Below are 57671 nucleotides of genomic sequence, written 5' to 3' on the forward strand. Positions count from 1 at the left end.
ATCCGATCGCTCCACAAATAATCAAGATCATCACGATAGTCTGAAACACGTAATCGTGGGTAAAGTCGAGCATGGAATTTCCGTGCAGGTCAAACCCGGCATTCGTAAAAGCACTGACAGATGCAAAGTAGCCGTGGTAGAACGCGGTGTACCAATCGTCGTAGTAGCCGGCGTAAATAAAATGACTGCCTAACAGGATGGTTCCCACCAGCTCGATCAAGAGCGCAATCACGAGAATATTGCGCATCAGGTCGACCAGACCGGACAATGTGGAGCGGTTGTGGTCCGTCGCGATCCAGATGCGCTGCTCCAGACCGATTTTTTGACCCATGAGGATCCAGATGAACGTTCCGAGTGTCATGATTCCGACCCCGCCAACCTGGAAGAGCAACGTAAGAAAGAGAATCCCCCATTGGTTGAAAACCTCATGAATCGTAATGACAGTAAGCCCGGTAACGCTGATGGCACTTGCCGCGGTAAATAAAGAGTCAATAAATGAAAGAGAGACTCCCGGCAAGTGAAAAAACGGCAATGACAGAAGAAACGCTGAGATCAGGATGAGCCCAACGTAGGCGAACACGATGATTTGAACAGATGTCAATCGACGCTTTTGATTGGATGATAACAAAATAAATGGCCTCCTGAATAAGCTTCATGAGGATAATCATACCAAATAAATGAAGGGAAGCAAAAGCGCGGAAAAGATCAGTTGACAATGTATCCGCAAGAGTGGTAAAGTTCAGAATGTATTTATTGGAAATTCAAAATATTAATAGAAAGGTGGGCTAGTCATGAAAAGAATTGTACGCATGGGTCATTCATACAAGGGCATACATGGCGTAACCCCACCATTGATACGAGCGTAGTATCGTTTTTTTGATCTCGTTAACATGGCGTAGGTTACCTATTTCGTAACTTGCGCCTTTTCTATTTTTGTTGAGGAAAAGGCATGTTGCTCACGGGCGATATGTCTTTTTTTGGCCTCTTTAAAAGGTCACCCATCCAGCTAAAGAGAGGGGAGAAACACGGATGTTCTCAGTTTTGACAAAGCTTGATTGGTTTTTCAAGGAGCATTGGAAACGTTATACGGTCGCTATTCTGCTATTGATTCTGGGCGGCCTACTGGAGATTATCCCTCCAAAAATCATCGGGGTGGCTATTGATGAGATTCACCTGGGCACGCTGACTGGCGAGCGGCTGGTATCCATTTTGCTGTTTTTCGGTGTATTGTCTGTCGCGATTTATTGGGTCAATTTTATCTGGATTCGCAAGCTGTTTGGGGGAGCGTTTCTGGCGGAGCGGACGTTACGGTCGAAGCTCATGACGCATTTTTTGCGGATGACGCCAACGTTTTATCAGCGTAATCGGACGGGAGATTTGATGGCGCGAGCGACAAATGACCTCAAGGCTGTCTCGATGACGACAGGCTTCGGAATTTTGACGATGGTGGATTCGCTATCCTTTACAGGGGCGATTGTGCTGACAATGGGCTTCTTGATCAGTTGGAAGCTGACCTTAGCGGCAATCCTTCCATTGCCGTTCATGGCTTATATCATCAAGCAATATGGGAAGAAAATTCACGAGCGTTTTTCTACCGCACAAACATCGTTCGGTGAGCTGAACGACCGCGTGCTGGAATCCGTCTCTGGGGTTCGCGTTATTCGAGCCTACGTACAGGAAATGGCGGATCAGGAGCGCTTTCGCCAAAAAACACATGAAGTGTACCAAAAAAATATCGATGTGGCGAGAATCGATTCGTTAATTGAGCCAACCGTCAAAATATTGGTTGGAATCAGTTATATGATCGGCTTGATCTACGGTGGATACCTCGTGTTCCAAAGAGAACTGACCTTGGGAGAGCTGGTCTCGTTCAACGTCTATCTCGGGATGCTCATTTGGCCGATGTTTGCGATTGGTGAATTGATCAATGTGATGCAAAGAGGAAGTGCCTCGCTGGATCGGGTCAATGAAACCTTGGCGTACGAAGCCGATGTGACAGATCACGACAGTCCGGTACATGTGGCAGTTCCAGAAGTCATTCGGTTCGATTCCGTGACATTCCGCTATCCATCAGCGCAGATTGACCAGCTAGTAGATGTCTCCTTTACTCTTGGGCGGGGGCAGACGCTAGGAATCGTCGGGCGTACGGGAAGCGGGAAATCCACGCTGGTGCGACAACTGCTTCGTGAATATCCAGTTGGACGGGGAGCCATCAGTGTTTCGGGAGAGGCGCTAGAACAGATTAGTCTGGATAACATCAAGAGCTGGATCGGCTATGTACCCCAAGAGCAGATTCTGTTCTCGAAGACAGTCCGTGAAAACATCCTGTTCGGGAACAACGAGGCAACAGAAGAAGAATTACAGGAAGTGTTGAAGCAGGCCGCATTTGCTCGGGATGTGCAGCTATTGCCCGAAGGCTTGCAAACGCTCGTTGGTGAAAAAGGCGTAGCCCTTTCAGGTGGGCAAAAACAGCGGGTCTCAATTGCTCGGGCTCTTTTGGTCAATCCGGAAATATTGATTCTCGATGATGCCATGTCAGCGGTGGATGGCAAAACCGAAGCAGAGATGATCGCGAATATTCGTCGGGAGCGGGCAGGCAAAACAACACTGATCACTACACATCGTTTAACGGCCGTCCAGCATGCAGATTGGATTCTCGTCATAGACGAAGGACGAATCGTCGAGGAAGGTACACATGCACAGCTATTGGAGCTGGGCGGTTGGTATAAAGAACAATTCGAGAAACAGCAGATTGAAGCGACGCTGACAGAAAGCGGGTGAATGAATGACGACAGGGAAACGGCTAGTCCACTATGCAGCGATTTTTAAAAAGACGATCCTCTTGGCGGTATTGATGTTGTCCATCTCGGTTGGGGCAGAACTGACAGGACCGTTTTTGGCGAAAAAAATGATCGATACGCACATCATGGGCATTGAATTCCCTTGGTATGAGACGGCACAGGGTGAGGATTCCGTGCTGTACAAAGGGAAGTATTACACCAGACAGGATCACTTGGCAGCAGGTGAGAGCACAGGTGGGGAAGTTCGTGTTCTACAGGTGGGGCGCGACTATTATTTCTTGAATCAGGCGATATCGTATGATGGGCAGCGCTCTGTTGAGAATGGGAAGCTCGTCATTGTCAAAGGTACGGATCGAGCAGAGTATTCAGCGACGCTCCTAAGCAATCAGGAGATTTTCGAATTTTTCCGGCCAGAGACAAACGGCTTGCTCATGCTGGCTGCCCTTTATTTCGGATTATTGGTAGTTGCCTCGCTTTTCCATTATGGACAAAAGTTCTTATGGCAAAAATCGGCGAATCAGGTCATCGAGAGACTGCGTATTGATGTGTTCGCGCATATTCAACGATTACCTATTCAATATTTCGATCATCTCCCTGCCGGGAAGGTGGTTGCTCGTGTCACAAACGATACGGAGGCAATCCGTGAGCTGTTTACGAATGTTCTCGGCAACTTTATTACGAGCGGGATTTATTTAATCGGGATTTTCTCGGCGCTGTTTTTGCTTGATGTACGACTCGCGCTCGTTTGTCTGGTCATTTTGCCAATCATGGTCGTGTGGATTTACTTGTACCGCAAGTACGCTTCTGCATTCAACCATGTCATTCGGGCACGCATCAGCGACATCAACGGGATGATTAACGAGTCGATCCAAGGGATGCCGATTATTCAGGCGTTTCGCCGGGAAAAGGAAACGATGCGGGAATTCGGCGAACTGAACGAAGAGCTGTTCACCTACCAAAATAAAATGCTGCGGCTCAATGCGACCGCTTCGTTTAACCTTGTTCAGTTCATCCGCAATATCGCGTTTGTTTTGTTCATCTGGTATTTCGGCGGGGCATCCCTCGGGATAGGTACACTGCTCTCGCTGGGTGTCCTCTACGCATTTGTCGATTATCTCAATCGCTTGTTCCAGCCGATGACACAGATCGTCAACCAGTTGGCGAACCTGGAGCAATCTCTTGTCGCGGCGTCGCGAGTGTTTGAACTGCTGGATGAAGAGGGCATTGACGTTGATTCTGCAAAAGTACCTTGTTATCAAGGGAATGTTCGCTTTGACGATGTTTCTTTTGCCTACAAAGACGATCAATACGTGCTGAAAAACATCTCATTCGAAGCATGGCCAGGTGAGACAGTGGCACTGGTTGGTCACACGGGCTCGGGAAAAAGCTCGATTATCAATCTGTTACTCCGCTTCTATGATGTAAACAGTGGAGCGATTATGATTGACGGGCGCAATGTGCAGTCGTTTTCCAAGCAGCAGCTTCGCCAGCACATGGCCATTGTTTTACAGGACCCGTTTTTATTTACAGGAACGATTCGTTCCAATGTGAGTCTCGATGATCCGTCGATTTCGCCGGAAAAAGTGGAGAAAGCCTTGTGCGATGTAGGGGCAGACCAACTGTTCCGCAGCCTCCCGCAAGGATTCGATGAACCTGTTATCGAGAAGGGCAGCACGCTTTCCCTCGGACAGCGTCAGTTGATTTCGTTTGCACGTGCTCTCGCATTTGACCCGGCTATCCTCATTCTGGATGAAGCGACTGCCAGCATCGACACGGAAACAGAGGGCATTATTCAAAATGCGCTTGAGGTGTTGAAAAAAGGAAGAACGACCTTCATCATTGCTCATCGCCTGTCTACGATCAAAAATGCGGATCAAATTCTCGTACTGGATCGAGGCACAATTGTAGAGCGAGGAAAGCATGAAGACTTGATGGAGAAGCAAGGCAGGTACTATCAGATGTATCAAATGCAGCAAGGGAACAAAGAAGTGCGAGTGCAAGAGGCCGTACACAAGCAAGGAAGTGCCCCGGCGCTGACCTAGTTTTTTCTACTCTTTTTGCCTCTTGAACGGTAAGATAGAGCATAGAAGTATGGACTTTTCAGGAGGGATTATCATGCCACATCTTATCGTTCGAGGCATTCAAGCTGAACAAATGGCTACGATTAGCGAACCGCTTGCAGTGGAGCTTGCTGCACTCTGCCAATGCGGCACAGACAATTTTACGATCGAATGCTTGCATACCATAGGCGTTTTTGGCGGGAAGATCGTGGAGTCGTTTCCTTTTATCGAAGTAGCATGGTTCGAGCGGGGGCAAGAAGTTCGTGACCAGTTCGCCCAGATTGTAACGAAGCATGTCTTATCTCTTGGTATCCCAGAAGTGGAAATGGCATTTGTCGCTTATCAAAAAGAAAGCTATTATGCCAACGGAGAGCATTTCTAAAGAGAAGCCGACAGGTGCTGTCGATTTCCCGGGAAAGAATCAAGACATTCGACAGGCGTACAGACAAATAAATGAATACAAGCATGGAATGAGGGTGTTCCTTTCGTAAGTACGAGGTTTTTCGTGCGAGACGGGTGGAACACTCTTTTTATTTCGAGCGAATTTTGCTCCTATAGCCAAAAATTTCTAAAATAGGTGTCACAAATGAAAGTTTTTAATTGTTATTCATAGTGAGGGGAGGGCAAACAGTGGAAAAAACAGAGATAGAGCGCCTGCTGATCGAAATAAAAGCCGGTTCTCTTGAGCAATACGAAATCATTATCGATTACTATCAACAACCAATCTTTACATACTGCTATCACATGCTCGGTCACCGTCAAGATGCAGAAGACGCTGTCCAGGAAGTCCTGTTTCGTGCCTACGAGCATCTTGACCAGTATACGTACTCGCTGTCATTTTCCGCATGGCTGTACCGAATCGCTTACAACCATTGTGCGAATGTGTTAAAGCGCAGGAAATTAAGCCGCGTGTTGCCCTTTTTGTACAACCGGGATCAGGATGGACGTAATTATGTCGAGGAGAGCATCGACAGCAACTATTTCGGGGAGCCGCTCGAACGCATCTGGAAACGACTGTCCGCGGAAGAACGCACACTCATTTTCTTGCGTGTGCTAGAGGAAAAAGAGTACGAGGAAATTGCGGAGCTAATGGACAAAAAGCCTGCGTCGCTGCGCAAACAATTCGAACGCGTTTTAAAAAAGTGCAAACGTTATTTGCCAACGATGGAAGGGGTGGCCGCTAATGGACAAAAATCCGTTTAAAGGCATGCATGACATGCTGAGTGCAAAGCCAGTCCCGAAAGTCGATGTCAAACATAAAGTCATGGCAGCGATTCGTACCAAGGAAAACAAGGAGGAAAGAGTCGTGAAAAAGAAAATTGGTTTGCTGGTCACTGTAGGTATGCTGGTTGGAGCGTCTTCCGTATGGGCGGGAGTAGAAATGATTCAATTGAAAAATGAGAAAGGCGAAGTGGTTTACGAGCTATCTAATCATACCGATCAAGAACAACAGAAATTGATTCAGCAATTGCCTCCAGAGGAACAAGCGAAAATGGAACAGAGGCAGAAAAGGAGCGAGTATAAGAGTGAGGTTATAACAGAAATCATGCATGGACTGAAGCCTGGAACCTCTGCCGCTATTTACTGGAAGCCGACAAAAGAAGAGGAAGAAGAACAAAAAAATACTACCTATATAAGAAAACAACATCCGGATATTACGGTCGTATCTAGCCCGATCATGTACAAAACGTGGAAGGATATGGAGCCAATTGTAGGGAAGATGTTTACGCTCCCAATTGAGCTTGCAGGGGGCTTCCGTTTCCAAGAAGGCGAAGTAAACTATGAGGAAAACTACGAATACAAAGTCGATGTGGAAGCATTAAAGGCAAAAGCTAGCAAAGACAACAAGGAATACGCTTTTACAGAAATTCCGGTAAGCAACAAGTATGACTATACCAGTGTTGCCTATCAGTCTGAGAAAGGCAGAGTCAGGGTAGAGGTAAGAATCGTCGAAGAAGGTGGAGCAGGAACGAACGCAGAGGCAATTGAAAAAGTCATGCTTGGCAACAATGAAGCGGTTCTCATGACGCATACGTCTGGAAAAGGCGAAAATTCCTATTGGATCGTCTGGGTGAAAAATGGAACAAAACTGGAGTACTCTGTTCGTGCTGCTGAGAAAGTGGCATCCAAAGATGAGCTGATCAAAATCGCCAAGCAGATCAACGAAACCAAATAACGATAAGCGAATAGAGGAGTCCCACAAAGCACTAGGCTTTCTTGTGGGACTCTCTTTTATTGTTAATGACTGATGTCACTTAGCTTGTTTGCCTTTTTGCCCATCAACTGCTTCAAGCCATCCCTATTAATCAGGATAATGCCGACAATAATCGTAATTCCCCCTGCCAACGACAGGAGATAAAGTGGCTCATTGTACAGGATGACGCCGAGGCTTAAGGCAATCAATGGAGAGATATAGAGCCACGTGGATGGAAACACAGGGTTGGTCTTGGCCACGAGCCAATAGAAAATGGTGTGCCCCATCATGGAACCAACGACGATCAAGTACAGGAGCGAGAGGATCGCATTAGCCGAGAGCATCGATTCGATATGCACTTGCTCTGTGAACAGAGATAATACAAGCAGCATGGCTCCTCCATACATCATCTGAGCTGCATTCAAAGCGATGGGGGATGTATCTTGAAACCGCTGGATGACGCTACGGGAGTAAACAGCACCAGCAGAATAAAAGATTTGTCCGAATAAGACCGCCATGCATCCAGCGAGCCACAGGAGACTGAATGAGATGGTCACACCGGGTAAAATCAGCAAGACGACACCGGTAAAGGCAACCAAGCAACCCGCCCACGAAATACCGGGGAGCTTTTGCCGAGTAATACCTGTCTGAAGCAGCATCACCATGAGAGGGGCTGTTGCAGATAATATCGCTGCAATTCCTGAACTGACATGCTGCTCCGCCCAATACAAGGGGGCAAATGTCCCAAACGTCAAACCGATACTAGTAAGAAACATTTCTTTATGAAGTAGAAGGGATAGGCGCGCCTGTTTTTTCCAGAGCATAAATGAAAACAAAATGACACCTGCCAGAAAGAACCGAAGTCCTCCTGAGAAAAACGGCGGCGCTCCGGCATCAATCCCGACTTTGATTGCCAGAAAAGTCGTTCCGAATATCAAGCACATGACCATATAGTTGAGTAGTACCATTATGATTCCTCCCTTTTCCTCATCATAACGGAAAGGGAATAGAACAGATGAAATCGAATAGAACAGATGCGAAGATCAATCCATTATCATGGGGGAAAGGGGGGGAGCTTGCATGAAAAGGGAGGCTCTTTCAAACAGCCATTCTGATAAGCTGTTCGAGCAAGTGTATGAATATCTTCTGGACCGAATCAGACGCGAAGAGTGGAGGGCACATGAAAAGCTCCCATCTGTTCGAACGCTGGCGTTGGAATTACATGTGCATCGCCTGACGGTTTTTAAAGCATTTCAATTATTAAAGCAAAACCGCCACGTGTATGTGAAGGATAAGTCGGGGTATTATGTACAACCGAGCAGCCTGCTACCAGTGGAGTCGATGGATGATCCAATCGTTTCTGCCTATGTGCACAAGAGCCACCTTTCGGAAATTCATCAGGTGCAGGCGACCTATCAATTTTCCAAAGCATTAATCGAGCCGAATTTATTGCCAAATCATTACTTTTCGGAGTACGTGAAGAAAGTGTTTGATCTGTATCCAAAGGTGCTGGGGACCTACTCAACTACACAGGGAGATCAGGAGCTGCGGGAAGCACTGTGCAGCTATTATGTCAGCCGTTATCATTTTCACCTGTCACCCGATGAGCTGATGATTACATCCGGTTCGCAGGAAGCGATTGATTTGGTTGCCAGAGTCCTTGTAAAGCCGCGTGATGTCGTGTTGCTGGAGAGACCCACTTACAGTCCTGCCATTGATGTCTTCAGAAGACAGGGCGCCAATATGATTCCCATCGAGATTACGCCGCATGGATATGATTTGGAGCAGGTTGAACTGTTGATGCAAAAAGAAAAACCGCGTTTGTTTTATCTCAATCCGACCTTTCACAATCCGACGGGCTATACGGTTCCCGCTGAACAGCGGAAGAGACTGGTGGAGCTCGCTGCGAAGTATCAGTGCCTGATCGTAGAGGATGATCCGTGCCGCGATATTTACTTTGGTGATGAGCCCCCACTGCCGTTTTTTTCTTATGACACGGCGGGCTATGTCATCTATCTGCGCAGCTTTAGCAAGTACATCGCTCCGGGGTTGAGTATTGCGACTGTGGCATGCCGTCCATCTATTATGAAGTATTTGATTCAAGCGAAATCACTGTCCGACAGTGGAGCGCCCCTGTTGAATCAAAAGATTTTTTTGCATTATTTCTTCTCCGAAAGAATGCAGCAGCATTTGGCGAAGCTGCGGATTGCATTGGCCATTCGCCGGGATATCATAGAGGAAGAGCTAACAGTGACCGACTGGGAGTGGTCCAGCCCACCAGGAGGCTTTAATTTATGGGTGAAGCTGCCTGATTCCATCCCCATGGAAAGTCTTCTGGCCAAATGCATAGAGCAATCGATTACGTTTGTGCCCGGCGCGATCTGTGACCCACAGCGAGAATTAAGTTCTTGGATACGCATCAGTTATTCTTATTTGAATGAACAACAACTGCGGGATGGATTGCAAAGGCTCATCCGTACGGTTCGCCTGTTGGATATAAAGGAATGAAGAAAAGGCTGCCGACATGATGGTCGACAGCCTTTCTTTTTGGTTATTTTATGATTTGCTTACTTGATCGAGGTGATTTACCAGCTCTTCTGTTTTGGACAAGAAAGGCGCATGATCGGCTTCCAGTGTAATGACTTTGCTGCAAGGTGTTTCTGTATTCATTCTGCGTTGAAAATCGATTGGAATTGCGTTGTCTAATGTGGTTTCGATATAGATGCGATCAACGCTTCCGAATTTCTCTTCCGTAATTTGTACTGGTTGTGTAAACGGAGCCAGCGCTTGTGGACGGCAACGCTTCATCGAAGACAGTCGCAATGCATCGTCCTCTACCACATTGAAAAATGTTTGCTCCACAGTCTCAGGTTTAGGAACGAGCGTCATGTCTTCCTCATTTAACGTAAATTGCGGTCCCTTTTCTCCTTCTGACTTCCCTACGAGACTTTCCCCGTTTTTCGGCAAGAAAGCACAAAGATAAACGAGTTTCTCGATCTTATCGTGTACATGCTCGGCTGTTTGTGTAATGACGAGTCCTCCCATGCTGTGTCCGACAAGAATTACTTTTTCTTTTTGCTGCTTAATCAGGTTGGCTACTTTCTCTACATATAAATCCAAGGTTACTTCTTGTGGAGGGGTCATATCTTGTCCACTTCCCGGCAAGTCCATTGTTACAACCTTGTGTCCCAATGATTCCAGCTCAGGCTTTACCAGTTCCCATACCCATTCTCCCTGCCATGCTCCATGAACCAAAACATAAGTACTCATCCACATACAGCCCCTTTGTTTGAAAGATATTTGTTCATTAGTGTAAGCCGATCCAATTTCTGCTACGCATCTTATTTCTTGTTTTCGTCCCCTCTTGAGTGCAATAATAATAAAAATCTGTATCGGTAATCTGTGACTTTGTCACCAAGTTATTTTTTTCACAAGGAGGTTCTTCGTCCATATGCAAAAGGAGCAGATTGCGGAAGTCCTTGCACGTTTTCCAAGTCTGGCGGCACTTACTCCAGAAGAGTGGCAAGAGGAGGGAATCTCCATCACTACGGTTCCAGCCAACTTTACCATTGATGAAGGCGAGTTTTTGGAGAATGCGCCATTAATCTTGGATGGGCTGGTTCGCATTTTCAAACTGAGCAGTGATGGGAGAGAGGTTACATTGTACAGGCTATCGGCTGGCGAGTGCTGCCCACTCATCGCGTCTAGCATATTGGGAGAAACGGTGTATGAGGCTTCGGCTTGCGTGGAGAAGCCGAGTATGGTCTTGAACGTCCCGACGAAAATTTATAAGAAATGGATCGAGAACCATCAAGGCTTTCGCCAGTATATTTTTCAATCATTTGCGCGTCGATTGATTATCATGTCGAACTTGATTGACGACATTAACTTTAAATCCATTCGGGTTCGGATTTCCGAATATTTGATTGAGCATACAGGTGTGGAGAATGATTCGCTTGCCATTACACATGATCAGTTGGCAATTGAGCTGGGGACTGCTCGTGAAGTGATTAGCCGGACACTAAAGAAAATGGAAAAAGAAGGGCTGCTCCGTGTAACGCGGGGACAAATTACTAATATTCAACGTTCAAAACTACCTGCGGTTGAATAATCCGTATTTGAAAATACAAAAATTTTAGGAAGGGCTATGTACTGTGTTATACTGAGTCTACCATTTACTGTTCTGTAGCATTCCCTACTCCATTTACGTGAGTAGGGTTTTTTATTTGTGTTTCAGACTCAGACAACACAAAAACAGACCCCCATGCAGGAGTCTGTTTTTGTGTATGGCTAAATTAAACTTTTTGAACGTTAGTAGCTTGTGGTCCGCGTTGGCCTTGTTCTACGTCAAAAGTAACTTTTTGACCTTCGTCAAGGGATTTGAAACCTTCGCCTTGGATAGCAGAGAAGTGAACGAATACGTCTTCTTTACCTTCGCGCTCAATAAAACCAAAACCTTTTTCTGCGTTAAACCATTTTACTGTACCTTGTTCCATTGTTATTGCCTCCTAGTGTGTAGCACACATATATTACTATCCTTGCTCTCAGGATCATCTAGACGAAAATTTGCTATCTACGCTATCCGTTGCTTCGAACAAAAATAATTCTTTACTAGCATAACAGGATATTGAAAGGATAGCAAATTATTCGCGCATATTGACTAAAAAAATTCAGATGAGCTGTTACGAAAGCATGGCACCAATCTCTTTCAACGTGAGCTGTGCCGAGACAATTTTGTTCGGATAGCTTGCTTGTGCCGATTCCCCTAAATGATACTCTTGCAGTGCATCAGTATCCTTCAGCATGTTTCCTGTCAAAATGCACACGGCTGTTTCGTCCTTGTCGATCACTTGTCCTGCGATGAGCTTGCGCAATCCAGCGACCGTAGCAGCAGAGGCAGGCTCGCAACCGATCCCGCTTTTATCCACCCATGCTTTGGCGTCGAGAATCTCTTGATCAGTCACGGAGCAGGTAACGCCATTCGTTTCTTCTAATGTACGAAGCGCTTTTTTCCAGCTAGGCGGATTGCCGATGTTGAGCGCAGAGGCACGTGTATATGGATTGGGTTCAGGTGTCAGTTCGGTGTACCCGCCTGCGACCATGCGATGGAATGGGCTAGCACCTTCCGCCTGTACGAGCGCCACCCTTGGAACCTTTTCGATAAAGCCGAGATTTTTCAAATCCTGCAAGCCTTTTCCGAGAGCCGTCACATTGCTTAGTGCTCCTCCAGGGATGACCACCCAATCGGGGAGGTTCCAATTGAGGTACTGGGCGATTTCGTACACGATACTCTTCTGCCCTTCAATGCGGAATGGATTGATCGAATTGCAGATATAGAGGCCGAGCTCTTTGCTGTATTGCTCGTAAAAGCGGATGCCATCATCGTAAGTGCCATCAAAGCTGATGACCTTTGCTCCGTAGGCGAGTGTTTGCATGACTTTATTCAAGGAAATGTTTTTGTTCGGGACAAACACGTACGATTCGCCATGAGCGAGTGCAGCATACATGGCGAGAGAGGATGAGGTATTGCCAGTCGATGTGCAGGTGAAGCGTTGATAGCCTAATGAACGACCGTGTGATACGGCGACAGTCATCCCGTTGTCTTTGAATGAACCACTCGGATTCTCGCTTTGTGCCTTTAGCCATACCTTGCTGTTGCTTCCTACATACGATTGGATGAGTGCAGATGCGTACAGTCCTGTATTTCCTTCGTACTTGGTCGTGATGTACTCTTCAGGAAGCTCGGGGAAAATCAGCTCTTTGTAGCGCCATACTCCGCTCGCATAAGGTGTCATACGCTCTGACAGCCGCTCGTGAAAGACGCGCTTTAGCTGTTCGGTATCGATGGTCGACGTATCGTGAATAATGTCAAACAAGCCACCGCACGTGCATTGATAGTCAAATAAATGGGCAGGCACTTCCTTGCTGCAATCGACACAAACCAGTTTCATCCTCGCAAGATTCGCCCCTAAAAGTGTGCGGGGAGAATCTCTCCACCTCTTTTCTCTCGTATGGTTTTTTATATGGTAAACGGAGAAGGAGGAGCGTGTAAATAATCGTTTTCAGTAAAAATAAAATATTCGCATACAAATGCAAAAGACGGGAAGGAGCCGCTATACAGACTCCAACCCGTCCCTATTTCACAAGCTTTTATTTAGATCAGTCAATTCCTTGGCCGTCAGATTGCGCCATTGCCCCAATTTCAAATTCCCGAGAGCAATGTTCATGATGCGTATCCGTTCGAGCTTTCGCACCTGATAACCAAAAGCCTGGCACATCCGTCTGATTTGTCGATTCAGCCCTTGCGTCAGCACGATATTGAAGACACGGTCGCTGACTTTGGTTACTTTGCAAGGCTTTGTAGTTGTTCCGAGAATGCGTACGCCGTTTGCCATTCCGTGCAAGAAGTTCGCCGTGATGGGCTTGTCTACGGTGACGATGTACTCTTTGTCATGATTGTTCTCCGCCCGCAAAATTTTGTTTACGATATCCCCGTCATTGGTTAACAGGATGAGTCCTTGCGAATCCTTATCCAGTCGCCCGATAGGAAAAATCCGCTCCGGGTGATTGACGAAATCGATGATGTTGCCTTTGACGTGCAGTTCAGTGGTACACGTAATTCCGACAGGCTTGTTCAGGGCGATGTAGACATCTTTCTTTTTGACACCGAGCGGCTGCCCATCGATGCGCACATCATCTCCTGACGCAACCGTACTTCCCAGTTCCGCGAGTTGGCCATTGATCGTCACGCGCTTGGCCTCGATTAATTTATCGGCTTCTCTTCGCGAGCAAATGCCGGTTTCACTGATGAACTTATTAATTCGCATGAGACGTTCCTTTCACTATTGCTGCTTCTTTTCCAGTTTTTCAAGTAGTTTATTCCGCCAAGGCAGGGCCAATTCCTCCACCTCAAGCATACGCTGTATCGTCTCTTGGGATGGTGATTTGTCGTGGAAGTATAAGTGGTGAATCGACGCTACCGTTACTTGTTTTGGATGTGCAGTGATGAGGGAAATTTGGGAGTCCGCCTTGATCGTCCCTTCCTGCAAGACACGGAAGAAATAGCCCGTATAGCCCATTTCCACCACCGCTTTGAGCAGTTGGTTATTGTTGTTGCGCTTGTTGATCGTCGCGCAAGGAAATCGGCCTTGGGTCACTTGCAGGATGGTATCTCCGAATTGATACACATCCCCAATGCAGACCTGCTCTTCGGTCATGCCAGCGAGTGTGAGATTTTCTCCGAATGCCGCATTGGTCAGAGGTTGGCCGAGCAACTTCTCCCAATGGGCATAATGTTCAAAAGGATACGCACAGACGACGCGGTCTGGGCCACCGTGGTACGCTGGATTCGCGATATCGTCGTCATCAATTTTTTCGGAACGGACAACGAGCTCGTCCGCTTCCTCCTTCCAAATGCCGGAGAGATATTCCTTGCCGTTGTACATATTACTTTTAGGCAAACCTTTACTAATTGTAACGATTTTTCTGTTCAACTTATGCTCACTCCCAGCCTGCACGATTGCTTCTTTTTTTATCCCCATACTATACCACATTCCCTAATATCCTCCACAGCGGATGGGCACCAGCGGACGCTTCTGGTATGATGAAAGAAAGGAATACACAGGAGGCCTCAGTGACATGCAATCATTTGGTGTGGCACTACACACAGATAAATATCAAATTAATATGATGTACGCCCATTGGGTGAACGGAACACACAATCAGAAGGTCGTTTTCGAAGCATTTTTCCGCAAGCTGCCTTTTGGAAACGGATACGCTGTATCTGCCGGATTGGAACGAATTGTTTCCTATATAAAAAATTTACGCTTTGAAGAAAGCGATCTCAAGTATTTGAGTGAGCAGGAGGAGAACTACGATCCGAAGTTTTTGGAAGAGCTGCGCCAGCTTCGTTTTAAGGGCTCGCTCTACTCCGTGAAGGAAGGAACCGTGGTTTTCCCGAACGAGCCGCTGATTCGTGTAGAGGGGCGTGTCATGGAGGCACAGTTGGTTGAGACGGCCCTGTTGAACTACATGAATTACCAGACGCTGATTGCGACCAAAGCTTCGCGGATTAAAAATGTTGCGGGCAATGATGTTCTCATGGAGTTCGGAACAAGAAGGGCGCAGGAGGCAGATGCTGCGCTGTGGGGGACACGGGCAGCGTATTTGGCTGGCTTCGACGCGACCTCGAACATGCTGGCAGGGAAAATGTTTGGCATCCCGACAAAAGGGACGCACGCTCACTCATGGGTACAGAGCTTTGAGAGCGAAGAGGAAGCATTTGAGCGCTTCGCAGCGGCTCTACCAGGACAGGTAACCTTGCTGGTCGACACTTACGATACGCTCAAAAGCGGCGTGCCTAATGCAATTAAGGTCGGAAAACGCCTGGAGAAACAAGGGAAAAAGCTGACGGCGGTGCGCTTGGACAGTGGCGACTTGACGTATTTGTCCTGCAAGACACGCGAAATGCTTGATAAGGCAGGTATGACCGATGTGCAAATTGTCGCTTCCAACGATCTCGATGAGCACACGATTATGAACCTGAAAGTACAGGGAGCACGCGTAAATAGCTGGGGAGTAGGAACGCAGCTCATCACGGCAGCGGATCAGCCGACACTCGGAGGCGTATACAAGCTGGTAGCGCGTGAAGGCGCGGACGGAGAATATCAGCCGACCATCAAAATCTCCGGGAATCCTGAAAAAGTCACAACGCCGGGCATCAAAGATATGTACCGATTGATTGATCCAGAAACAGGCAAAGCGATTGCTGACTATATGTGCTTCCCGCATGAAACAACAGTCGATGAGGGAGCTCCTCTCCATTTGTTCCATCCGAGCCATACGTATTTGAGCAAGCATTTGGAGAACTACCAGGCTGAGTCGCTGCTCATTCCGGTATTTGTGGATGGGGAACTGGTCTATGAACTGCCGACCCTCCAAGAGATTCGCAACTACCATTGCGAGCAGCTCAAGCTGTTTTGGCCTGAATACTTGCGCATGCTGAATCCGGAGCATTACCGTCTGCACATCAGCGAAGAGATGTGGGAGACGAAAACAAAGCTGATGAAGGCATATTTGAAAAAATAAGTGAAAACGTCTGATGTGTCGCGAGGATGCATCGGGCGTTTTTTATTTGGGTACCAAAAATAACACAATAATGTGAAAACAAAGAAAATGAATTGTCTGAATTTACTTGCATCGTATATAATTACTCCATTCATCCTTTAGCTCTGCGCCAAGGTGATGTAGAAAAACACATGTGGAAAGTATTGGGGAGGAAGAGAGATGCTAAATACTGTAGAGAAAGAAAACCTGAATCCATACGAAATTGTGCAGAAACAGATTGATGCTGCAGCGGCATTGTTGGGATTACGGAGTGATGCTGTAGAAATTTTAAAGCGACCCAAACGAGTATTGGCCGTTAGTTTTCCTGTCAAGATGGATGATGGCAGCGTGCGTGTCTTTGAAGGCTACCGATCTCAGCATAATGATGCGGTAGGACCGACCAAGGGAGGGATTCGCTTTCATCCGGATGTGACGATGGATGAAGTCAAGGCGCTCTCCATGTGGATGTCATTCAAATGTGGCGTGGTTGGTCTTCCTTATGGCGGTGGAAAAGGTGGCGTCATATGTGATCCCCACGAATTCAGCAAAAGCGAGCTGGAACGAGTCAGTCGCGGCTTCATGGAAGCTATTGCTGATATTGTCGGGCCAGATACTGACATACCTGCACCTGATGTGTATACGACCCCACAAATCATGGGGTGGATGATGGATACGTACAGTCGATTAAAAGGAGCGAATTCTCCGGGAGTCATCACGGGAAAACCGCTAAGTGTCGGCGGCTCGAAAGGAAGAAACGAAGCGACTGCCCGCGGATGCGTCTTTACCTTACTAGAGGCATTAAAAGATTCTGGACGCAAGCCGGAGCAAACAACCGTTGCGATTCAAGGCTTTGGCAATGCGGGAAGAATAGCAGCGAGGCTTTTAACAGAGCTGGGCTTCAAAATCGTGGCGGTCAGTGACTCACGCGGAGGTATTTATGATGCTGCTGGCTTGGACATCGAGAAGGTAGGACAGTTAAAAGACAACGCCACCATTTTGGAGTATGTAGGTGGTACGGTCATCTCCAATGAACAACTGTTGGAGCTGGAAGTGGATATTCTGATCCCGGCCGCGTTGGAAAATGTCATCACAGCAGCGAATGCCCATAGCATTCAGGCCAAGTGGATCGCAGAAGCAGCAAACGGACCAACTACACCGGATGCAGACGCCATTTTGCGTGAAAAAGGGATTATCGTTATTCCCGATATTCTCGCCAACGCAGGTGGCGTAACGGTCTCTTATTTCGAGTGGGTGCAAAACCTGATGAATTACTACTGGTCCGAGGTTGAGGTAAACGAAAAGCTGCAAACGACAATGATTAACGCCTATCGCGCCGTGAAAGAACTCTCAGATCAATACAAGGTGGACTTGCGCACGGGAGCCTATATGATCTCGCTTTTGCGAATTACGGAGGCGATGGAAGCGCGCGGCTGGATTTAAGGGAAGAGCCCTCTTGCAACTTGCTTGCAAGGGGATTTTTTCGTTTTCCCCTGTGGAATTAGCAGGAAGGCTAGTATTTTTGTCGAATTTGTCGGATTATTGTTTTTCTACCTGTGTTCAAAGGATGGAAAGGGGGATCTTTATGCCAATCAAATTGCCCGACGAATTGCCTGCAACGGAAATACTTGCCCAAGAAAATATTTTTGTGATGAAGGACAGCCGTGCCTTCACACAGGACATACGACCGCTCAGGATCGTCATTCTCAACCTCATGCCGGTGAAGGAAACAACGGAAACACAGTTGCTCCGCCTCCTGGGGAATACTCCGCTACAGGTGGAAATCGTGCTTTTGCACATGTCCAGTCATACTTCCAAAAATACGTCGGAAGAACATTTGTCGATGTTTTATAAAACGTTTGAGGAGATCCGTGATCAGCGATTTGATGGCATGATCATCACCGGAGCGCCAGTGGAACAGCTCGAGTTCACAGACGTCACGTATTGGCAGGAGCTGACAGAAATCCTCGATTGGAAAATGGAGAACGTCACTTCGACCTTGCATATTTGTTGGGGAGCACAAGCGGGTCTTTACCATCACTTTGGCGTTCCGAAGCATCCATTGCCAGAAAAAATGTTCGGAATCTTCCCTCATACACTCAATAAGCAAAATGTGAAGCTGTTCCGTGGATTTGATAACTACTTCCACATTCCGCATTCCAGGCATACCGAAAATCGAAGGGAAGACATCGAGCAAGTGTCTGAACTGGAGATTTTGTCCGAGTCTGATGAAGCAGGGGTTTACATCGTAGCGACGAGGGATGGCAGACAAATTTTTGTGACTGGACATTCCGAGTATGATCCGACCACCCTGCAAGATGAGTATCAGCGGGATGTGAACAAAGGCTTGGATATTGCTGTTCCGCGTAACTACTATCCAAAGGACGATCCTAGTCGCGAGCCTATCGTCACTTGGCGCGCACATGCGAATTTGATGTTTTCCAACTGGTTAAACTATTACGTTTACCAAGAGACACCGTATGATTTGAACAACAACAAGCGATAGCATCGTAGCAACCATCCGAGGTGATTCGGATGGTTTTTGTTTGGCCCAGTTGACGTAATAAATGGCGACAGGTAGTGTGAGAATAATCGCGCAGGAATGCTACCGGGAATTCAAGCAAGATGGGAGTTTTGTATGATGAAAAAAATCATGAAGCAAGATCAGGACGTGACCAAGCAGCATAACAAGCAAATGATCCTCGACATTATCAAAAAGCAGAGACCGATATCGCGTGCAGAAATCGCCAAAATTACGCGGATGAGCGCTACCTCGATTGGCAGATTTGTCAGTGAGCTGTGCGAAGAAGGACTGATTCGGGAGACGGAGCTTACCTCATCAGGTGTGGGCAGGAAGGCAATCATGCTCGACATCGAGCCGGGGGCCATTTATACAATCGGCGTGGACATGGCAAAAAAGCGCATCAGCTTTGGAATCATGGACTTTAGCGAAGCGATTATTGCACAGCACCGGATGGATCATAAAACACAGGATTCTACACCGGAAGAGACGGCTGAACTGATTTGTAACGAGATCGAAGGGATGCTCAAACAGACAGGCATTCCGTTAGAAAAAGTGGTCGGGATCGGCATTGGGATGCCAGGGGTGATCAATTATGAGCGAGGGATTGTTCAGCTATCCACTACGCTGGACTGGAAGGACGTAGCGTTTGCCAGCCTGATTGAAAAAAGGTTGAAAATCAAAACCGTTATCGACAACGATTTGAAGGTGAAAATCCTCTCGGAGTACTTGTACGGATCTGCCAAAGGGTCAAACAAGACAGCTTTGATCGGCATTGGCACGGGTATCGGTTCTGCGCTGATTATCAATGGCGAAGTGTTTCGCGGGGGCTCAAATAGCGCAGGAGAGCTGGGGCATACGACGCTCGATCCGAATGGGAATCTGTGCGAATGTGGAAAACGCGGATGCCTGCAAACATACATAGACGAAAATTCTTTGATCATGGAAGCGCGTCGAGTGAAGGATGTCAGTGATGTCCGTCAGGTGTTCGCGGCGGCGAGAAACGAAGAGCGCTGGGCGAAGGAAATCGTCTCTCGTACCGCGTTGTACCTCGGCATCACGATTAACAATATTGTATGCATGTACAATCCAGATACCGTGATTGTAAGCGGTGATTTGGTGGAGAATTATCGCGAAATCATTGACTTGGTCGAGGAGCATAGCGATCAAGTGATCTGGGAGCCATTCAAGGGGAAATTTCGCGTCATTCCTTCCGAATTGAAGGGGGAGGCAATCGTGATGGGAGCAGGAGCTTTGGCGATGCAGCACTTTGCTCCCTTGGCAGGGACATGGGCAGAAGAATCATGACTATCTTTGCCATTTTGTATTCAACAAGTAAGGCTGTTTAGCCGATATAGAAAATGGTGGAAAGTAGAAAGGAAAAGGAGTGGGATGTGAGCATGAGAAATTGGCAAAAAGGTATGCTCGCTACGGCTGTTACCGTTGGGCTGATCTTTTCCAGTGTCGGCCAAGTACCGGCATTGGCAAATTCTGCGACGACAAGTACGCAGAAGAAGATTTCCAAGCTTGTGGTTGATACAAAGACAGTAAAATTGAAAAAAGCGGGGACACAGCAGTTGAACGTCCGCGTGCAATACACGGATAAAACAACGGAAGACGTCACGCAGCAAGCAGAGTGGACTTCCTCTGACAGTGATATCGCAAGCGTTGAAAAAGGCTTGGTAACCGCTGTTAGCTCCGGTAAAACAAGAGTGAAAGCAAGCTTCGGGGGCAAAAGTGTGAGTGTCCCTGTTGAGATCGAGGTGATTTCCAAGCTCACTGCTGACCAGAAGAAACTGGCTCTGAGCGTAGGAAGCACGAAGCAGGTAAACGCAACAGCAACCTTCTCTGACAAGTCTACCACTGATGTAACCGCCAATGCAGAGTGGGAAAGCGATGATACGGAAATCGTAACAGTAACGAATGGGTTGGTTACAGCAGTAGGCTCGGGCACAGCGAAGCTCAAAGTGAAGTACGGTGGAAAAAGCGTATCTATTCCAGTAGAGGTGGATGTCGTCTCCAAGCTGGACAGTGATAAGAAAAAGCTGTATCTGCGTCCAGACACTACCCAGTCGGTTACGCTGCTGGCTACCTTGTCTACCAAAGAAAAAGTCGATGTTACAAGCAAAGCCAAGTGGACATCCGACGATGCAAAAGTCGCTACAGTTGAAAACGGAGTCGTAACAACTGTAGGCTCTGGCAAAACGAGAATCAAAGCAACTTATGGTGGAAAGACGATCTCGATCCCTGTAGAGTCTGCTGTCATCTCCAAGCTGGAATTTGACACGAAAAAGGTCGCTCTCAAAGTAGGCGAATCTAAAGACTTGAAGGTATCTGCTGTCTATACAGACAAAGCCAAGGTCGATATCACAGTTGATGCAGACTGGATTTCTACGAACAGTTCCGTAGCGACTGTAGTAGATGGCAAGATCACCGCTGTGAAAGCAGGGCGTACAACGATTGCGGCTACGTATAATGGTAAAGTCGTAAAAATTCAAGTAACCGTGAACTAACTCACGCTAGAGGAAAAGCCAGGGCGCGACTGCGTACCTGGCTTTTTTGCATACTCTCGCCTGTGGTAATCTGTAGCTAACGCTTGTGATTGGACGAAAACGGAGGGCATCATGGATATTCGACAGCTACATTACTTTGTGGAAGTAGTCAAACATAAAAACTTTACGAAGGCCGCGCAATCCCTCCACGTTTCTCAGCCTTCTATCAGTAAAATGATCAAGGCATTGGAAGAAGAGCTTGAGGTAGTTCTGCTGGATCGGACGGAGCGGAAAATGGATCTGACAGATGCAGGGGAAATGGTCTACAGCTATGCGACCAAAGTGTTGCAACTGATGGAAGGTATGTCGTCGTCGATTGCAGAATTGCGAAATGTCGAGCGTGGTCGGGTCAAGCTGGGCATGATGCCAACGGTGGGTTCTTTTCTCTTGCCGAATGTGATTGCCTTGTTTAAAAAGCAGTACCCAGGCATCGATATCGAGATGAAGGAATACAGCGCCAAGCTGCTTGAAATCCAAATGGAGCAAGGAAGCATCGATGTGGCCTTAACCGTTCTTCCAACGGATCAGGAGAAATTTGTGGCGGTTCCCTTGCTCGCAGAGGACCTCGTCGCGATCGTTCATCGGGAGCATTGGCTCGCGGGAGTCGATGAGGTGAGCTTGGAACAGCTCAAGGACGAGGCTTTCATTTTGTTTACCGAAGAGTACGCGATGCATGATGTGGTGCGCCAAGCGTGCAAGCTGTCCGGCTTTGAACCGAAAGTTGCTTACATGAGCTCTTTATGGGATTTTGTCGGAGAGATGGTGGCTACCCAACTGGGGATATCACTCATTCCACGCTCCATTGTGAGACGCTTGAATAACGGACAATTGCACACCGTCAACATTTCCTACCCGGTGATTGACTGGCAGTATGCCTTGATTTATCGAAAAGAAGGGTATTTATCGCATGCGACAAAGGCTTTCCTATCGTTTGTAGAGAAAATGTACAGCCATAACCAAATGGAATAGAAATGATGATTTTTATGTATTGTACCAATGGAATCGAGACAGCTTAGAATGAAGGTAACTCGTTCAAACAGTGACTTTTTGAACAACCTTTGTAGAGCAACTGGGGTGGTCTCGATGAAAAGATGGTTCTCCATCATCGCACAAGTTTTACTTTTGTTCGGCTTCACCTGGCTTGGGAAATGGGTGACCTCGTTTTTTCACCTTCCTGTTCCCGGCAGTTTGATCGGACTCGCGCTTTTGTTCATATGTCTATATACTGGCTTGATTCGTCTACAGTGGGTGGAAGCAGGAGCGACTCTGTTATTCTCGCAGATGATCCTGTTTTTCGTACCTTCGTTGGTCGGGATGATGCAGTATCCATGGTTATTGGGGATAAAAGGATTGCTGGTGCTTGTGGTCGTCGTGAGCGGTTGTGCATTAGTAATGATTTCGACAGGTGTTATTGCTGAGCGACTGTTCAATCGTGGAGAGGTGAAGCAGCATGATCCTGTGGAAAACGTCTAGCGTGCTCCTGACACTCGTTTTCTTCTATGCAGCCAAACGGTTCAACAAGAAAAGACCGTCTCTGCTGTTTTCTCCGGCCATTTTGGCGCCGATTGGATTGATTCTGTTTTTGCTTTTTGCAGGCATTCCTTATCAGGTGTACAGTGAAGCGACCTCGCTCATTAGTGAGATGATGAGTGTAGTTACAGTGGCGTTTGCGATTCCGCTGTACCGAAATTGGTCGGTGTTAATGGCGCATCGCCGGATGATTTTGACGAGTCTTGCTACGGGTTCCCTCATTGCCATCATTGCAGGTGTTTCCACGACGATGCTCGTCGGATTGGGAAAAGAAGCGGCGATTAGCGTCATTCCTCGCTCGATTACCCTGCCCATTGCGGTGAGTGTAACCGAGGCGATTGGTGGTATGCCGACGATGACGGCAGTATTCGGCATGCTGACCAGCTTCGCAGGCGTTTTTTTGGCTCCCAAAATCATCAAGAGAATGAGGCTCCGTCATCCTGTTTCCATCGGCTTGATGTACGGAATGGGCGCACATGCGTTGGGGATGGTAAAAGCTTTTGAACGTGGGGAAACAGAAGGAAGCAGTGCGACTTTGGCTGTGATTGCCGGAGCGATGATTACGGTAGTATGGGCGTTTACCTTGCTGCCGGTGATCATGTCGTGGCTGGCTGTGTGAAGGAAGGGGCTGTTAGATAGCCCCTTTTTGTGTTTCAATCATGGATTCGGGTTTGAAAGGATAAAAATGGAAAGTGCAACATGACCGCCGAAATGCTGGCGAAAGGTGTATGATAGAGAACAAATAAAAAGCTCCACACTCTTTCAACATGGCAGGAGGCATCATGAGACCGCTGTATATCGTCCTATTACTCTGTACCAGCTTCCTTTGGGGAGGCAATTTTGTTGTCGGTAAATTTCTTGTCGGGCACGCGTCTTCCTTAACGCTGACTAATTTGCGCTGGCTCATTGCTGTTGTTTGCTTGTTGCCGGTTGTTTGGATACGCGAAAAGCGGATTTTTCCAACGCGAGAAGCACTTCTTCCTTTGATCGTGATGGGAGTAACTGGTGTAGCACTTTTTAATTTATTCATGTTTTGGGCACTTGAACGGACAGACGCGACCAATGTCGGTCTATTGTCCACGCTGAATCCGGTTTCGATCGCGATTTTTTCCTTTTTGCTGATGGGCGATAAACTTCGACCATTGCAGATTGTCGCGATGCTTGTCTCGTTTGCAGGCGTGCTTGTAGTGATGACAAAAGGAGACTTCGCACACTTGTCCCAATTGCACTTTAACACAGGGGATCTGTGGATGCTCGCCGCTGTCGCCATGTGGGGGATTTACTCCGTATGCGGGCGGTGGGCGATGAAGACGGTCTCGCCGATGATGTCCACACTGTACTCGGGGATTTTCGGTGTCGCGCTGATGCTGCCCTTTAATGTCACCACATTTACGATCAGCAACACAGACTGGACGTTTTGGCTGTCGCTGTTCTACGTTGGTGTAATGGCGACTGTCGTCAGCATGGTGTTGTGGAATATCGGTGTACAAAAGGTCGGCGCAACCTCAGCCGGTATGTTCCTCAATTTCAATCCTATTTTTACAGCCATTCTCGCCTTTCTTTTGCTCGGGGAGCGTATGACCTTCATCCAATTGCTCGGCAGTGTAATCGTCATTGTCGGCTGCTATATGTTCTCGCGTTTAAAACATGTCACGACTCCGACAGCACATTCAGTCAAACAAGCACAAGGCTAAAAAGGGTCCCTCGTCTGGTCAAACAGGCGGGGGATTTTTTTATTAGAAGGTACCGATCAACGGACAAGGCTAGTGAGAAGAAAAAGCACAGGGCTCGCAGACCTTGACAACGCCTACCCAGTCGGAACTACAAAAAGGAGACCACTTGTCGAACACTTCTCCCCTGAGAATCTTCCGCCTGTAGGGTGGCTTTGGCTCGACGGTCCCCTTTTTGTAGTGGAGACGTCCAGTGAAATCCCCCTGCTGGCGTGTCAGAGTCGAAGAGAACTGTGCTTTTTCTTCTCCTCCACTATGTTCCGTGTTTCTCTAATGGTTTTTCTAAGTCGATCACTTGGACATGGGCATTCGCATACAAATAAGAAGGACAGTGTGTGAAGGGGAGGTTGTATATGATCGTCATAGCGGGAAGACCAGCTAATCCCGCCTCGTTGGCAGCAGAATGGGGATTAAATGCGGTACAGCGTGAAACGGTAGCGATTATGGCACGTAGTGATGAAACATTTGAATATCCGACTCCTGAGCTCCTGCAATTTGAACTGAAAATGCGCGATCATCTGGTGAGGTCTGCCTTGGCACTGAACGAAAGCGGCCTGGCCTTTTCTACTTTTGAAGAATCTCGTGCCAATCCAGCATACTGGATTCGAACTGACCAGGGCGGATTCCGCTTGCGGCCGGGAGTACTGCCATCCAGCGGGATTATCAATATTTTTCGTGAGGGCCAAAAATACGCTACGGAGTGCGCTACGGCGATGGTCATTATTATTTATCATGCAGTCCTACAGTCCATTCGTTTACCCGATTTTGAGCGAATGTTTTCGGACATCTTGCTATATGACTGGCGGTACGATCAGGATCTGGACTTGCAAACATTACGGACAAATACCTTCTTGCCTGGTGATGTGATTTATTTTGCCAATCCTGATTACGATCGCGCGACACCGCAGTGGCAAGGGGAAAATGCAGTAGTTCTCGGCAATGGCTTGTATTACGGGCATGGTGCGGGGATCAAACGAGCGAGTGAGATGGTAGCATTTTTGAATGAACAACGAAGAGCGGGAGCAATGAGGTCTGCCTATCTGGTCAATCAGGCGACTCGGCCTGGTTTCGCCTACCTGTTTCCCTACGACAACGGTCGTTCCACCATGAGAGCTTCTGGACTTCCCATACAAGTGAGCAGTCGAATTTCAGCGCAGATCGGTTCTTTGTCTTGGGAGTGGTAAAACGAACAAAAGCCTCCTGCCATAAATACGGCGAGAGGCTTTTTGAACAACCTCTATTATGGACAGGAGAATCGCTTCCAAGAAAACATAGACAGGTCAAGGGAGGATGCTCCCTCTACCAGCAGTTGGCTGGTCGCTTCCCCGATCGCACTGGCGAATTTAAAACCGTGCCCGGAAAAGCCTGCGGCAAATACAAGCTGTGAATGTTCAGGATGACGGTCAATGACGAAATGCTCATCCGGTGTCATGGTGTAAATGCATACCTTGCCTTGTCGCAATGGTCCGGCTGCTCCAGGCATATACGCTTCCAAAAAAGAGCGAACATCGCCTTCGTCTGACAAATAGGTGCCAAAGGTACGTTCCAGTTTGTCGGGATCGATGACTTGACCTCCGTCGTGGCGTCCGATTTTTACACCACTGCCATCCAAGCTGGGAAATCCGTAGAACATGGAGTCATGAAGGCGAAAGATGAAAGCGGGAAAGCCATCCGCACTGTACTGGCTCTCATCAGCACCAAACCAGGCGACCGTTTTGCGTGTAGGCGTGAGCGGGATGGACAAGCCCAATGAGTCAAGGAGAGAACCATTCCAAGCACCGGCGGATAGAAGGACTTTATCGCTGTGGTAGCTGGCAGATTCCGTATGCACGATGAACCCGTTTCCTGCCGGTTCCAACTGCGTGACTGGCGTGTTCGTCAACAGCGCAGCTCCTCGGGCAAGGGCGAGCTCCCGATAGGCGCGAATGCCGTTTTCGGAATAAAGTACACCTGAGGCAGGCTCCAGGCAACCGTAGTAATCAGCAGGCAGATGGATTCCGGGCCAGCGTTGCATGACCTCATCGGCACGGAGTACTTCCAACGGCAGGGAGTACTGCTCGGCGCTCTCCCGAATTTCATTCAGGAAAGGACAATGCAAGGGTCCAGCGTTCAAAACACCTGTTTTGGCGAAAATCGGTATGCCGGATGCTTGTTCCAATTCTGACCACAACTGTTGTGCACGCAACGCAAGCGGGACGTACTGTTTTCCTTCTCCATACGCATGGCGAATGATACGGGTATCCCCATGATGGCTGCCCATCGTGTGTGGGGGATCAAAGGCGTCGATCATGAGTGTACGCACGCCCTGCTTCGCCAGATAGTAGCCTGCTGCCATTCCCATCGATCCTGCTCCAACAATAATGACGTCGTAGTTTTGCATCAACCGTCCTCCATTCCGCTTTATTTTCATCTATCTTACAGGAGTTTTCTGAATTGTGGATTATCATTTTTGTGTAAAGATCCATTTTTTTGTGCGCAATAAGGTTTATTCCATCAGTTGGGCGGGAAAAGGAGATTACGCTATCATCATAAGTCAAGAAAAGTGGTGTTTACGAAATGAAATGGACGATCGGAAAAAAATTAGGTAGTGCGTACGCGCTGATCCTGGTTATTATGCTGTTTATGGGGATCACGACCATTACCAAGATGCAACAGATGAATCAGAAGATGGTGGAAATGAATACGAATTGGCGCCCAGGTCTGGAAGATATTTTGAAGATCAACATGACACTGGAAACCATTTACGGAGTTACGCAAACCATGCTTACGTCAGAGAGCATGGATGACAAGAACAAGTATGCTAAGCAAGTCGATGACCAATTTGCCTATATGGACGGCTTATTGACCAGTTATGAAAAAACGATTTTCGGTGAAGAAGACCGTAATAATTTTGAAGGATTGAAGCAGGCACTGAAAAATTATGAGGAATTCAGTCCGCAATATGTGGCAATCGCCAAAAAGGTAGACATCAGAAGACCAGCTACCGATGCAGATATGGCCGAGCTGGATCGCATCAAGAAAAAAGGCAGTGAATTGTTTTTAGAACGCAAGAAATATTTGGATGCCATGATGACGTATAACAGTGAGGGAGCACAACGCGCCGGTACGGAAAGTACGGAACTGTATGAGTCAGTCAAGCGGGACATGATTATTATCATGGTTATCTCTGTCATTGCATGTGTAGCACTGGCTGTCGTACTGACTACAAGCATTCGTCAACCGATTTTGCGTTTGATGGAAGAGATGAAGAAAGTTGCCGATGGAGATTTGCGAGCAGAGCCATTGGTTGTCAAAACTCGTGACGAGATTTTGGATCTGACGAATTCGTTCAATGAGATGACAAGCAGTTTAACAACGGTCATTCGTCAGGTAGGCGGAACTTCTGAGCAGGTAGCCGCATCGGCTGAGCAATTGACGGCAAGTGCCGATCAGACGAGCAGGGCCACCGAACAAATTGCTGTTACTGTTCAGGAGGTGGCAGCAGGCGTTGATCGCCAGGTAGTGAGTGTAGAGAATGGGGCGAAATCCATTGATGACATGTCACGAGGAATTCGTCAAATCGCAAATAATGCACAGCAAACATCCAATATGGTGAGCGAAGTAGCCAACATGGCAGGAGAAGGGAACCAGTCGATTCAGGAAGCGGTTCAACAAATGAATGCGATCCACGCATCCATGCGTGAGCTCTCATCCGTGGTAGACGGTCTGGGTAATCATTCTCAAGCAATCGGAGAGATCATCGAGGTCATCACAGGCATTGCGGATCAGACCAATCTGCTCGCCCTCAATGCAGCGATCGAAGCAGCACGCGCAGGAGAACACGGCCGTGGGTTCGCGGTTGTAGCAGATGAAGTACGGAAGCTGGCAGAGCAATCAGCACAGTCCGCCCAAAAAATTGCGCAGTTGATCAGTACGATTCAGACAGATACAAAAGTCGCGGTCGAATCGATGGAAACAGGCACCCGGGAAGTACAAGAAGGGATTCGTGTCGTTCATCGTGCGGGCGAAACTTTCGGTCAAATTCAGAACTCGATTGGCACAGTAGCCGACCAGATACACAACGTTTCTGCATCTGCTCAGGAAGTGTCTGCCCATTCCGAACAGGTTGTACAAGCGATGGAACTGGTCAGCGAAGTTTCCGACTTGACTGCTGATGGCACGCAAAACGTTTCCGCTGCTACACAGCAGCAGCTCGCATCTATGGAGGAAATCGCTTCGTCAGCGACAGCTCTTTCCAATATGGCAGAAGAGCTACAGCACATGATTCGCCGATTTAAGGTGTAGGCATATACCGTACAAACGAACGCAAAAACGCCAAAGTGATTGGCGTTTTTGTTTTTTTTAGAAAAAGTTAATCTTTACGAAATAGTTCATTAAGAACAGGTTTAGTAGGAGTTTATCTCTACCGACTACGATAGATTCAGAGGGTTGATCCCCCATCGTAGACAAGGAGATGATCGTATGAAGAAAACGAAAAAGCACCTCTCACTACTTTTACTCGCGTCGATGCTTGGAACAGGGGTAGCGGTTCCTTTCAACGTTCTGAACATGGATACAGTAGCGAGAGCAGCCTCTCATGATAAGCAGGACGAAAGCGAAGCTGTCGAGGTAACGAGCATTAAGTCTCTGAATGCGATTACACTAGAGATCACCTTTGCAGAGCCGCTCAGCTCTGAAGAAGTTGCACTCAACAACGCACAGAAAAACTTCGAATTTGATAACGACCTATCCATTCGAAATGTTCCACAGCTAAAAACTGGATTCAAATCGACCTACATCGTACCTACTACTCCGCAAGAGGAAGGAACGACGTATACCTTCAGCTACAAAGGCGAGGAAGCAGGCACTTTCACAGCCAACACAGAACAAATCAATATGAGAGAGGCACGTCAGGTAGACAATGATACCATTGAGCTAGAGTCGCGCCTGAGTGACCGCGTAACGGATTACGGGAATGTAATCGAAGCGTACGCAGGCAAACGAGGCGGTCTAGACTTTGAACTGGATGAGGACAACCGTTACAAAGGCAAGGAATACCAAATCATCTCTTCCTTGCGCGGTACACAAGTAACTCTGACACCAAGAAACGGTGAGCCGATCATTGCTACTTATGTTCCGTTCACCCAGAATACGGATGGTCGTCAAGAACCGAAATTCCGTCTGCCAGAGGGGGAGCAGCTTGAGCCGGGTGTCACTTACACCGTTTCCGCTGACTGGGCTGTTTTCCGTGACGCTAGCTTTACGGCGAAAGATATCGATCCACTTACCATCCAGTCTGTAGAAGCAACAAGTGAAACAACACTCGATGTCACACTGCGACGAGATCCGCGCGAAGAGATTTTTCCACTCCGCCGAATCACGTTGACAGCTCCAGATGGAACAGAGCTGGTTGCCCAATATCAATTTACGACGCGCAAAGGAACAACGGGAACGTTTGAAATCATGAACGGCGAAGAGCTTGCTTCAAATGTCACCTATCAGGTAGAACCAGTAGGCGAATGGGCTACAGCGCGAAACGTGTCTGTAACAACGGATGCCCAACCAGATGAAAATGCAGAAGTACGTAGCATCAAGTCGCTCAATCCGATTACATTGGAAGTTACTTTCTCTGCTCCACTCGTAACAGAAGATCTGGCACTTGCGCAAGCACAGGAAAATTTCCAATTTGATAACGGTTTGACGATTCGCAATATCCCGCAGTTAAAAACAGGGACAACCGCTACTTACTTTGTTCCAACGACGCCTCAGGCTTCCGACATGACTTACACGTTGACATACAAAGACGATGAGGCAGGCACTTTTGAAACAAACAGCGATAGGCTGGACATGGTCGAAGCTCGTCAGGTAGCGTACGATACGATTGAGATCGAATCAAGCCTGCGCGCTGGCGTAACGGACTATGAAAATGTGATTGCGGCTAATGTCGGGAAACGAAATGGTCTGGACTTTGTCTTGGATGAAAACAATCGCTACCGTGGAAAGAGCTATGAGATCATTTCATCTCTGAGAACGGCACAAGTGTACATCACGCCAGAGGGTGGCGAGCCAATCGTAGCGACGTACGTTCCATTTACACAAGCCACAGATGGCCGTCAGGAGCCAAAATTCCGTTTGCCGGCAGGGGAGACACTGATTCCAGGCGTAGAATACACCGTTACATCTGATTGGGCGGATATTAAGGATGCCAAGTTCACTGCAAAAGCGATCAACCCGCTTACGATTCGCTCTGTAAAAGAAGTAAACGAAACTACGCTGGAGGTTAGACTCAGCACGGACCCGCGTGATGAACTGTTTGCTTTCCGTCAAATCATGCTTACAGCACCAGATGGGACAGAGCTTGTTGCCCAATACAAGGTCACAACACGCAAAGGCGCTACGGGAATCTTTGAGATCATGAACGGCGGCAAATTAGAGCCAAACACCATGTATTCCGTTACTCCAGTAGGGCAATGGGCAGGACTGACCTTCACGACAAAATAATCACGAACGAAACCTCTTAACAGGCAATCTAAGCTCGGTACGCAACCGGGCTTAGGCCTATATCTCAATGACATACCAAGGAGGAAGGTGCCGAAATGTACAAACTCATTCTCACTGCAATCCCATTCGGAATGTTGTTGACTGGCTGCATGGATGAACCGTCCACAACAGCTCCGGCTGTAACGACCGCACAGCAGCAGCAACCAGCAACACCACAGCCACCGCAACAACAGTCTCAACCAGGGAAAAAACCAACTCTCTCTCAAGAAGAAGTGAAGGAACTGAATAAAAAACTGCTCTCTGCCGCATCCGAGGGCAAAACCGATGAAGTCAAGGCTAGCTTGGCAGCAGGGGCTGAGATAAACGCACAGGATGATCGTGGAAGAACAGCGGCGATGGCGGCTACACACGGCAATCATGTGGAAACAGTCAAGGTCCTCATCGAAGCAGGAGCGGACATCAATATTCAGGACGACCGGCAAGATAATCCGTTCTTGTATGCGGGAGCAGAAGGATACCTAGAGATCTTGAAGCTGGTTATCGATGCAGGTCCAGATACGAAGATTTATAACCGCTACGGAGGAACACCTTTGATTCCAGCGGCAGAACATGGGTATGTGGAAGTAGCAAAGGAGCTTCTTACCCGGACGGATGTAGACGTCAACCATGTGAACAATCCGGGATGGACAGCATTGATGGAAGCAATCGTATTGAATGATGGCGGAAAAAAACAACAAGAGATGATCCAACTGTTAATCGACCACGGTGCTGATGTGAACATCCCGGATAGCGAAGGAAAAACACCTCTGTATCGTGCAAAAGAACGAGGTTATCACGAGATTGTACAAATCCTGCAAAAAGCAGGAGCACGCTAATTTGTGAAGGTAAGCATACATTCATACTTCGAGCGCGATGGAAATAATCCTCGACTAGAATGAGTCATAGCAAGATTGATTCTAGTCAAAGGAGGCTATGTTCATGACTAGCCATACGACCATTCAGCCGAAGATTTTGTATTACGGAACTCCCGTCGTCCTGTTGACGACTGAAAATGAAGACGGAACAACGAATATTAGCCCCATTTCATCGTCTTGGGCGTTAGGAAATTATGTCATTCTGGGACTCGGGTTTGGCTCGCATGGATTGGAAAATTTGCGTCAGCGGCCGGAGTGTGTCATCAATTTGCCAGATGCCTCGATGTGGCAGCAAGTGGAAGCATTAGCCCCACTAACAGGCCGCAATCCCGTACCCGACTATAAAAAGGAGCTGGGCTTCCGCTATGAAGCGGATAAGTTTCAGACAGCCAAGCTGACTCCTGTTGATTCTGCTATCGTTCGTCCAAAGCGAGTGGGGGAATGCCCGCTTCAACTCGAAGCAATCGTCCGCACCATCCGTTTTCCGGAATATGCCGACATGTTTGCGATTGTGGAGACAGAAGTGCGTCACGTCCATGCAGACAAACAGATTGTTCAAAGTGCTCATCACGTGAACCCTCAAGCATGGAATCCGCTGATTTACAACTTCCGCCATTATTTTGGTCTGAGTGATCAGTTGGGAAAAACATATCGATCAGAAACGTAGAACATCAAAAACGCCAAGGATTTGGCGTTTTTTTATTTCTGTATGCAAAAATATGGTATATTAGGTGTTGCCTAATAAAATTAGTTAATACCAAAAAAATGAGGGGTGAAAAGATGCTTGTTTGGATGTTGCGAAAAGTCATGGCAGAAAGAGAAGTTTGGACGGGAGCCGCTTTAGCAAGGCTGTTGAAAGAGAAAGCAAATTACAGTCTATCTCCAGCCTCCATCAGTGCTTTACTAACCGGTCAACCCAAACAAATGAAAGCCGAGACACTTGATGCACTCTGTACAGCTCTGGAGTGTACACCAAATGACTTGTGGGCATATACACCGCCTAATAGAGTGAAGGGAGCATAAAAAGATGGCAGTGAAACAAATTTTGCCTTTTGGAGACCCAATCTTGCGCAAAGTAGCCAAGCCAGTGGATGAGCTGAATGCAAAAACGTTCAAGCTGCTGGATGAGATGGCTGAAACCTTATATGCCACGGACGGCCGTGCTGGCCTTGCCGCACCACAGGTAGGCATTCTTCGGAGAGTGATTGTCATGGATTGCGGAGATGGATTAATTGAGCTCATCAATCCGGAAATCATAGAGAAGAGTGGCGAACAAATCGGAATGGAAGCTTGCTTATCTTTTCCGGGTTACTATGGCAATGTAAAGAGAGCCGAGCATGTAAAGGTAAAGACGTTGAACAGACAAGGCGAGGAAATGATCCTTACTGGAGACGGGTTCCTTGCGGTTTGTATGCAGCATGAAATCGACCATTTAGACGGAATTTTATTTGTGGATCATGTTCAGGAAAAATGGCTGTATCATGAAAAAACAAGACAAAAAATCGATTTGCTGGATGTGATCCGTTTAACAAAAAAGGCCTAACAAAAAGGCGTACCATATCCATTCGGGAAATATGATAGTAGAAGGCCGTTTGTTCCGGATATCTTTTTACGTGAACCTATATGGTATCATCTGAAGAGCGGCATTATTACGTGGAGGAACATACATGGAACAACTACTGATAGGTAGCTTTCTTTCTGCCATGGCTACTGGTGTGGGCGCCTTGCCTATCCTTTTTTTCAAGTCGGTATCCCATCGATGGCGGGATATATTGCTGGCGTTTACGGCTGGAATTATGGTGGCTGCCTCGACATTCAGTCTGATCCCACAGGCACTTCAGAGCGCGCCATTTATTATCGTTTGTTTGGGAGTGCTTACCGGAACATTGATGCTTACAGTGTTGGAAAGCATTGTCCCGCATATCGATCTGGAGCATACGAGAATCAACATTTCGATGGATTCGCAATCGCTGCTGATTTTGTCCGCGATTACCTTGCACAATATTCCAGAGGGCTTGTCCGTTGGTGTGAGCTATTCGAGTGAACAGTCTGGCTTGGGTGGCCTGATTTCTTTTGCAATTGGTCTGCAAAATGCACCAGAAGGCTTCCTGGTCGCTCTCTTTCTGATTAATCAAAGGGTTAGTCGTCTCAAGGCGTTTATTTTGGCTACGATGACCGGAGCCGTCGAAATCGTCTCTGGGATCTGTGGCTATTACCTGACCTCTGTGGTTCAAGGGCTGGTGCCATACGGGCTTTCCTTTGCCGCAGGCGCGATGCTGTTTATCGTTTACAAGGAGCTCATCCCAGAAAGCCATGGAGATGGTCATGCTCGTTCCGCGACTTTTTCGTTCATCCTGGGACTTTTGGTCATGATTGGACTAGTTCAGTCGTTTGGATGAGTGGTTTTTTTCAAAAAGCCTCATAAGTGAGAGCAAAAATTCCGAAACCATATATAGATAGATTTCGATTATGGAAGTAGGGAGTGTCACGATGGAAAAGTCTACCTTGATAGGTATAGTTTTAGGTATTATTGCGGTAGTGGTCGGGATGATCTTGAAGCATGCGAGTCCGGCGGCATTACTGAATCCAGCAGCATTTATGATCATCATCGTAGGTACTATTGCTGCTATCTGTAATGCATTTCCTATGTCGGAAATCAAACGTATTCCTGCTCTTTTCAAGATAATTTTTAAAGAAGAAAAGCTCCCTGAAAAAAAAGAATTGATCGGTCAGTTTATGAACTGGGCTTCCATCGCTCGTCGTGAAGGATTGCTTGCACTGGAAAACACTTCTGATGAGATTGAAGATCCATTTCTGCGTAACGGCATGAAGATGATCATTGACGGTGGGGAACCGGATTTTGTTCGCGATGTTCTGAATGAAGAAATTCACGCTATTGAAGAGCGACATCAGGCAGGGGCCCTCGTCTTTAGCCAAGCGGGAAGCTACGCTCCGACTCTCGGGGTATTGGGTGCGGTTGTCGGTCTGATTGCCGCCCTGGGTAACTTGAGTGATATCGATGCGCTGGGTGTATCCATTGCGGCTGCGTTCGTAGCTACCTTGCTCGGTATTTTCACGGGTTACGTATTGTGGCATCCGTTCGCGACCAAGCTCAAACGGAAATCAAAAGCAGAAATCGAAATCAAAAAAATCATGGTCGAAGGACTGCTCTCCATTCAAGCAGGTGTTTCCCCGACTGCGATTGAACAAAAGCTGCTGGTTTACATCCCGTACCAAGAGCGTGCGGAAATGAAAGAAGAAATGAAGGAAGAGAAGAGGGAGGAAGGAGCTGCGGTAAATGGCTAAGCGACCAAAGAGACATGCTCATCATGAAGAGCATATGGACGAGTCTTGGCTAATTCCATACGCGGACTTGCTCACCCTTCTGCTCGCTTTGTTTATCGTGTTGTTCGCCTCTAGCGAGATGGATGCGAAGAAGTTCGACCAAATGGTTCGCTCCTTCAACATTGCTATGAACGGCGGTGTAGGTGTCATGAACTACCCGAGTCCGGTGCCGCTAGACCCGGAACTTCAGCAGCAAACCTTGCACAAAGGCGCACAGGAAGCAGAAAAACAGAAGACAGAAGAAGAAAAGCGTCTGGAAGAAGCGGTCCGCAAAGAGACAGAGGACTTGAAAAAGCTACAGACACAGCTCGAAGGATACATTCAGCAAAACAAGCTGCAGGACAAGCTCCAGACGAAGCTCACCGAAGAAGGACTGCTGATCACCATTTTGGACAATGCGCTGTTTGACTCCGGTAAAGCTGATCTGAAACCGGAAGCGAGAAAGCTTGCGTCTGAAATGGCAGCGATGCTGGTGCCTCACCCGAAAAAAGTGACCGTAACCGGTCATACGGACAATGTGCCGATTCGCCGAGCAGAGTTCCCATCCAACTGGGATCTCAGTGCCAAACGTTCCGTTAACTTCTTGAAGGTGCTTCTGGAAAACAAGAACCTAGACCCGACGAAGTTCAGCGCGACAGGCTTGGGAGAATACCATCCGGTAGCGCCGAATACGACGGCAGAAGGCAGAGCGAAAAACAGACGGGTAGAGGTAGCGATCCTGCGTGATCTGGCTTCTCCTCCGAAAAATACTGTGAATCCGTAATAACAAAAAGGATAGCTTCCTCGGGAGGCTATCCTTTTTTCGTTTTATAGTAGCTGTAGTGGAGGAGGAAGAAGCCCATTTCCAGTTTACGCTTCGGCCTACGCCCAGTGAGGAATTAGACTGTCCGCTCTGAAATAAATGTCGGGAGCGCTTCAAAACAGAAAACGTTACATCGTTTTTGTATGTGATAAAAGCTGAAAACCCCCGCCATTTATTTCAGAGCTAAGGAGGGCTCCAGAGGCGCTAGGACTGGAAATGTGCTTCTTCCCACGCGGCTAGTGTTTACATCTTGAAAGCAGCATTCACGGGGTCTATTACTTTTTTAAAAAAGAAGGTGGAATCCCGAACAGTTCGCAGAGGAAACAGGAGAAAACAGCGAAGATCTTTGGACACACCTACCGAGGCTCCGTGAAAAAAAGAGAAACTGCCTTTAGCGTCCACCTCTGAGAAGCCCCCTGGAACATCGACTTTGGACGCGGTTTCTCTTTTTTTCACGGAGCCGGGCACCCCCTGCTCCCGCGCAGGTGTTCCAAGAATCTGAGCGTTTTCTCCTGTTTCCTCCCCACCACAGCAGCTAGTCAGAGAACGACTCCCCCAACTCCAGCTTCAATTGCCCCATCCGCATTTCGCCCCACTCATACATCATTTCCACAATGGGCAACAGAGTCATCCCCAACTCCGTCATGGAATACTCCACGCGTGGGGGAACCTCCGGGTATACTTCCCGGTGAACAATTCCGTCTTCGATTAGTTCTTTTAACTGATTCGTCAGCATTTTATGTGTGATTTTTGGAAACAGCCGTTGCAGCTCGCTAAAGCGATGCGGGCCTTCTACGCCTAAATGCCACAGAATCACGACTTTCCATTTTCCGCTGAACATAGACAAGGTCAGCTCCTTGGAACAGGTGAAATCACCGTTTTTTATTTTTTCCAAGGTTTCTTTCCGCAAGTCGGACATAGTTTTCTCCTCACAATCCTATCTTCGGTGCAACAGCTCCAGCAAAACTGGCATTCCTATGTTGCACCTCGTTCTCTTCCATCATAAACGGTGCAGGATGATTTTTCATTGAGTTTTCCAGTTCATCTTGACAGCGTTCATGAAAATGAAGATAATAATCATAATAACTAAGTAAACAACTCGGAATACTAAAATTAAAAGAGGTGAGTTCTTTGGAACGGATTTTGCAAATACCTAGCGATACGATTTCGTTGACGGCTACCCTGCATGAACCTACATGCATAACAGGCAAGACCAGAGTGAAGTACCCGTTGGTTGTCATTTGCCATGGCTTTATCGGCAGTCGAGTTGGAGTGAATCGCTTGTTTGTAAAAGCTGCCAGAGAACTGACTTCACACGGTTTTGGCGTATTGCGCTTCGATTACGGAGGCTGCGGGGAGAGCGACGGGAATTATGGTGCAGGTGGATTGGATGTCCTGCTTGCGCAAACAGGTGATGTTCTCGACCATGTTTTCACACTGGAACAAGTAGATCAAGAGCGTGTGTGCCTGCTAGGTCATAGTTTGGGTGGTGCAGTTAGTGTCCTGACAGCGAGCCAGGATAAACGTATACACTCGCTCATCCTATGGGCACCGGTAGCACGCCCCTTTGATGATATCGTTCGGATCGTGGGGGAGAAAGAATACAAGGAAGCACTGTCATACGGCAAAACGGATCATTTGGGCTACGGATTGGAGAAGCGCTTTTTCCAGTCGCTGGGTACCGCTCTTCCGCTGCGTCAAGCCAAGCAGTTTGAGGGAGATGTATTAATCCTGCATGGCAATCGGGATGACGTCATTGCGGTGGATGCCATGTTCCATTATGAGCGAGAGCTGCATCTGCGAAGACGGGGGAGCTGCGAAACAGAAGTAGTTGTAGGGGGAGACCATACCTTTTCCTCGACAGATAGCTACAAACGCTTGATTGCAAGTACGAAGAGCTGGTTAAATCGACTGCTTGAGAAGGAGACGGTCGCCGTATAAGAAAAAGGGATGGCCCTGATGACGGGCTATCCCTTTTTTGCATTGGCTTTGATTTCGTTCAGCAGCCCGTGGCAACCTGCATTCACCAAGTCATACACATACGTGAATCGCCCCGTATAGTAAGGGTCCTCCACATTTTGTTCCTGGGCAGAAGCGGCAAAGTCGAGCAGGCGATATACCTTTTTCCCTGACGGAGCCATCTGCTTGAGTGCGGACAAATTTTCCTCATCCATGCAGATGATATAGTCGTACTCCGAGAAGTCCTGTGTGACAATTTGGCGAGCACGCAATGTGTCATGCGCAATCCCATTCTCGGTCAATACCTTTTGTGTACCTTTGTGCGGAGGTTCACCTGCGTGCCAGCCACCGATCCCTGCTGAATCGATGGAGATTTCCCCTGCCAATCCCTCCGCCTCTACGAGATGGCGAAATACAGCTTCGGCCATGGGCGAGCGACAAATATTGCCCAGACAAACGAACAAGACGGTTGTCATATGTAGGCTCCTCTCTTCCTGTGTGTGATGCTTCTGTATGTTAGAATACCATAAGGAGGACATTTGCAATGAAAACATATCTGTACCGCATCCGTTTTGTTGTGGCTGTCATTGTTGTCACTGTTTTACCGATTATCATTACCGGAATCGTATTGGTAAAATCGGCAGAGCAGGCTTTACTGGCGGAAAAGAAACAAAAGCTAATCGCCATCACGCAGCAATTGGATTTTGCGCTGTCGAAAGATTTTGACACTATTGTCGTGGAAGCTGGATTAGAAAAGGCGGAAAAAGAGGACAAGCTCCAAGCATTAAACGAGAAAATGCAATCACTTACAGATCGTATTGCTCTGGCGCATCCGGGAATTGGCGTCGGTTATTATTCCGCAGCCCTCGATTCCATCGTGACGTATGGACCCAGCAATGAAATGAGCTTGTACATAGGACAATCAATTGGCGAAAACCATCCGGGTCGCAGTGTCATGCAGACGCAGCAGATTGACGTAGTAATCGGCGAACAAGTACGCGGCAACATCATGAATGCCATGGTTCCACTCATTCGCAATAATCAAGTGATCGGCTATGCATGGGCGAATGAGCTCATGTCTACGATTGATATACAACTCGCGGATATGCGACAAAGCATTTATGCGATTTTGGGCATTGGCTGTATGATCGCAGCAGCAGCCAGCGGTTTGCTCGTTCATCGCTTAGAAGTGATTTTGTCAGAGATCAAGTCAGGGCTAAAGCGGCTTAGCCAAGACCTTTCCTTTCGTTTGAGGAGAATGGACGGTGAGCCTGGAGAAATTACAGGTGCGATCAACAATTTGGCGAGTGATTTGCAGGCTAGCCGTAGTCACACGGAGACGATCATGAATAGCATGGACAGCGGGGTCCTCGCGTTAAATCAAAGCGGGCATCTGATTGCTTGGAATGAGACAGCGATACATATGATTGGCTTCACGGCCAGTCGAGCAAAGGGAATGCATTACACGGAAGTTTTTACAGAGAGTGAGGCTCTCCTTCATATCCTGTTGGATACGCTGCAAAACGGTCGAGCCATCCGAGATGCTATGTGGCGCCATCAGCATCCGGATAGAGGCGTGCTGTGGCTGAAGGTCAGCTCTTCCATTTGGAAAAATACCACCGATGATGTGCTGGGAGCCATCGTCGTGCTGGAGGATCGCACGCAATGGCGGAGGATGGAGTCAAGGCTGGCTCAGGCAGAGCGACTGGCGGTCATAGGTGAGTGGGCGACCAGTATTGCCCATGAGGTACGCAATCCGTTGACAGCCATCAAAGCCTTCGCCCAGATCATCGAGGAGGAATGGCCAAAAGATCATGACTCTCGGGAATACACAGGGATTATTGTGGAGGAAGTCGAGCGTTTGAACCGTTTTACTGACGAGCTCTTGTTATTTTCTCGTCCCAATGAAGAGTCGAACGTACCTGTGCGCGTGCAGGAGGTAATCCAGCACACACTCAAGCTGCTGGAACATGTCGAGGGCTATAGCGGGGGGATTGTACAGCTCGTATGTGACGAGGATATTCCGGTCGTGATGTCCTCACCGGAGTTGTTAAAACAGGTATTTCTAAACATATTGCACAATGCACTGCAAGCCAAACCAATGGAAGGTCGAATCCAAATTGAAGTCAAAAATATAGACAATGATGTGCACGTTCAGGTAACGAATGACGGTCCGCCTATCGCGGAAGAAAACCTACTGGCTGTATTCGAACCATTTTTCACGACGAAGCAAACAGGTACGGGACTTGGACTGGCGATCTCCCAAAGGATCGTGCAAGCGTATGGCGGACATATTTTTGCTCAAAACACCCCCGAAGGCGTCTGTTTCACTGTCGTACTGCCGATTCGGGTAAAAGGAGGATTGTGATGACGAGCAGGGTGCTGATCGTAGACGACGAGGCCAATGTGAGAAAGGCATTGTCGACTACGCTACGCAAAATGGGATACGAGCTCCTGGAGGCTGGCAGTGGAGTAGAAGCTTTGGAGCAGGTCGAACGCTTTTGCCCGCAAGTCATGCTTCTGGATCTGCGTATGCCCCATTTAGATGGTATGGATACGTTGCGCCGCCTGAACGAGAGAAAGGGAAGACTCCCGAGAGTCGTGATGATGACTGCCTATGGTTCGGCCAGTGATGTCATGGAGGCCATGAAGCTGGGAGCGTTTGATTATGTGCAAAAGCCCTTCGACTTGGGTCAGGTCAAACAAGTCGTTGCTCATGCACTTACACAGGGAGAGCTGCTTGAGCAAGGCGAAGTCGGGCAAGGCATACAGGAAGAGCAAGCAAATCCAGGCGGAACCAGCTTGATTGGCCTGAGTCCGGCTATGCAAAACGTGTACAAGCTGGTGGGAAAAGTAGCGATGTCTAAAGCCACTGTTTTGCTTGAAGGGGAGAGTGGCACAGGCAAAGAGCTCATTGCAAGAGCGATCCATGCCAATAGCCTGCGGGCGGATAAACCGCTCATTCCTGTCAATTGCGGTGCGATTCCTGAAAATTTGCTGGAGAGCGAGTTATTTGGATATGAACGAGGTGCATTTACAGGTGCCGTTCATCGCAAGCAAGGATTGTTGGAGCTTGCGAATGGAGGTACGTTGTTCCTTGACGAAGTAGGAGAGCTGAGCCTTTCTTTGCAGGTAAAACTGCTGCGGTTTTTGCAGGATCGCGTATTTATTCGGGTAGGGGGCATTGAGGCGGTATCGGTTGACGTTCGCGTGATTGCTGCCACCAACCGTGACTTGCAGGAGAGAATTCGCCAGGAGCTTTTCCGCGAAGATTTATACTACCGGCTCAATGTCGTTCCGATTCGCATGCCGCCACTTCGAGAGCGAAAAGAGGACATTCCACTGCTTATCCGTCACTTTCTCGCCAAATATGGAAAAGAGGCAGGGAAGCATGACCTCTGCTTGTCCGCTGATGCCACAGAAGCTCTGATCGCCTATCACTGGCCAGGTAATGTGCGTCAGCTTGAAAATACGATCGAACGAGCTGTTGTTTTGACCAGAGGAGCAGTTATCGGCCAAGAGCATGTCTTATCCCCCATTCAGGAAAACACGGTAAGTGAACGGACCAAAGGCCTTGGCAAAATCAGCTATGAAGGACGAACTATGCGGGAAATCATTGCCCAAGTCGAGCAGGAAGCCATTGCCCATACCCTGCGAAAAGAACGCGGCAACAAGCTACAGACAGCGAAAAGACTGGGCATATCACGGCGGGCACTGCTCTACAAGCTGCAAATGTACGGATTGGATTCGGCAATGAATGAAAGAGACTAATCGCCCGGTGTGCGCAAACAAGTGACATACTGTGCAAAAAGTAGTCAGCATGACGGAGTAATTTCCTGAAAGCGCATTCATTTCCTTGAAAAACAGATTGGCATCCCTCTTGCTATATCCAAAAGCACAAGTACATGAATACTTTTGGAAAAGGGGATGAAAATGTGTTTCAAGCCTTAACGAACGCTTCAGTCCGCATGGTGCAACGCTATTTGCCAGACGCCTTTTTATTTGCAGTCATTTTAACCTTCCTCGTATTTGTTGCCGGGATCTTCATCAATGGCAAAACGCCGATGGAAATGGTCAACTATTGGGGAGGCGGCTTCTGGAGCTTGCTCAGCTTTACGATGCAAATGGTCTTGATCCTGATTACGGGTCATACGCTAGCCAGTACGAATATTTGTAAACGTGGCTTGAATGCCTTGGGATCACTGGCAAAAACACCAGGTCAAGCGATTGTACTCGTCACATTAGTTTCCTGTGTGGCGAACTGGATCAATTGGGGCTTTGGGCTTGTGATCAGTGCGCTATTGGCACGCGTTCTTGCCAATCAAGTGGAAAAGGTAGACTACCGATTGCTTGTCGCCAGTGCGTATGGCGGATTTGTCGTCTGGCACGGAGGGCTTGCTGGCTCTGTACCTTTGACAATCGCTACGGAAAAGCACAGCTTAGAAAATATCATCGGTGTCATTCCTACCACGGAAACGATGTTTTCGCCGATGAATCTGACCATTGTGGCTGCAATCATGATTGTCCTCCCGATTGTGAACAGATTTATGATGCCTGCCGAAAAAGATACGATTGTATTTGCGGGCGAAGGGATCGCGCAACAAGAAATGGCTGCTGCTACTGATTATGCAGTCGACAATACTCCTGCTTCCAAAATGGAAAACAGCCGTTTAATCTCGATTCTTGTTTCAGCACTCGGAATTATCTATTTGGTTTTCTATTTTGCTGATAAAGGCTTTAAGTTGAATTTAGATGTTGTAATCATGGGCTTCTTGTTTCTGGGTATACTCCTTCATGGGACACCGCGCAAGTTTTTGGATGCCATGAATGAAGCAGTGAAAACCACGACAGGGATCGTCGTCCAGTTCCCGTTTTATGCAGGTATCATCGGGATGATGACGGCTTCAGGACTGGCGGCGAGTATCTCTCAATGGTTTATCAGCATTTCGACGCCTACTACCTTCCCGCTGTTCACGTTTTGGAGTGCAGGCTTATTGAACATTTTCATTCCTTCTGGTGGAGGGCAATGGGCAGTACAGGGGCCAATTATGCTGCCTGTCGCCACTGAGCTGGGCGTTTCCCATGCAAAAGTAGCGATGGCCATTGCTTGGGGGGATGCGTGGACGAACTTGATTCAGCCATTCTGGGCATTACCTGTGCTGGCTCTTGCTGGATTGGGTGCGAGGGATATTATGGGCTACTGCTTGATGATGTTAATCGTGACAGGCGCCATTATCAGCTTGGGCTTCTTGCTTTTTTAGCGATGCGCGCACGTTCATTGCCAAACGCGGTGATTTTTGATATGATAAGGACAGTTACCCCAAGAAAAGAACTGCATATGTACTGAGTTTTCTAGGGTTCCGCGGTCAGTCATCTGGCCGGTCAGGACCGAGAGAAAACCCACGACCACGGTCGTGTACACGGAGGGATAAAAGCCCGGGAGGAATATCTGTGATGGTATTCACCCGAGGCTTTTTTTGCATTCGGAAAAAAGTCTGAGCCATCTTGGATGAGTATGTATTTTGGGGAACGATAAAAACGGATACGTCCGTTACCATGAATGTAAAAGAAAGAGGAGGGAGCCAGAACATGGGGAAGTATTGGTTGATGGTTGTCGTAGCAGCAGTATTTGAAGTCATGTGGGTAGCGGGCTTGAAGCACGCCGACAGCTTTTGGTCATGGGCGTTGACCATTATAGCGATTATTATCAGCTTTGGTGTTTTGATCTATTCAGGGAAAAAGCTGCCGACGAGTACGGTTTATGCGATCTTCGTCGGTTTGGGTACGGCTGGTACCGTTATTAGCGAAATGGTCCTGTTTGGAGAACCGTTCAGTTGGACGAAAGTGGGCTTGATCGCGCTTCTTCTGGGGGGAATCCTTGGGTTGAAGCTGGTCACACCAGATCATGAAGAGAAGCCGAAGAGGGAGGGTGAAGTGGCATGACATGGTTATCCTTAATTTTTGCAGGGTTGTTTGAGGTTGTAGGCGTAATGGGGATCACACAGGTCAACCAAAAACCCTCGTTCCGTTCCTTTGCGGTACTGATCGGCGGTTTTTCCCTCAGCTTCTTCCTCCTGTCCTTCGCCATGAGAGAAATCCCGATGGGAACAGCCTATGCGGTTTGGACAGGGATTGGTACGGTAGGTAGCGCCATTGTCGGGATGATGTTTTATGGGGAAGCGAAAGACAAGCTGCGAATCTTGTGCATCGCCGTGGTGATTATAGCAGTAGCAGGATTGAAATTAGTAGCATAAGGTAGCGGTTATAAGAAAAGGCAGATATTCCACTTCGGATGTCTGCCTTTTCTTTGTGTATATGTTCCATTTCTCATAAGGAACACTCTTTGCGAATAGGGAATAGTAAAGAAAATCGTCTCGTTCAAGGAGGGAATGGCATCACCATGAGCTCTTTCTGGGCAACGCTAAAAAAGGGAAATACGTCCTCGGCGACAGCGGCTTTGGGAAACACTGGGCTTGCTATCGCAAAAGGCTTTGCGGCTGTCTATAGTGGGAGTGGAGCCATGTTTGCATCGGCAATGCATTCGGTAGCCGATGCAGTCAACCAGTTCTTCGTTTTCTTTGGCAGCGTACTCGCAGAGAAAAAACCGACACCGAGGTTCCCAACAGGCTTTGGTCGTGTCATTAACATTTTCTGTATGGTCGCTGTGATCGTCGTAACCATCATGGCCTATGAAACCATTATGAAAGGCTTCCACCTTATTCAGGAACCCGCAGAATCCAGCCATTTTTGGTTGAATTTCATCATTTTGGCTCTGGCGGTTATTGTGGATGGGTACGTGCTGGTAAAAGTCATGTTCGAAATCGTTCATGAAGCTCGGGTGGAAGCGAAGGGCTTTGCTGTCATCCCTGCCGCTTTTCGGAATGTAGGACGTGCGGCTCCACCGACACGGCTTGTCTTTTACGAAGACATCGTGGCAACGCTCGGTGCGTTATTGGCGCTGATTGCTGTTATCGTCACTACGTTTACTTCCTTTGCCTTGCTGGACGGGATTGCCACCATCCTGATCGGAATTCTCATGGTAGGTGTGGCATTCAAGGTAGGGTACGACAACATGGTGGGTTTGATTGGTATTGCAGCTCCCAAAGAAATCGAGGATCGGGTAGCCAAAGTCATTTTTGCTGACCCGGATGTGACGGACATCAACCGGTTGCGGATTGTACAGGAAGGGCGTTTTTACCATGTGGAGAGCTATGTAGAATTGCGGACAGGACTAAGTCTTGCTGTGGCAGACGATATTAAATACCGTATTCGCGACAGCTTGCTTACCGACCCGGATATTAGCGATGTGACGATGGGAATTTTGGAGGACAACGGCGTGGACGACTGGAAGGAGCTCACGGGCCAGGGAACCACGTAGACGAACGAGAGCGAAGAAACTCACCTGCGAAACAGAAAAGCCCCGCACCAGCCAAGTAAGCAGGTGTGGGGCTTTGGTTTGTGCTAAGGTGTGATGATTAGGAGACGGTCAACAGTTCTTGTTGCTCCGATTCATCTTTTTCCAAACGCGTAATCAGAACGCGTGTGACACGGTGGTGATCCATCTGCTTGACGGTGAACAGGTGGTTTTCCCATTCTACTGTCGCACCAACAGCGATATCTTCTTCCAACTGGCTGTACAACCAACCGCCGATTGTGTCCACATCTTCGGATTCGAGTTCGAATGGAAGATGGTCATTCAGGTCAGCCAACACGAGCATACCGGATACGGAGAGGCCATTGTCCAGCTTCTCAATCTCTGGTCTTTCCTCGTCAAACTCGTCTTGGATATCCCCAACGATTTCTTCCAGAATATCCTCCATCGTTACGAGACCGGCTGTTCCGCCGTACTCGTCGATGACAATCGCAAGCTGCGAACGGTTTTTCTGCATCAGGCGCAATACCGTGCTGATTTCCATGGTTTCCGGTACTGTCAGGACAGGGCGGACCAACGAATCCAGCTCTACGCTTCCGTCTTGTAACGCAGAAAGGTAGAAGTCTGTCGCATGGACAAAACCAATGATGTTGTCCTTGTCTTCGGCTGCAACCGGAAAACGCGTGTGGCGCTGCGAGCGGATAATCTCCAGGTTTTCTTCAAAGGTATTCGTCGTATATAAGCAAACCATATCAATGCGCGGGATCATCGTTTCCCGAGCAACGGTTTCGGAGAAGTCAAAAACTTGTTCCACAAGAGCCAATTCGGTTTGGTCGATATGGCCACTTTGGTGACTTTGGTTAACCAGAAGACGAATTTCTTCTTCTGTATGCGCCGCTTCATGTTCTGAGATGGCTTCGAGTCCAAGTCGTCTCATGAGAGCGTTGGCTGTTCCGTTCAAGAACCAGATAGCCGGGTAAAGCAATTTATAGAAAAACATCAATGGCGCGGCAACCCACAACGAGGTCATTTCTGCTTTTTGAATGGCCAATGATTTCGGAGCCAACTCACCCAAGACAATGTGGAGGAACGTAATAATCGCAAAGGCTACACCAAAAGAAATCGCGGAGATCGCATACTCAGGCAATCCTGAAGATCCAAGCAAAGGCTCCACAATCATATGGGCAATGGCCGGTTCCCCGACCCAACCCAGTCCTAGCGAGGCGAGCGTAATCCCGACCTGGCAGGCAGATAGATAGGCGTCTAGCTTATGCGTTACTTTTTGGGCATAGACTGCGCGTCTGTTACCTTCATTCACCATCTGTGTCAGGCGCGTTTGCCGCACCTTCACGAGTGAGAACTCTGCGGCTACGAAAAAGCCGTTGAGAAAAACAAGAAATATAACAAGCAGTAGGTTGAGCACTATCGGGACGGTGTCCAAGTAAAAAGTCATCCTCTCTGGAATTTTATGAAAGTACTATTTTCTATTTTACTCTGATTGGGTGGAACGCACAAAAGCGATATACCACCGTAGGGGGCGTTTTACGCCCTTTTGGTCGGAAAGAGCGACCCTCAGATAACCGTAGCGCACGTTTTTGCGCTCGGAGAAGGCCGCAGATAGGCATCCGTTTCTGTCAAGCGACGCAAAGTGCAAGCGGTTACCTGTGCAGAATTTGTTGGGCGTAGACGAAAAATGCTGACAGTACAGCAGCTAGACCGAGATAGGCAGCTAACACTTTCCACTTCGTAGAGGCGGGTGCATCGTAGTACGTAGTGAGCTGGTGCATTTGCTCATCCAGTTCGGCTAATCTCTCTTGCGCCGCAAGTTCTCCATCACGAAGCGCATCCGATGGGATCGGTCGGTTCGGGTCGGAATCGTAATACAAAACAGGCTCTCGTTCCCACAGTCTGAACAGTTCCCATTTTCTGTTCACATACACTTTATCGAGGCGCTTGAAGTCACGCTGAAGACGTTGTTTGTCCTGCAAAAATGGCACGTAAAATTTCTTCAAATCTTCCTGATTGATCGCATTAACCTCGGCATTCATTTGCGTGCGAATATCCCATGTCGATTCCAGCTCGGGCCATTTGGCTATGCTTTGCTGGAAGTCTGCAATCTTTTCGCGCTCGTATTGCAGGAGCTTTTGCTGATAGCCGCCACGTAGGCGGTTGTACCACGTAATCAAGCCGATGATGAAAATGAACACAGTAATCGGTCCTGGGTTGGCGAACAGCATAACACCCAGCCCGACTAACCCGATAAACCAAATTTTCGTCGACAAGACCGAAACGATGCGGCCGCCATCGAGCGGGGAGATAGGCAGCAGGTTAAATAAATTGAGCATGGCACCCAAGTAGATAACCAACCCCCAGAAAGGGTCTTGCGTATACCAATACAGCGGGAGGGCAGGCAAGAACGCAATCATCCCCGCCAAGGGCCCGCCGTAGGCTAAGTACGCCTCTGTTTTTGCGTCACGCGGCATGTCTTTCATGGCAATGAAGGCTCCTGCAAAAGGGATAAAGACAGCGGGTGAGGTCGCGATCCCTTTTCGCTTGGCGGCGATCACATGGCCCATTTCGTGGACGAAAATCAGATAGACGAGCGCCACGGCGAATTTCCATCCGTAAAAAACGGCATACGCCCACAAGGTAATCCCCATAGATATAATCGTGGTCCCGAATTTCGAAAACTTCAGTATGCTAAGTATCCATTTTAAATTGGCAAGTAAGAAAGCACCGATCGCCAAAAGGACTGAACGGCTTTTTTTCATCGTTTTTCCTCCCAGAAGATATAGGCAGATATTCCTTCTTACGAATCAAGCCAAGAGAAGTTTCTGTTCTAGTTGCCATCCAGACGAGGATTGGTGAAGTGAAAGCCGTACTCGCCATAGAGCGGATTGTAGCTAAGATGTCCCCCGTCGAAATACCAGAAATCAGTTGGACGAATGACAAATCGCAACCCCTCTACTTCAAACACAGCATCGTCGGTGAGGGCCTCATCTTTTTCAATCGCATAAAACATACCACCGGTCCCGGGGCCGCTTGTTCGTACATACAATCGAAGCGTATCTCCCGGTACAAAACCGGCATAACGTTGATAGGCAAGGGAAAACGCTGGCTCTATCATAAGTGTGATACTCATGGACTAGCTCCTTTCTGCTACTTGTCTCCCATTGTAACACAAGTCAGAGTAGTGTCCCGAAGCTCAAGGTGCAAGCGCAATCCAAAAACACCCGTCCGGTCAGAAATGTCTCTGCCGAACGGGCTGCATGAAAAAGCTGGCATTAGTCCTTGCCTTTGCTCACATCGAGGGTAGGGTGCATAAAACGCGCTCTATCTGGTTCTTCTTGATCCTCGAGGAGCTCACGATTTTCTATCGAGTTCCAGCCAATGTCATTGGTCGGATGTACCCACCGGTCCCCTGCCATGACGGAGGGATCGGTTTCTGTGTTCCAGTTGTGTAAGGGAGATTCCTTGGACTCGTACAAGCTGTCACCGATGACGACTCCGAACTCATTGACGAATGGCTTTTGAATCGTACGGGACGAGTTTTTGAAGTCAGGAGCACTGATTTGATGCGGCAGCGTCCCATCGAGGGAAATATCCTTCGTCTTGTCGTTCTTTTGCTGATCGTTATCCATCATCTGGACCTCCTTTTATCTCATAGCATGCATCAGTCACTGACCCCTTATTCGGTTTCGGAGGGGAGCTCGCGCCCAGCCCAAATGAGACCCAGCCGTATATGCTAAAAAAAGGGGGAAGATCTGATGCGAACGAGTGTGATCATTCCCGTCAGAGATGCAGCTCATCAGCTTCTGTATACCTTGTTTAGCCTGAACTTGCAGTTTGCCGATTTTGAAAAATATGAAGTGATTGTGCTGGATAACGGCTCCAGTTCTAATAACGTCTTGATTAGATTTGAGGGGGATGTGAGATGGGACTGATCGGTCTAGTCCGATCTTCACGGTTGTTTCCATCGCCATAATAATTGTTATAAGGATCAGTACTAACTAATAACCATTCTTCAGGGATAACCGCTGTAAGGTCCTTCAATTAAAGGAATCTCGGTCATTTATGCCACGAATCGATAATCTCAGAATAGGTCAAATCTACTGGGCCAAGTAATTAACATTCAAGCATAAGTAGCGAAAGACGCTTAAATAACAAAGATATCGCGACCCACTAATGAAGTGTATTTGATAATATGTGGAATTTATTGATAAATAATAATGTTGAAACTGATTCGTTTGGGGGAGGGAGCGACCATTTGTATGAAAGTACGCTCTACGTTAGTAGGTCTTATTTACGGTTTGGTGACTATGTTTTTTTTGAGTGTTATCATTTCTTTTCTTGGAGATTTCGCAGCTGGCGGCATGTCGGTTGGGGGAGCATCGTTTGGGGGATGGTTATGGTTTTTTGCGACATCCCTATTTCCTGTCTCTGTTATTTCTGGTATTTCAGGTTACTTCCAGGCATTCAGGAACATTCACCTATGGGTATATTGGGTTTTATGTGCTTTTCTAGGTTTTATCATCCCCCTTTTCATGGGGTCAGTTGGTGCTACGCTGATGCTTATTTTAGAGTATGGCTTTGAGCGTGTAATGACCCCGTCAGCAGAGATTACAGCGAATGATATCATGCATGACTATTTTAAATTAGCACCCCTATATGCCCTGATAGTACTACCAGTTACGACACCCTTTTTGGCTCTTTGGCTTAAAGGAATGCAAGCTATTCTAACCTATGTTGAAAATAAGTGGAAAAAGGAGACCTTGTGAGCTGTAAGGATCGAATCTCCTTCGAACCGGCCAGATCATTATGAGCGTCAATAGGCTAGTAAATGGGGTACCGCCAGCAAAGTAACCAGAAACCCACGTTAAGGGGAAATGTGCCGTAAAATACGTCTTTTGCGACAGTTTTTGTGGGGGCATAACGGTGTGCCCACTAGCCCAACCCTACACATAGAATAAAAACGCAGAAAAGGGCCTTTGTAGCTCGTTTGGTAAGGTGTTTAAACATAACCGGTAGCAAAGGGATTTAGCCTAATCAAGACGTTGATCGGGATATTCGTGTTATAAAAAATTAAAAAAAACCCTCCATTTGGGAGGGCCTACGACTTAACTGCTTGCGGATTAGACTCTAATTTTTTTTCGAAGTATCCCTAAATATTTCCGTTTGTATTTGTTTACGCCTTGTTGAGATATGCCTATATGCTGTGCAACTATTTCTTCTGGAACTCCGTTAATCACTACTTATTCAAAATTAGTCAGCAAAGCATGTTCAAATGATAAAAACTTGAAAACAAGAAGAAATGAAGAAGCAACTTTATTTTATGAAGATATGAAATATACTCACAAATATCCAGTATATACACTATAGTTTAATTGTTTTACGACATAAACAAGAAAGGTCAGCCTAAAGGTTGACCTTTCGGATATTTTCTATTCTATTAGCACAGAACTTATAACATATCCTTCATTCATTTAATCAGTAATTTTTTTAAGCTCAAAAATAGTTGCCTCTGATAACAAGATAAGCCTATCGTTATTAACAACAAAAAAACTTATACCTACAGGTATGCTCATTTTTGTAGAAGGGTCACTTATATCTATTACTTTTACTCCATCATTTTCATTTAAGTCTGGGATATCTATTTTATATAATCTATAAAAAGAGAGAGAGTTATCGCATGTCGCTGTAATCTCATATAGTGGATTTTTTAGTTCATATTGATATTTCGTATAGTTTTTAAGTCCTTTTGATGAAAAAAAGTCTTTTTTGATTATAAGTTCATCTCCAATAAATTTTTGCCCTGTTGGATATTCAGAAGCATCATTATATGAATTTGCAAATCCTAAAAGCTTCTCAACTTTCCAAGTTCCGTAGAAATATTTTTCAGTTTCGCTATCCAAATTTATACGTTCTACAGTACAATATTCGGATGTGTTTTCTGGAATAATAGACTCATCCGTTTCAGGTTTAGGCTCACTAGAAGTATTTGGATTTGATGGCATTTCAATATTTCCACAACCCGATGCTAGCATCAACATGATCATGATACAAACCAATAATATTTTTTTCATATTTCACACTCTTTTTTATTTTTTTGATTGTGTCATATTCATTCTTTGATAATCGTTTGAGCACTATCGGCACCTGTTATGACGTTTTGGCATACAAAAAAGTTCTAGGTATTTTTCCTAAATATTTTCGGGTTCTCAAGCTCCGTCTCTGCTATTCCTTCGCATTAATTCGCTTCTACTTAGACGCATCCATACCCAATTTTTTGTTTCGAAAGAAGATTGAAAAACACTCTCAGCATCTTCTTAGCATTAGTAAATCCCACATTTTACGGGGGCCCGATAATAGGTATTATGTTAGCTAACGTCCGCATCCTCAAATTCGGGCGTTTTTGGCCGTTTTCCGCGATTATCATTTTGGGGGCTGGAGAAAAATCCTTCGAAATGTCATTGCTGATGTATTTTCGATTTCGTCCGCAACCAAAGAAACGTTCCCTTCAATTGCATACTCATGAATGATTCTCTCCTGCTCTATAATTTCTTCGCGTAGCTCTTCAATGAACTGTCATTCTCATGAGATTACACTCCCCCTAGACTCATCAAACTTTAGAAAGAGTAAAAATCGCCGAGCATAATGGCTGCCCGGCGGTTTTTTTGTTAGCGGTTTTCTTTTAGCCTTTCTTGTGGTTCACTATTAATGGAGCCGTCAGAACGGACAGCCTCGGATTGGGCTTTGGGTCCTCGGATTTCAGCGGTTTTTCCAAAATCTTTTTCTTTGTTACGTACCATGTGATGTCCTCCTCTTTGTGAAAGATGAAGATAGTATGACCCGGATGGGGCCAGAGAATGAGGACAGAATGAGGATAGGGAAAGGGTGGCAATTCAAATGGCGAAAAAACAACGAAAACCACAACGTCAAGCAGCGACAACAACTACGACAGACGCGAAAAGCGGATTGAACAGTTTGAAGGATATGCTGAATGCAGATGCGCTCGGAGCACTCAAGCAGCTTGAAAAAGACATGAAGACAGAAGGCGAGCGCAAAGAGAAGGAAGCAGCCGAACAAAAGCGCCGAGAGCAGGAAGAACGCGAGCGCAACAAGAGCTTTGCTGAGCTTTTGAACGATTACGAGAAAAAAGGCGGAGGCAAGTACAGCTAATGCGAGATGGACGGCAAACGGACCGACCGGATACTTCCAAAAACGGTTTGATGAAAAAGCGTCAACAAGATATCAAGGACGAGTCCATCAAGGAACGGGGCCGGATGGTCCTCGGCCGATTGGGCAAAAAGGACCCGAAGAAGTGATTTTTTCCCTCTCATCCCCATATAGCTAAAGAGTGAGGGGAGGGAAGTCATGGGGACAATCCTGCTCCTGTTTAGCCTCTTGTGCGTGGCGGTGGGTACCTGGAAATTAATCGGGATCTACAAGGCCCAAAAGGCTGACAGCAAGCCGCTCTGGTGGACAGTCGCGAGCGTGGGGATTGCGGTTTTTTTTCTTTTGAAGCTGGTAACAGATACGTTGCCAACATAAACAAGCACCTGTAGCCAGAGAGCTTACAGGTGCTTGTTTTTTTAAAAAAGGCTACTCCATTATTCGTAACGCAGTGCTTCGATTGGATCAAGCTTGGCTGCCTTGTTGGCCGGATAAAGGCCGAAGAAAATACCGATGGCACTGGAGAAGCCGAATGCGATAAACACGCTGTTCCAGGACATAAGCGGCGGCAACTGTGCAAAATAGGCAATAATCGAAGCAATACCAAGGCCGAACAAAACCCCGATCAAGCCACCGATCAAGCAGACGATGACCGATTCAATCAAAAACTGAATCAAAATATCTCGTCGACGTGCCCCTAAGGCTTTGCGAATCCCGATTTCGCGAGTACGCTCTGTCACGGATACGAGCATGATGTTCATAACGCCGACGCCGCCAACCACGAGGGAGATACCTGCGATGATACTGAAGATCAGCGTCAAGGTGCCCGTCATTTGATTAAACTGATCCATTGATTCTTGCATACTCCGAACTCTGTAATGGTCTTCCTTTTGATGCTTGCGGCTCAAGTATTGTTTGACCTGCTGCATGGCTGGGTCGACAGAGGCTTTGTCGATCGCTTTTCCCATGAGCATTTGAACAGAAGGCTCTTCCTGCAAGCTCATTTCGTAACGGATAGGAATAATCGCTCCATAGCTCGTTGCCATATCAAACTTGAACTTCTCTTCTGTGTACGTCCCGATTACGACGAGAGATTGATTTCCCCAGCGAACACGCTGACCAATCGGGCTCATTTGACCGAACAGCTTTTGAGCAAGAGCTTCCTCCAGGACGATGACAGCGCGTTGCTCTTTGTCATCTACCTCGTTGAAAAGTCGCCCTTTTGCCACCTTCAAGGTTGATTGCATCGAAAAATAATCAGCAGTGGAGGCAGTGAGGTTGACGCGCTCTTCTTTTTTCGGACCCTTCAAATCAATCGTGCTGGAGTTGTAAGGTACGATGTATTCGATGGCAGGACTAATCCTGCCGAGTACCTCGGTATCTTCCACGGTCATATCTTCTGAAGCGATCTCTTCTTTTGTCTCCCAATTGATGAAGACGTTAAACGTATTTTGCCCGAACTTTTCCATCTCTTCGTTGATGGCTTTCTGTCCGCCTTCGCCGAGTGCCGTGACGACAATGACGGAGGTAATTCCGATGATGATCCCGAGCATGGTCAAGATCGAGCGCATTTTGTTCGCCCAGATACCCTCTACGGCGGTGTTAAAGCTTTCCATAAAATTCATGTGACAATCACCTCGTCAGACGGCTTGGAGAATATTCGCTCCGTAACCTTTTCATCGCGAATGATTACGCCATCCTTGAAAGTCACAATCCGCTCAGCGTGCTGGGCGATATCCAATTCGTGGGTAACGAGAATGATCGTAACGCCCTGCGCATGCAGTTCCTGAAACATGGCCATGATTTCTACTCCGGAGCGGCTGTCCAGATTTCCCGTCGGTTCGTCTGCCAAGAGGATGGCCGGCTTATTGACCAGTGCTCTGGCAATCGCTACACGCTGTTTTTGACCACCGGATAGCTGGGTTGGTTTATGGTCCATGCGCTCAGCCAATCCCACTCGTTTGAGTGCTTCTGTTGCCCGTTTGCGCCGTTCTGAGCGGCTGACATTCGCGTACATCATCGGCAGCTCTACATTGTGCAAGGAGGAAGAGCGGGCGAGTAGATTAAACGATTGGAACACAAAGCCGATCTTTTGGTTGCGAACAACAGCAAGCTCCGTATCCTTCAGACTGCTAACCTCAATGCCGTCTAGCATGTACGAACCCGAATCAGGACGATCCAGGCAGCCCAGCATGTTCATAAACGTCGATTTCCCTGATCCTGATGGCCCCATGATGGCAACGAATTCGCCTTGTTCCACCAGCAGGGAGACACCTTTTAAGATGGGCAGTACGGTATCACCCGTCTTGTATGCTTTCGTCAAGCCTTCTACATGAAGCATCGTCGGCTGACCTCCTTCTTTACGTGTTACATACCCATTGGTGCGCCGCCGCCACTCATTGGCATGATAGGAGCTCCTTCAGTCAGGGATTCGACAGGGCCTAAAATCACTTGCTCATCACCGTTAAGTCCAGACTTGACGTGAGTGAACAACTCATTTTCCATACCGGTTTCGACCTTCTGCTTCTTCGCAACACCATTAGCAGATACCCAGACAAAGGTACTGCCGTCAGCATCTTGCTGAATAGCTTCGATTGGTACTTGCATGGCATTATCGATTTTTTCGACGGAGATGTTGATGTCCACATGGAAGCCAGGCTTCAAAGCAGATAGATCGCCAGATGGCTTGAGGGTGACTTTGACGCGTGTTTTTTCACCTTGCCCCGACTTGGTGGCAGTAGTGGTCGCGGTTGGAGAGATGCGAGCTACTTCCGCATTCAGCTTTTTCTTTCCGAGTGTCACGCCTTCAATCGTGGCAGACTGTCCGATTTTGAGTTTGTTGACATCGGATTCGTTAATATCCGCTTCTATCAACAGATTGTTCAGATTGGCAAGGGTCAAGATTTCTGTCCCCTTGTTGACGTATTGACCGTTATCAGCTGCAACGCCAATGACGGTTCCATCCATAGGTGCTACGACGACGCTTTGGACACGTTCTTTATTCAGTTGTGCTTTTTCTACATTCAGCTTGTTGATTTGGGCTTGCTGAGCGGCAATGTCTTCCTTACGTGGGCCCTTTTGCTTGAGAGCGAGCTGTTGCTTGGCGACATTCAGTGTAGACAGAGCGCTATCCATTTGTGATTTCAACTTGTCCAGCTCTTGTTGGGTAGAAGCGCCAGAAGTAAATAATTGATTCATCCGATCATATTCTCGCTTTGCCGCATCGTATTCACGCTGGGCTTGGGAGACACGTTCTTGGTCTTGTGCGACTTCTTCCGGCTCGTTGCCGATTTGTGCCTTGGCGAGGTTGGCTTTGGCCAATTCCATTTGCGCTTCCAGCTCGAGGATTCGGCTATCAACATCGGACGTGTCAATTTTTGCGATCACTTGTCCCTTTTTCACCTTGTCGCCTTCTTTGACGACAAACTCACGTAAGGTTCCGGTGACGTTGGCGTACTGTTTGAGCTTGTCTTCTACGGTGACGAGTCCTGATGTCAAAACCTTGCTTTCCAAAGCTGATTTCGTTGGTGCGCCGATGTTGACAGGCATTCCCATAGCTTGTTGCGATCCCATCATGGAAAACGCAACGCCCCCGATGCCCAGGAGGACTACGACGGAACCGATGATCCACCATCGTTTTTTCATGTTCATTCTCCTTGCTTTGGTAAGAACCATATTATTTCAGTGCTCGAAAGGTTTTTACGGTAGTACTGGAAAAAGGTAACATGAAATGCCGAATGTTCACATTTTGGACACAAATAAATGCATTTTGATACGTTTTGTCGGAAGGTTCTTTGCCGCCAATTGCCGTGATATCATAGATAAAGATGAGATGACGTTCCTCGGAGGGGAGCTATGAACAAAACGATTCGCTTTGATTACGCCAACGCTCGAGCCTTTGTCAAACAGCATGAGTGGGAGCAGCTTTCTCCAGCGATCGAAATTGCGCATCAAATGCTTCATTCAAAGACTGGGCCCGGCAAGGATTATCTTGGTTGGGTCGATTGGCCGGAACAATACGACCGGGACGAGTATGAACGAATTCGCCAAGCGTCAGCCCGAATTCAATCGAACTCGGATGTGCTTCTGGTGATTGGTATCGGAGGCTCGTATCTGGGGGCAAAAGCGGTGCTTGACATTTTAGGCCACAGCTTCTACAATTTGCTGCCGAAGTCCAAGCGACATTCTCCGGAGATTTATTTTGTGGGCAACAATATTAGTCCGATTTATATCTCTCATCTGATGGACGTATTAGAAGGAAAAAATGTGTCTATCAACGTCATCTCAAAATCGGGCACGACGACTGAGCCCGCTATCGCGTTTCGACTTTTTCGGGAATGGCTGGAAAAGAAATACGGACGTGAAGAGGCCAAAAAACGAATTTACATTACGACCGATAAACAGCGAGGAGCCCTGAAAAAGCTGGCGGATGACGAGGGCTATGAGTGCTTTGTCATTCCAGATGATATCGGTGGGCGATATTCAGTCCTGACCGCGGTTGGATTGTTGCCGATTGCTGTAAGCGGGGCGAACATGGATGCTCTCATGCAAGGGGCCAGAGATGCACGCGAACGCTACATGGTCATGGATTTGCGCGATAATCCGTGCTATCAGTATGCGGCGATTCGCAATGTACTCTATCGAAAAGGCAAGACAGTGGAGCTGTTGGTCAGTTATGAACCGCAGTTTCGCTACTTTGCGGAGTGGTGGAAGCAGCTTTTCGGGGAATCGGAGGGCAAGGATGGCAAAGGGATTTTTCCGGCTTCTGCCGAGTTTTCAACGGACTTGCATTCGTTGGGCCAATACATACAGGACGGCATGAGACATTTGTTTGAGACCGTTGTGTCTGTGACGAAGCCCACTGTGGATTTGACTGTTCAGGAGGACCCCGCTGACGTCGATGGATTGAACTTTTTGACTGGCAAACGAATGGGGTATGTCAATAAAAAAGCTTTCGAGGGGACGGTGCTGGCCCATGTGGATGGCGGCGTACCGAATCTGCTTGTAGAAATACCGGAGGCGACAGCTTACTATCTCGGCGGACTGATTTACTTTTTTGAAAAGGCATGCGGAATCAGCGGCTATTTGCTAGGCGTCAATCCGTTTGATCAGCCAGGGGTGGAGGCGTACAAGGCC

57 protein-coding genes, 1 pseudogene and 1 riboswitch (2 of these 59 running past the window's edge) are annotated in these 57671 nt (G+C 47.6%); of the genes and pseudogenes, 39 read left to right on the forward strand and 19 right to left on the reverse strand.

All coding sequences use genetic code 11. The features are described from left to right. On the reverse strand, positions 1 to 628 hold the 5' end (the start) of the coding sequence (locus tag AB432_RS04695) for a TrkH family potassium uptake protein (RefSeq protein ID WP_048031257.1). The gene continues 731 nt to the left of window position 1, outside the view; the window shows 628 of its 1359 coding nt (coding positions 1-628); its start codon is at positions 626 to 628; its stop codon lies beyond the left edge, outside the window. 401 nt (positions 629 to 1029) lie between these two features. Between AB432_RS04695 and AB432_RS04700 the strand changes: the two genes are divergently transcribed. From AB432_RS04700 to AB432_RS04720, 5 genes are all read left to right on the forward strand, one after another. After that, a complete protein-coding gene (locus AB432_RS04700; RefSeq protein WP_048031258.1) occupies positions 1030 to 2781 on the forward strand; it encodes an ABC transporter ATP-binding protein in 1752 nt (583 codons plus the stop codon). Between the two features lie 4 nt (positions 2782 to 2785). Next, on the forward strand, positions 2786 to 4843 hold the full coding sequence (locus AB432_RS04705; RefSeq protein ID WP_048031259.1) for an ABC transporter ATP-binding protein: 2058 nt from the start codon (positions 2786 to 2788) through the stop codon (positions 4841 to 4843). A 73-nt stretch (positions 4844 to 4916) separates the two neighbouring features. After that, the gene (locus AB432_RS04710; RefSeq protein ID WP_048031260.1) at positions 4917 to 5243 is read left to right on the forward strand and encodes a DUF1904 family protein; all 327 of its coding nucleotides are present in this window, start codon (positions 4917 to 4919) and stop codon (positions 5241 to 5243) included. 248 nt (positions 5244 to 5491) lie between these two features. After that, positions 5492 to 6064 (forward strand): RNA polymerase sigma factor, encoded by a 573-nt coding sequence (locus tag AB432_RS04715; RefSeq protein WP_048031261.1) that lies wholly within the window; start codon positions 5492 to 5494, stop codon positions 6062 to 6064. Further along, entirely contained in the window at positions 6045 to 7037 is a 993-nt protein-coding gene (locus AB432_RS04720; RefSeq protein WP_048031262.1) for a hypothetical protein, read from the forward strand. Before AB432_RS04715 ends, AB432_RS04720 begins: the two co-directional genes overlap by 20 nt. 62 nt (positions 7038 to 7099) lie before the next feature. Here AB432_RS04720 and AB432_RS04725 read toward each other — a convergent pair whose 3' ends face one another. Beyond that, positions 7100 to 8023, reverse strand: coding sequence for a DMT family transporter (locus AB432_RS04725; protein WP_048031263.1), 924 nt, complete (start codon positions 8021 to 8023; stop codon positions 7100 to 7102). Positions 8024 to 8135: 112 nt separating this feature from the next. Between AB432_RS04725 and AB432_RS04730 the strand changes: the two genes are divergently transcribed. Further along, positions 8136 to 9563 carry an aminotransferase-like domain-containing protein gene (locus AB432_RS04730; RefSeq protein WP_048031264.1) on the forward strand — a complete coding sequence of 476 codons (1428 nt, stop codon included), beginning with the start codon at positions 8136 to 8138 and terminating at the stop codon, positions 9561 to 9563. A 48-nt stretch (positions 9564 to 9611) separates the two neighbouring features. On the opposite strand, the gene AB432_RS04735 is transcribed toward AB432_RS04730, so the two are convergent. After that, positions 9612 to 10325: an alpha/beta fold hydrolase gene (locus AB432_RS04735; protein ID WP_048031265.1), complete on the reverse strand. Its 714-nt coding sequence runs from the start codon at positions 10323 to 10325 to the stop codon at positions 9612 to 9614. A 181-nt stretch (positions 10326 to 10506) separates the two neighbouring features. Between AB432_RS04735 and AB432_RS04740 the strand changes: the two genes are divergently transcribed. Beyond that, entirely contained in the window at positions 10507 to 11166 is a 660-nt protein-coding gene (locus AB432_RS04740) for a Crp/Fnr family transcriptional regulator (protein ID WP_048031266.1), read from the forward strand. A gap of 184 nt (positions 11167 to 11350) precedes the next feature. Here AB432_RS04740 and AB432_RS04745 read toward each other — a convergent pair whose 3' ends face one another. From AB432_RS04745 to AB432_RS04760, 4 genes are all read right to left on the reverse strand, one after another. Then, entirely contained in the window at positions 11351 to 11551 is a 201-nt protein-coding gene (locus AB432_RS04745) for a cold-shock protein (RefSeq protein ID WP_048031267.1), read from the reverse strand. A gap of 186 nt (positions 11552 to 11737) precedes the next feature. Next, positions 11738 to 13006 (reverse strand): threonine synthase, encoded by a 1269-nt coding sequence (thrC, locus tag AB432_RS04750; RefSeq protein ID WP_048031268.1) that lies wholly within the window; start codon positions 13004 to 13006, stop codon positions 11738 to 11740. A 189-nt stretch (positions 13007 to 13195) separates the two neighbouring features. Further along, entirely contained in the window at positions 13196 to 13882 is a 687-nt protein-coding gene (rluF, locus tag AB432_RS04755; RefSeq protein WP_048031269.1) for a 23S rRNA pseudouridine(2604) synthase RluF, read from the reverse strand. Between the two features lie 15 nt (positions 13883 to 13897). Continuing rightward, positions 13898 to 14608: an MOSC domain-containing protein gene (locus tag AB432_RS04760; protein ID WP_235617616.1), complete on the reverse strand. Its 711-nt coding sequence runs from the start codon at positions 14606 to 14608 to the stop codon at positions 13898 to 13900. An 85-nt stretch (positions 14609 to 14693) separates the two neighbouring features. Between AB432_RS04760 and AB432_RS04765 the strand changes: the two genes are divergently transcribed. The 10 genes from AB432_RS04765 (at position 14694) to AB432_RS04810 (ending at position 25674) form a co-directional block, all read left to right on the forward strand. Then, positions 14694 to 16142 (forward strand): nicotinate phosphoribosyltransferase, encoded by a 1449-nt coding sequence (locus tag AB432_RS04765; RefSeq protein WP_048031270.1) that lies wholly within the window; start codon positions 14694 to 14696, stop codon positions 16140 to 16142. Between the two features lie 198 nt (positions 16143 to 16340). Further along, entirely contained in the window at positions 16341 to 17600 is a 1260-nt protein-coding gene (locus AB432_RS04770; RefSeq protein WP_048031271.1) for a Glu/Leu/Phe/Val family dehydrogenase, read from the forward strand. Between the two features lie 142 nt (positions 17601 to 17742). Beyond that, positions 17743 to 18663, forward strand: coding sequence for a homoserine O-acetyltransferase MetA (gene metA / locus AB432_RS04775; protein ID WP_048031272.1), 921 nt, complete (start codon positions 17743 to 17745; stop codon positions 18661 to 18663). 132 nt (positions 18664 to 18795) lie between these two features. Next, positions 18796 to 19986, forward strand: a complete 1191-nt coding sequence (locus AB432_RS04780; RefSeq protein ID WP_235617617.1) for an ROK family transcriptional regulator — start codon at positions 18796 to 18798, stop codon at positions 19984 to 19986. 92 nt (positions 19987 to 20078) lie between these two features. Further along, on the forward strand, positions 20079 to 21191 hold the full coding sequence (locus AB432_RS04785) for an Ig-like domain-containing protein (protein ID WP_048031273.1): 1113 nt from the start codon (positions 20079 to 20081) through the stop codon (positions 21189 to 21191). Between the two features lie 111 nt (positions 21192 to 21302). Then, entirely contained in the window at positions 21303 to 22199 is an 897-nt protein-coding gene (locus AB432_RS04790) for a LysR family transcriptional regulator (protein ID WP_048031274.1), read from the forward strand. A 114-nt stretch (positions 22200 to 22313) separates the two neighbouring features. Continuing rightward, positions 22314 to 22703 (forward strand): CidA/LrgA family protein, encoded by a 390-nt coding sequence (locus tag AB432_RS04795; protein WP_048031275.1) that lies wholly within the window; start codon positions 22314 to 22316, stop codon positions 22701 to 22703. Further along, positions 22681 to 23379 (forward strand): LrgB family protein, encoded by a 699-nt coding sequence (locus tag AB432_RS04800; RefSeq protein ID WP_048031276.1) that lies wholly within the window; start codon positions 22681 to 22683, stop codon positions 23377 to 23379. Before AB432_RS04795 ends, AB432_RS04800 begins: the two co-directional genes overlap by 23 nt. Positions 23380 to 23542: 163 nt before the next feature. After that, positions 23543 to 24454: a DMT family transporter gene (locus AB432_RS04805; RefSeq protein ID WP_048031277.1), complete on the forward strand. Its 912-nt coding sequence runs from the start codon at positions 23543 to 23545 to the stop codon at positions 24452 to 24454. A 389-nt stretch (positions 24455 to 24843) separates the two neighbouring features. After that, positions 24844 to 25674, forward strand: coding sequence for a protein-glutamine gamma-glutamyltransferase (locus AB432_RS04810; RefSeq protein ID WP_048031278.1), 831 nt, complete (start codon positions 24844 to 24846; stop codon positions 25672 to 25674). A 56-nt stretch (positions 25675 to 25730) separates the two neighbouring features. Here the strand turns inward: AB432_RS04810 and solA are convergent, their stop codons facing one another. Further along, positions 25731 to 26870: an N-methyl-L-tryptophan oxidase gene (solA, locus tag AB432_RS04815; protein WP_048031279.1), complete on the reverse strand. Its 1140-nt coding sequence runs from the start codon at positions 26868 to 26870 to the stop codon at positions 25731 to 25733. A gap of 176 nt (positions 26871 to 27046) precedes the next feature. Between solA and AB432_RS04820 the strand changes: the two genes are divergently transcribed. From AB432_RS04820 to motB, 9 genes are all read left to right on the forward strand, one after another. Beyond that, entirely contained in the window at positions 27047 to 28774 is a 1728-nt protein-coding gene (locus tag AB432_RS04820) for a methyl-accepting chemotaxis protein (RefSeq protein WP_048031280.1), read from the forward strand. A 177-nt stretch (positions 28775 to 28951) separates the two neighbouring features. After that, complete coding sequence (locus tag AB432_RS04825; protein WP_048031281.1) at positions 28952 to 30970, forward strand: hypothetical protein; 2019 nt, start codon at positions 28952 to 28954, stop codon at positions 30968 to 30970. Positions 30971 to 31065: 95 nt separating this feature from the next. Next, positions 31066 to 31845: an ankyrin repeat domain-containing protein gene (locus AB432_RS04830; RefSeq protein ID WP_048031282.1), complete on the forward strand. Its 780-nt coding sequence runs from the start codon at positions 31066 to 31068 to the stop codon at positions 31843 to 31845. Positions 31846 to 31948: 103 nt separating this feature from the next. After that, the gene (locus tag AB432_RS04835) at positions 31949 to 32551 is read left to right on the forward strand and encodes a flavin reductase family protein (RefSeq protein WP_048031283.1); all 603 of its coding nucleotides are present in this window, start codon (positions 31949 to 31951) and stop codon (positions 32549 to 32551) included. Positions 32552 to 32664: 113 nt separating this feature from the next. Further along, positions 32665 to 32907: a helix-turn-helix domain-containing protein gene (locus AB432_RS04840; protein ID WP_048031284.1), complete on the forward strand. Its 243-nt coding sequence runs from the start codon at positions 32665 to 32667 to the stop codon at positions 32905 to 32907. Between the two features lie 4 nt (positions 32908 to 32911). Continuing rightward, entirely contained in the window at positions 32912 to 33427 is a 516-nt protein-coding gene (gene def, locus AB432_RS04845; protein WP_048031285.1) for a peptide deformylase, read from the forward strand. Between the two features lie 124 nt (positions 33428 to 33551). After that, positions 33552 to 34283: a ZIP family metal transporter gene (locus tag AB432_RS04850; protein WP_048031286.1), complete on the forward strand. Its 732-nt coding sequence runs from the start codon at positions 33552 to 33554 to the stop codon at positions 34281 to 34283. Positions 34284 to 34374: 91 nt separating this feature from the next. After that, positions 34375 to 35190 carry a flagellar motor stator protein MotA gene (motA, locus tag AB432_RS04855; RefSeq protein ID WP_048031287.1) on the forward strand — a complete coding sequence of 272 codons (816 nt, stop codon included), beginning with the start codon at positions 34375 to 34377 and terminating at the stop codon, positions 35188 to 35190. Beyond that, on the forward strand, positions 35183 to 35992 hold the full coding sequence (gene motB, locus AB432_RS04860) for a flagellar motor protein MotB (protein ID WP_048031288.1): 810 nt from the start codon (positions 35183 to 35185) through the stop codon (positions 35990 to 35992). Before motA ends, motB begins: the two co-directional genes overlap by 8 nt. Positions 35993 to 36566: 574 nt before the next feature. Here the strand turns inward: motB and AB432_RS04870 are convergent. After that, positions 36567 to 36950, reverse strand: a complete 384-nt coding sequence (locus AB432_RS04870; protein ID WP_048031290.1) for a winged helix-turn-helix transcriptional regulator — start codon at positions 36948 to 36950, stop codon at positions 36567 to 36569. A 203-nt stretch (positions 36951 to 37153) separates the two neighbouring features. Between AB432_RS04870 and AB432_RS04875 the strand changes: the two genes are divergently transcribed. Next, positions 37154 to 37972 carry an alpha/beta hydrolase family protein gene (locus AB432_RS04875; RefSeq protein ID WP_053079547.1) on the forward strand — a complete coding sequence of 273 codons (819 nt, stop codon included), beginning with the start codon at positions 37154 to 37156 and terminating at the stop codon, positions 37970 to 37972. Positions 37973 to 37998: 26 nt separating this feature from the next. Here the strand turns inward: AB432_RS04875 and AB432_RS04880 are convergent, their stop codons facing one another. Next, positions 37999 to 38466 carry a low molecular weight protein-tyrosine-phosphatase gene (locus tag AB432_RS04880; RefSeq protein ID WP_048031292.1) on the reverse strand — a complete coding sequence of 156 codons (468 nt, stop codon included), beginning with the start codon at positions 38464 to 38466 and terminating at the stop codon, positions 37999 to 38001. Positions 38467 to 38534: 68 nt separating this feature from the next. On the opposite strand from AB432_RS04880, the gene atoS reads away from it, so the two are divergent. The 6 genes from atoS (at position 38535) to AB432_RS04910 (ending at position 45368) form a co-directional block, all read left to right on the forward strand. Beyond that, positions 38535 to 40358 carry a two-component system sensor histidine kinase AtoS gene (gene atoS, locus AB432_RS04885; RefSeq protein ID WP_048031293.1) on the forward strand — a complete coding sequence of 608 codons (1824 nt, stop codon included), beginning with the start codon at positions 38535 to 38537 and terminating at the stop codon, positions 40356 to 40358. Then, positions 40358 to 41761, forward strand: a complete 1404-nt coding sequence (locus AB432_RS04890; protein WP_048031294.1) for a sigma-54-dependent transcriptional regulator — start codon at positions 40358 to 40360, stop codon at positions 41759 to 41761. Before atoS ends, AB432_RS04890 begins: the two co-directional genes overlap by 1 nt. A 164-nt stretch (positions 41762 to 41925) precedes the next feature. Continuing rightward, on the forward strand, positions 41926 to 43251 hold the full coding sequence (locus AB432_RS04895) for a short-chain fatty acid transporter (protein ID WP_082196033.1): 1326 nt from the start codon (positions 41926 to 41928) through the stop codon (positions 43249 to 43251). A gap of 80 nt (positions 43252 to 43331) precedes the next feature. After that, positions 43332 to 43435, forward strand: a riboswitch (guanidine-I (ykkC/yxkD leader). Between the two features lie 144 nt (positions 43436 to 43579). Further along, positions 43580 to 43933 (forward strand): DMT family transporter, encoded by a 354-nt coding sequence (locus AB432_RS04900; protein ID WP_048031296.1) that lies wholly within the window; start codon positions 43580 to 43582, stop codon positions 43931 to 43933. Next, positions 43930 to 44244, forward strand: a complete 315-nt coding sequence (locus AB432_RS04905; protein ID WP_048031297.1) for a DMT family transporter — start codon at positions 43930 to 43932, stop codon at positions 44242 to 44244. Before AB432_RS04900 ends, AB432_RS04905 begins: the two co-directional genes overlap by 4 nt. Positions 44245 to 44390: 146 nt before the next feature. Next, entirely contained in the window at positions 44391 to 45368 is a 978-nt protein-coding gene (locus AB432_RS04910) for a cation diffusion facilitator family transporter (protein ID WP_048031298.1), read from the forward strand. Positions 45369 to 45465: 97 nt separating this feature from the next. Here AB432_RS04910 and AB432_RS04915 read toward each other — a convergent pair whose 3' ends face one another. The 4 genes from AB432_RS04915 to AB432_RS04930 all read right to left on the reverse strand — a co-directional run bounded on the left by AB432_RS04915 (position 45466) and on the right by AB432_RS04930 (position 49003). Then, the gene (locus tag AB432_RS04915) at positions 45466 to 46803 is read right to left on the reverse strand and encodes a hemolysin family protein (RefSeq protein ID WP_048031299.1); all 1338 of its coding nucleotides are present in this window, start codon (positions 46801 to 46803) and stop codon (positions 45466 to 45468) included. A gap of 217 nt (positions 46804 to 47020) precedes the next feature. Further along, entirely contained in the window at positions 47021 to 48133 is a 1113-nt protein-coding gene (locus AB432_RS04920) for a site-2 protease family protein (RefSeq protein WP_048031300.1), read from the reverse strand. Positions 48134 to 48201: 68 nt separating this feature from the next. Further along, complete coding sequence (locus AB432_RS04925) at positions 48202 to 48504, reverse strand: iron-sulfur cluster biosynthesis family protein (protein WP_048031301.1); 303 nt, start codon at positions 48502 to 48504, stop codon at positions 48202 to 48204. 142 nt (positions 48505 to 48646) lie between these two features. Further along, on the reverse strand, positions 48647 to 49003 hold the full coding sequence (locus AB432_RS04930) for a DUF3905 domain-containing protein (protein WP_048031302.1): 357 nt from the start codon (positions 49001 to 49003) through the stop codon (positions 48647 to 48649). A 126-nt stretch (positions 49004 to 49129) separates the two neighbouring features. On the opposite strand from AB432_RS04930, the gene AB432_RS04935 reads away from it, so the two are divergent. Both AB432_RS04935 and AB432_RS04940 read left to right on the forward strand, forming a co-directional pair. Continuing rightward, on the forward strand, positions 49130 to 49306 hold the full coding sequence (locus AB432_RS04935) for a glycosyltransferase family A protein (RefSeq protein ID WP_113732258.1): 177 nt from the start codon (positions 49130 to 49132) through the stop codon (positions 49304 to 49306). A gap of 327 nt (positions 49307 to 49633) precedes the next feature. Next, complete coding sequence (locus tag AB432_RS04940; RefSeq protein WP_048031303.1) at positions 49634 to 50140, forward strand: hypothetical protein; 507 nt, start codon at positions 49634 to 49636, stop codon at positions 50138 to 50140. A 705-nt stretch (positions 50141 to 50845) separates the two neighbouring features. On the opposite strand, the gene AB432_RS04950 is transcribed toward AB432_RS04940, so the two are convergent. Both AB432_RS04950 and sspK read right to left on the reverse strand, forming a co-directional pair. Continuing rightward, positions 50846 to 51445 (reverse strand): hypothetical protein, encoded by a 600-nt coding sequence (locus AB432_RS04950; protein WP_048031304.1) that lies wholly within the window; start codon positions 51443 to 51445, stop codon positions 50846 to 50848. A 594-nt stretch (positions 51446 to 52039) separates the two neighbouring features. Next, a complete protein-coding gene (sspK, locus tag AB432_RS04955) occupies positions 52040 to 52171 on the reverse strand; it encodes a small acid-soluble spore protein K (protein WP_007724732.1) in 132 nt (43 codons plus the stop codon). A 97-nt stretch (positions 52172 to 52268) separates the two neighbouring features. Here sspK and AB432_RS04960 point away from each other — a divergent pair, with 97 nt between their 5' ends. Genes AB432_RS04960 through AB432_RS30650 form a run of 3 tightly spaced genes read left to right on the forward strand, consistent with a single transcriptional unit; the run spans position 52269 to position 52913 of the window. Continuing rightward, positions 52269 to 52541, forward strand: coding sequence for a DUF3886 domain-containing protein (locus AB432_RS04960; RefSeq protein WP_048031305.1), 273 nt, complete (start codon positions 52269 to 52271; stop codon positions 52539 to 52541). Next, positions 52541 to 52687, forward strand: a complete 147-nt coding sequence (locus AB432_RS30645; RefSeq protein WP_007724729.1) for a hypothetical protein — start codon at positions 52541 to 52543, stop codon at positions 52685 to 52687. The genes AB432_RS04960 and AB432_RS30645 overlap by 1 nt, the downstream gene beginning before the upstream one ends. A 49-nt stretch (positions 52688 to 52736) precedes the next feature. Then, positions 52737 to 52913 carry a hypothetical protein gene (locus AB432_RS30650; RefSeq protein WP_173628144.1) on the forward strand — a complete coding sequence of 59 codons (177 nt, stop codon included), beginning with the start codon at positions 52737 to 52739 and terminating at the stop codon, positions 52911 to 52913. Between the two features lie 59 nt (positions 52914 to 52972). Here the strand turns inward: AB432_RS30650 and AB432_RS04965 are convergent, their stop codons facing one another. The 3 genes from AB432_RS04965 to AB432_RS04975 are packed head-to-tail and all read right to left on the reverse strand — an operon-like array spanning position 52973 to position 56180. Continuing rightward, complete coding sequence (locus tag AB432_RS04965; RefSeq protein WP_048031306.1) at positions 52973 to 54160, reverse strand: ABC transporter permease; 1188 nt, start codon at positions 54158 to 54160, stop codon at positions 52973 to 52975. Continuing rightward, complete coding sequence (locus AB432_RS04970) at positions 54157 to 54876, reverse strand: ABC transporter ATP-binding protein (RefSeq protein ID WP_007724719.1); 720 nt, start codon at positions 54874 to 54876, stop codon at positions 54157 to 54159. The genes AB432_RS04965 and AB432_RS04970 overlap by 4 nt, the downstream gene beginning before the upstream one ends. Before the next feature lie 26 nt (positions 54877 to 54902). Beyond that, positions 54903 to 56180 (reverse strand): efflux RND transporter periplasmic adaptor subunit, encoded by a 1278-nt coding sequence (locus tag AB432_RS04975; RefSeq protein WP_048031307.1) that lies wholly within the window; start codon positions 56178 to 56180, stop codon positions 54903 to 54905. Positions 56181 to 56390: 210 nt separating this feature from the next. Here AB432_RS04975 and AB432_RS04980 point away from each other — a divergent pair. Beyond that, a pseudogene (locus tag AB432_RS04980) lies at positions 56391 to 57671 on the forward strand (glucose-6-phosphate isomerase); its annotated part runs 69 nt beyond the window's last position; the annotation flags it as partial.

The sequence above is a fragment of the Brevibacillus brevis genome, from assembly GCF_001039275.2.
In the GTDB taxonomy this organism is placed as follows: domain Bacteria; phylum Bacillota; class Bacilli; order Brevibacillales; family Brevibacillaceae; genus Brevibacillus; species Brevibacillus brevis_C.

Bases quoted from the DNA above. Each gene is read 5' to 3' on its own strand.
- AB432_RS04700 (WP_048031258.1), top strand. From the start codon at position 1,030: ATGTTCTCAGTTTTGACAAAGCTTGATTGGTTTTTCAAGGAGCATTGG.
- AB432_RS04705 (WP_048031259.1), top strand. From the start codon at position 2,786: ATGACGACAGGGAAACGGCTAGTCCACTATGCAGCGATTTTTAAAAAG.
- AB432_RS04710 (WP_048031260.1), top strand. From the start codon at position 4,917: ATGCCACATCTTATCGTTCGAGGCATTCAAGCTGAACAAATGGCTACG.
- AB432_RS04720 (WP_048031262.1), top strand. From the start codon at position 6,045: ATGGACAAAAATCCGTTTAAAGGCATGCATGACATGCTGAGTGCAAAG.
- AB432_RS04725 (WP_048031263.1), bottom strand. From the start codon at position 8,023: ATGGTACTACTCAACTATATGGTCATGTGCTTGATATTCGGAACGACT.
- AB432_RS04730 (WP_048031264.1), top strand. From the start codon at position 8,136: ATGAAAAGGGAGGCTCTTTCAAACAGCCATTCTGATAAGCTGTTCGAG.
- AB432_RS04735 (WP_048031265.1), bottom strand. From the start codon at position 10,325: ATGAGTACTTATGTTTTGGTTCATGGAGCATGGCAGGGAGAATGGGTA.
- AB432_RS04740 (WP_048031266.1), top strand. From the start codon at position 10,507: ATGCAAAAGGAGCAGATTGCGGAAGTCCTTGCACGTTTTCCAAGTCTG.
- AB432_RS04745 (WP_048031267.1), bottom strand. From the start codon at position 11,551: ATGGAACAAGGTACAGTAAAATGGTTTAACGCAGAAAAAGGTTTTGGT.
- thrC (WP_048031268.1), bottom strand. From the start codon at position 13,006: ATGAAACTGGTTTGTGTCGATTGCAGCAAGGAAGTGCCTGCCCATTTA.
- rluF (WP_048031269.1), bottom strand. From the start codon at position 13,882: ATGCGAATTAATAAGTTCATCAGTGAAACCGGCATTTGCTCGCGAAGA.
- AB432_RS04760 (WP_235617616.1), bottom strand. From the start codon at position 14,608: ATGTGGTATAGTATGGGGATAAAAAAAGAAGCAATCGTGCAGGCTGGG.
- AB432_RS04765 (WP_048031270.1), top strand. From the start codon at position 14,694: ATGCAATCATTTGGTGTGGCACTACACACAGATAAATATCAAATTAAT.
- AB432_RS04770 (WP_048031271.1), top strand. From the start codon at position 16,341: ATGCTAAATACTGTAGAGAAAGAAAACCTGAATCCATACGAAATTGTG.
- metA (WP_048031272.1), top strand. From the start codon at position 17,743: ATGCCAATCAAATTGCCCGACGAATTGCCTGCAACGGAAATACTTGCC.
- AB432_RS04780 (WP_235617617.1), top strand. From the start codon at position 18,796: ATGATGAAAAAAATCATGAAGCAAGATCAGGACGTGACCAAGCAGCAT.
- AB432_RS04785 (WP_048031273.1), top strand. From the start codon at position 20,079: ATGAGAAATTGGCAAAAAGGTATGCTCGCTACGGCTGTTACCGTTGGG.
- AB432_RS04790 (WP_048031274.1), top strand. From the start codon at position 21,303: ATGGATATTCGACAGCTACATTACTTTGTGGAAGTAGTCAAACATAAA.
- AB432_RS04795 (WP_048031275.1), top strand. From the start codon at position 22,314: ATGAAAAGATGGTTCTCCATCATCGCACAAGTTTTACTTTTGTTCGGC.
- AB432_RS04800 (WP_048031276.1), top strand. From the start codon at position 22,681: ATGATCCTGTGGAAAACGTCTAGCGTGCTCCTGACACTCGTTTTCTTC.
- AB432_RS04805 (WP_048031277.1), top strand. From the start codon at position 23,543: ATGAGACCGCTGTATATCGTCCTATTACTCTGTACCAGCTTCCTTTGG.
- AB432_RS04810 (WP_048031278.1), top strand. From the start codon at position 24,844: ATGATCGTCATAGCGGGAAGACCAGCTAATCCCGCCTCGTTGGCAGCA.
- solA (WP_048031279.1), bottom strand. From the start codon at position 26,870: ATGCAAAACTACGACGTCATTATTGTTGGAGCAGGATCGATGGGAATG.
- AB432_RS04820 (WP_048031280.1), top strand. From the start codon at position 27,047: ATGAAATGGACGATCGGAAAAAAATTAGGTAGTGCGTACGCGCTGATC.
- AB432_RS04825 (WP_048031281.1), top strand. From the start codon at position 28,952: ATGAAGAAAACGAAAAAGCACCTCTCACTACTTTTACTCGCGTCGATG.
- AB432_RS04830 (WP_048031282.1), top strand. From the start codon at position 31,066: ATGTACAAACTCATTCTCACTGCAATCCCATTCGGAATGTTGTTGACT.
- AB432_RS04835 (WP_048031283.1), top strand. From the start codon at position 31,949: ATGACTAGCCATACGACCATTCAGCCGAAGATTTTGTATTACGGAACT.
- AB432_RS04840 (WP_048031284.1), top strand. From the start codon at position 32,665: ATGCTTGTTTGGATGTTGCGAAAAGTCATGGCAGAAAGAGAAGTTTGG.
- def (WP_048031285.1), top strand. From the start codon at position 32,912: ATGGCAGTGAAACAAATTTTGCCTTTTGGAGACCCAATCTTGCGCAAA.
- AB432_RS04850 (WP_048031286.1), top strand. From the start codon at position 33,552: ATGGAACAACTACTGATAGGTAGCTTTCTTTCTGCCATGGCTACTGGT.
- motA (WP_048031287.1), top strand. From the start codon at position 34,375: ATGGAAAAGTCTACCTTGATAGGTATAGTTTTAGGTATTATTGCGGTA.
- motB (WP_048031288.1), top strand. From the start codon at position 35,183: ATGGCTAAGCGACCAAAGAGACATGCTCATCATGAAGAGCATATGGAC.
- AB432_RS04870 (WP_048031290.1), bottom strand. From the start codon at position 36,950: ATGTCCGACTTGCGGAAAGAAACCTTGGAAAAAATAAAAAACGGTGAT.
- AB432_RS04880 (WP_048031292.1), bottom strand. From the start codon at position 38,466: ATGACAACCGTCTTGTTCGTTTGTCTGGGCAATATTTGTCGCTCGCCC.
- atoS (WP_048031293.1), top strand. From the start codon at position 38,535: ATGAAAACATATCTGTACCGCATCCGTTTTGTTGTGGCTGTCATTGTT.
- AB432_RS04890 (WP_048031294.1), top strand. From the start codon at position 40,358: ATGACGAGCAGGGTGCTGATCGTAGACGACGAGGCCAATGTGAGAAAG.
- AB432_RS04900 (WP_048031296.1), top strand. From the start codon at position 43,580: ATGGGGAAGTATTGGTTGATGGTTGTCGTAGCAGCAGTATTTGAAGTC.
- AB432_RS04905 (WP_048031297.1), top strand. From the start codon at position 43,930: ATGACATGGTTATCCTTAATTTTTGCAGGGTTGTTTGAGGTTGTAGGC.
- AB432_RS04910 (WP_048031298.1), top strand. From the start codon at position 44,391: ATGAGCTCTTTCTGGGCAACGCTAAAAAAGGGAAATACGTCCTCGGCG.
- AB432_RS04920 (WP_048031300.1), bottom strand. From the start codon at position 48,133: ATGAAAAAAAGCCGTTCAGTCCTTTTGGCGATCGGTGCTTTCTTACTT.
- AB432_RS04925 (WP_048031301.1), bottom strand. From the start codon at position 48,504: ATGAGTATCACACTTATGATAGAGCCAGCGTTTTCCCTTGCCTATCAA.
- AB432_RS04930 (WP_048031302.1), bottom strand. From the start codon at position 49,003: ATGGATAACGATCAGCAAAAGAACGACAAGACGAAGGATATTTCCCTC.
- AB432_RS04935 (WP_113732258.1), top strand. From the start codon at position 49,130: ATGCGAACGAGTGTGATCATTCCCGTCAGAGATGCAGCTCATCAGCTT.
- AB432_RS04940 (WP_048031303.1), top strand. From the start codon at position 49,634: ATGAAAGTACGCTCTACGTTAGTAGGTCTTATTTACGGTTTGGTGACT.
- AB432_RS04950 (WP_048031304.1), bottom strand. From the start codon at position 51,445: ATGAAAAAAATATTATTGGTTTGTATCATGATCATGTTGATGCTAGCA.
- sspK (WP_007724732.1), bottom strand. From the start codon at position 52,171: ATGGTACGTAACAAAGAAAAAGATTTTGGAAAAACCGCTGAAATCCGA.
- AB432_RS04960 (WP_048031305.1), top strand. From the start codon at position 52,269: ATGGCGAAAAAACAACGAAAACCACAACGTCAAGCAGCGACAACAACT.
- AB432_RS30645 (WP_007724729.1), top strand. From the start codon at position 52,541: ATGCGAGATGGACGGCAAACGGACCGACCGGATACTTCCAAAAACGGT.
- AB432_RS30650 (WP_173628144.1), top strand. From the start codon at position 52,737: ATGGGGACAATCCTGCTCCTGTTTAGCCTCTTGTGCGTGGCGGTGGGT.
- AB432_RS04965 (WP_048031306.1), bottom strand. From the start codon at position 54,160: ATGAATTTTATGGAAAGCTTTAACACCGCCGTAGAGGGTATCTGGGCG.
- AB432_RS04970 (WP_007724719.1), bottom strand. From the start codon at position 54,876: ATGCTTCATGTAGAAGGCTTGACGAAAGCATACAAGACGGGTGATACC.
- AB432_RS04975 (WP_048031307.1), bottom strand. From the start codon at position 56,180: ATGAAAAAACGATGGTGGATCATCGGTTCCGTCGTAGTCCTCCTGGGC.